This window comes from Kitasatospora sp. NPDC057500 (assembly GCF_042802195.1).
Taxonomy (GTDB): Bacteria; Actinomycetota; Actinomycetes; order Streptomycetales; family Streptomycetaceae; genus Kitasatospora.
The window spans coordinates 1-57,671 of sequence record NZ_JBHVER010000006.1 but is presented as its reverse complement, the minus strand read 5'-3'; the positions used below and the strand labels follow the sequence as shown (position 1 = coordinate 57,671).

Annotated in this window: 45 protein-coding genes (1 of these 45 running past the window's edge); 35 read left to right on the top strand and 10 right to left on the bottom strand. The window is 74.2% G+C overall.

The window, feature by feature from the left end; genetic code table 11:
- The 3 genes in view from ACFU74_RS02650 to ACFU74_RS02640 are tightly spaced (at most 12 nt apart) and all read left to right on the top strand, a layout consistent with a single transcriptional unit that may run on beyond the window.
- Positions 1-494: the 3' portion of a lysine N(6)-hydroxylase/L-ornithine N(5)-oxygenase family protein gene (locus tag ACFU74_RS02650; protein WP_380750614.1), read on the top strand. The gene continues 895 nt to the left of window position 1, outside the view; 494 of the gene's 1,389 nt are visible here — the last part of the coding sequence; its start codon lies beyond the left edge, outside the window; its stop codon occupies positions 492-494.
- Positions 472-2,298, top strand: coding sequence for an IucA/IucC family protein (locus tag ACFU74_RS02645; RefSeq protein ID WP_380750611.1), 1,827 nt, complete (start codon positions 472-474; stop codon positions 2,296-2,298). The genes ACFU74_RS02650 and ACFU74_RS02645 overlap by 23 nt, the downstream gene beginning before the upstream one ends.
- Before the next feature lie 12 nt (positions 2,299-2,310).
- Positions 2,311-4,443 carry an ATP-dependent DNA helicase gene (locus tag ACFU74_RS02640; protein ID WP_380750608.1) on the top strand — a complete coding sequence of 711 codons (2,133 nt, stop codon included), beginning with the start codon at positions 2,311-2,313 and terminating at the stop codon, positions 4,441-4,443.
- A 114-nt stretch (positions 4,444-4,557) separates the two neighbouring features.
- Here the strand turns inward: ACFU74_RS02640 and lexA are convergent, their stop codons facing one another.
- Entirely contained in the window at positions 4,558-5,439 is an 882-nt protein-coding gene (gene lexA / locus ACFU74_RS02635) for a transcriptional repressor LexA (RefSeq protein ID WP_380750605.1), read from the bottom strand.
- Positions 5,440-5,783: 344 nt separating this feature from the next.
- Here lexA and nrdR point away from each other — a divergent pair, with 344 nt between their 5' ends.
- The 15 genes from nrdR (at position 5,784) to ACFU74_RS02560 (ending at position 25,194) form a co-directional block, all read left to right on the top strand.
- A complete protein-coding gene (gene nrdR / locus ACFU74_RS02630; RefSeq protein ID WP_355365127.1) occupies positions 5,784-6,281 on the top strand; it encodes a transcriptional regulator NrdR in 498 nt (165 codons plus the stop codon).
- 215 nt (positions 6,282-6,496) lie between these two features.
- Positions 6,497-9,379, top strand: coding sequence for a vitamin B12-dependent ribonucleotide reductase (locus ACFU74_RS02625; RefSeq protein ID WP_380750601.1), 2,883 nt, complete (start codon positions 6,497-6,499; stop codon positions 9,377-9,379).
- Between the two features lie 131 nt (positions 9,380-9,510).
- Positions 9,511-9,750, top strand: a complete 240-nt coding sequence (locus ACFU74_RS02620; RefSeq protein ID WP_380750598.1) for an RNA polymerase subunit sigma-70 — start codon at positions 9,511-9,513, stop codon at positions 9,748-9,750.
- A 3-nt stretch (positions 9,751-9,753) separates the two neighbouring features.
- Positions 9,754-10,317, top strand: a complete 564-nt coding sequence (locus tag ACFU74_RS02615; RefSeq protein ID WP_380750596.1) for a Clp protease N-terminal domain-containing protein — start codon at positions 9,754-9,756, stop codon at positions 10,315-10,317.
- A 190-nt stretch (positions 10,318-10,507) separates the two neighbouring features.
- Entirely contained in the window at positions 10,508-12,172 is a 1,665-nt protein-coding gene (locus tag ACFU74_RS02610) for a sensor histidine kinase (protein ID WP_380750594.1), read from the top strand.
- Entirely contained in the window at positions 12,172-12,618 is a 447-nt protein-coding gene (locus ACFU74_RS02605; RefSeq protein WP_380750591.1) for a roadblock/LC7 domain-containing protein, read from the top strand. The genes ACFU74_RS02610 and ACFU74_RS02605 overlap by 1 nt, the downstream gene beginning before the upstream one ends.
- Positions 12,615-13,004, top strand: a complete 390-nt coding sequence (locus ACFU74_RS02600; RefSeq protein WP_380750589.1) for a DUF742 domain-containing protein — start codon at positions 12,615-12,617, stop codon at positions 13,002-13,004. The genes ACFU74_RS02605 and ACFU74_RS02600 overlap by 4 nt, the downstream gene beginning before the upstream one ends.
- Positions 12,985-13,665, top strand: a complete 681-nt coding sequence (locus ACFU74_RS02595) for an ATP/GTP-binding protein (RefSeq protein ID WP_380750588.1) — start codon at positions 12,985-12,987, stop codon at positions 13,663-13,665. Before ACFU74_RS02600 ends, ACFU74_RS02595 begins: the two co-directional genes overlap by 20 nt.
- Positions 13,662-14,906: a cytochrome P450 gene (locus ACFU74_RS02590; protein ID WP_380750585.1), complete on the top strand. Its 1,245-nt coding sequence runs from the start codon at positions 13,662-13,664 to the stop codon at positions 14,904-14,906. Before ACFU74_RS02595 ends, ACFU74_RS02590 begins: the two co-directional genes overlap by 4 nt.
- Before the next feature lie 125 nt (positions 14,907-15,031).
- Entirely contained in the window at positions 15,032-16,243 is a 1,212-nt protein-coding gene (locus ACFU74_RS02585; RefSeq protein WP_380750583.1) for a cytochrome P450, read from the top strand.
- Between the two features lie 257 nt (positions 16,244-16,500).
- Positions 16,501-17,916 carry an ABC transporter substrate-binding protein gene (locus tag ACFU74_RS02580; protein WP_380750580.1) on the top strand — a complete coding sequence of 472 codons (1,416 nt, stop codon included), beginning with the start codon at positions 16,501-16,503 and terminating at the stop codon, positions 17,914-17,916.
- Between the two features lie 174 nt (positions 17,917-18,090).
- On the top strand, positions 18,091-19,083 hold the full coding sequence (locus tag ACFU74_RS02575) for a carbohydrate ABC transporter permease (protein ID WP_380750577.1): 993 nt from the start codon (positions 18,091-18,093) through the stop codon (positions 19,081-19,083).
- The gene (locus tag ACFU74_RS02570; RefSeq protein ID WP_380750574.1) at positions 19,080-19,997 is read left to right on the top strand and encodes a carbohydrate ABC transporter permease; all 918 of its coding nucleotides are present in this window, start codon (positions 19,080-19,082) and stop codon (positions 19,995-19,997) included. The genes ACFU74_RS02575 and ACFU74_RS02570 overlap by 4 nt, the downstream gene beginning before the upstream one ends.
- 130 nt (positions 19,998-20,127) lie before the next feature.
- The gene (locus ACFU74_RS02565; protein WP_380750571.1) at positions 20,128-23,298 is read left to right on the top strand and encodes an Ig-like domain-containing protein; all 3,171 of its coding nucleotides are present in this window, start codon (positions 20,128-20,130) and stop codon (positions 23,296-23,298) included.
- 231 nt (positions 23,299-23,529) lie between these two features.
- Positions 23,530-25,194 (top strand): DUF4153 domain-containing protein, encoded by a 1,665-nt coding sequence (locus ACFU74_RS02560; protein ID WP_380750568.1) that lies wholly within the window; start codon positions 23,530-23,532, stop codon positions 25,192-25,194.
- Positions 25,195-25,305: 111 nt separating this feature from the next.
- On the opposite strand, the gene ACFU74_RS02555 is transcribed toward ACFU74_RS02560, so the two are convergent.
- Positions 25,306-26,853, bottom strand: coding sequence for an MFS transporter (locus tag ACFU74_RS02555; protein ID WP_380750565.1), 1,548 nt, complete (start codon positions 26,851-26,853; stop codon positions 25,306-25,308).
- A 161-nt stretch (positions 26,854-27,014) separates the two neighbouring features.
- Here ACFU74_RS02555 and ACFU74_RS02550 point away from each other — a divergent pair, with 161 nt between their 5' ends.
- From ACFU74_RS02550 to ACFU74_RS02540, 3 genes are all read left to right on the top strand, one after another.
- On the top strand, positions 27,015-27,731 hold the full coding sequence (locus ACFU74_RS02550; RefSeq protein WP_380750562.1) for a TetR/AcrR family transcriptional regulator: 717 nt from the start codon (positions 27,015-27,017) through the stop codon (positions 27,729-27,731).
- Between the two features lie 135 nt (positions 27,732-27,866).
- The gene (locus ACFU74_RS02545) at positions 27,867-28,577 is read left to right on the top strand and encodes a ribonuclease HII (protein WP_380750559.1); all 711 of its coding nucleotides are present in this window, start codon (positions 27,867-27,869) and stop codon (positions 28,575-28,577) included.
- 97 nt (positions 28,578-28,674) lie between these two features.
- The gene (locus ACFU74_RS02540) at positions 28,675-29,388 is read left to right on the top strand and encodes a hypothetical protein (protein ID WP_380750556.1); all 714 of its coding nucleotides are present in this window, start codon (positions 28,675-28,677) and stop codon (positions 29,386-29,388) included.
- A gap of 185 nt (positions 29,389-29,573) precedes the next feature.
- On the opposite strand, the gene ACFU74_RS02535 is transcribed toward ACFU74_RS02540, so the two are convergent.
- Together ACFU74_RS02535 and ACFU74_RS02530 are read right to left on the bottom strand one after the other, a co-directional pair.
- The gene (locus ACFU74_RS02535) at positions 29,574-30,188 is read right to left on the bottom strand and encodes a hypothetical protein (RefSeq protein WP_380750697.1); all 615 of its coding nucleotides are present in this window, start codon (positions 30,186-30,188) and stop codon (positions 29,574-29,576) included.
- A gap of 362 nt (positions 30,189-30,550) precedes the next feature.
- Positions 30,551-32,749, bottom strand: coding sequence for a RecQ family ATP-dependent DNA helicase (locus ACFU74_RS02530; protein WP_380750554.1), 2,199 nt, complete (start codon positions 32,747-32,749; stop codon positions 30,551-30,553).
- A 263-nt stretch (positions 32,750-33,012) separates the two neighbouring features.
- Between ACFU74_RS02530 and ACFU74_RS02525 the strand changes: the two genes are divergently transcribed.
- Positions 33,013-34,626 (top strand): DUF4192 domain-containing protein, encoded by a 1,614-nt coding sequence (locus ACFU74_RS02525; RefSeq protein ID WP_380750551.1) that lies wholly within the window; start codon positions 33,013-33,015, stop codon positions 34,624-34,626.
- A 67-nt stretch (positions 34,627-34,693) separates the two neighbouring features.
- Here the strand turns inward: ACFU74_RS02525 and ACFU74_RS02520 are convergent, their stop codons facing one another.
- Positions 34,694-36,010, bottom strand: a complete 1,317-nt coding sequence (locus ACFU74_RS02520; RefSeq protein WP_380750549.1) for an alpha/beta fold hydrolase — start codon at positions 36,008-36,010, stop codon at positions 34,694-34,696.
- 621 nt (positions 36,011-36,631) lie between these two features.
- Between ACFU74_RS02520 and ACFU74_RS02515 the strand changes: the two genes are divergently transcribed.
- The 7 genes from ACFU74_RS02515 to ACFU74_RS02485 all read left to right on the top strand — a co-directional run bounded on the left by ACFU74_RS02515 (position 36,632) and on the right by ACFU74_RS02485 (position 46,873).
- Positions 36,632-38,752, top strand: coding sequence for a glycogen debranching N-terminal domain-containing protein (locus tag ACFU74_RS02515; protein ID WP_380750695.1), 2,121 nt, complete (start codon positions 36,632-36,634; stop codon positions 38,750-38,752).
- Positions 38,753-38,890: 138 nt separating this feature from the next.
- Positions 38,891-39,649, top strand: a complete 759-nt coding sequence (locus ACFU74_RS02510) for an NUDIX domain-containing protein (protein ID WP_380750546.1) — start codon at positions 38,891-38,893, stop codon at positions 39,647-39,649.
- Between the two features lie 233 nt (positions 39,650-39,882).
- The gene (locus ACFU74_RS02505) at positions 39,883-41,565 is read left to right on the top strand and encodes an ATP-binding cassette domain-containing protein (protein ID WP_380750543.1); all 1,683 of its coding nucleotides are present in this window, start codon (positions 39,883-39,885) and stop codon (positions 41,563-41,565) included.
- A gap of 3 nt (positions 41,566-41,568) precedes the next feature.
- Positions 41,569-42,474, top strand: a complete 906-nt coding sequence (locus ACFU74_RS02500) for a hypothetical protein (protein WP_380750540.1) — start codon at positions 41,569-41,571, stop codon at positions 42,472-42,474.
- 163 nt (positions 42,475-42,637) lie between these two features.
- On the top strand, positions 42,638-43,516 hold the full coding sequence (locus ACFU74_RS02495) for a FadR/GntR family transcriptional regulator (protein WP_380750537.1): 879 nt from the start codon (positions 42,638-42,640) through the stop codon (positions 43,514-43,516).
- Positions 43,517-44,101: 585 nt separating this feature from the next.
- Positions 44,102-45,754, top strand: coding sequence for an RNA polymerase sigma factor (locus tag ACFU74_RS02490; protein ID WP_380750534.1), 1,653 nt, complete (start codon positions 44,102-44,104; stop codon positions 45,752-45,754).
- 282 nt (positions 45,755-46,036) lie between these two features.
- Positions 46,037-46,873 (top strand): S1 family peptidase, encoded by an 837-nt coding sequence (locus tag ACFU74_RS02485; RefSeq protein ID WP_380750692.1) that lies wholly within the window; start codon positions 46,037-46,039, stop codon positions 46,871-46,873.
- Positions 46,874-47,045: 172 nt separating this feature from the next.
- Here the strand turns inward: ACFU74_RS02485 and ACFU74_RS02480 are convergent, their stop codons facing one another.
- Positions 47,046-47,276: a hypothetical protein gene (locus tag ACFU74_RS02480; RefSeq protein WP_380623529.1), complete on the bottom strand. Its 231-nt coding sequence runs from the start codon at positions 47,274-47,276 to the stop codon at positions 47,046-47,048.
- A 539-nt stretch (positions 47,277-47,815) separates the two neighbouring features.
- Between ACFU74_RS02480 and ACFU74_RS02475 the strand changes: the two genes are divergently transcribed.
- The 6 genes from ACFU74_RS02475 to ACFU74_RS02450 all read left to right on the top strand — a co-directional run bounded on the left by ACFU74_RS02475 (position 47,816) and on the right by ACFU74_RS02450 (position 54,927).
- Positions 47,816-49,927, top strand: coding sequence for a type IIA DNA topoisomerase subunit B (locus ACFU74_RS02475; protein WP_380750531.1), 2,112 nt, complete (start codon positions 47,816-47,818; stop codon positions 49,925-49,927).
- A 157-nt stretch (positions 49,928-50,084) separates the two neighbouring features.
- Positions 50,085-50,570 (top strand): DUF1453 domain-containing protein, encoded by a 486-nt coding sequence (locus ACFU74_RS02470; protein ID WP_380750529.1) that lies wholly within the window; start codon positions 50,085-50,087, stop codon positions 50,568-50,570.
- 114 nt (positions 50,571-50,684) lie between these two features.
- Positions 50,685-51,845 carry a sensor histidine kinase gene (locus tag ACFU74_RS02465; RefSeq protein WP_380750527.1) on the top strand — a complete coding sequence of 387 codons (1,161 nt, stop codon included), beginning with the start codon at positions 50,685-50,687 and terminating at the stop codon, positions 51,843-51,845.
- Complete coding sequence (locus tag ACFU74_RS02460) at positions 51,842-52,555, top strand: response regulator (RefSeq protein WP_380750524.1); 714 nt, start codon at positions 51,842-51,844, stop codon at positions 52,553-52,555. Before ACFU74_RS02465 ends, ACFU74_RS02460 begins: the two co-directional genes overlap by 4 nt.
- Before the next feature lie 207 nt (positions 52,556-52,762).
- Positions 52,763-53,167: a DUF485 domain-containing protein gene (locus tag ACFU74_RS02455; protein WP_380750522.1), complete on the top strand. Its 405-nt coding sequence runs from the start codon at positions 52,763-52,765 to the stop codon at positions 53,165-53,167.
- Entirely contained in the window at positions 53,164-54,927 is a 1,764-nt protein-coding gene (locus tag ACFU74_RS02450; protein WP_380750519.1) for a cation acetate symporter, read from the top strand. Before ACFU74_RS02455 ends, ACFU74_RS02450 begins: the two co-directional genes overlap by 4 nt.
- 59 nt (positions 54,928-54,986) lie before the next feature.
- Here ACFU74_RS02450 and ACFU74_RS02445 read toward each other — a convergent pair whose 3' ends face one another.
- From ACFU74_RS02445 to ACFU74_RS02430, 4 genes are all read right to left on the bottom strand, one after another.
- The gene (locus ACFU74_RS02445) at positions 54,987-55,895 is read right to left on the bottom strand and encodes a sucrase ferredoxin (protein WP_380750516.1); all 909 of its coding nucleotides are present in this window, start codon (positions 55,893-55,895) and stop codon (positions 54,987-54,989) included.
- 23 nt (positions 55,896-55,918) lie between these two features.
- Positions 55,919-56,104 carry a hypothetical protein gene (locus ACFU74_RS02440; RefSeq protein WP_380750513.1) on the bottom strand — a complete coding sequence of 62 codons (186 nt, stop codon included), beginning with the start codon at positions 56,102-56,104 and terminating at the stop codon, positions 55,919-55,921.
- Positions 56,086-56,253, bottom strand: coding sequence for a hypothetical protein (locus tag ACFU74_RS02435; protein ID WP_380750510.1), 168 nt, complete (start codon positions 56,251-56,253; stop codon positions 56,086-56,088). Before ACFU74_RS02435 ends, ACFU74_RS02440 begins: the two co-directional genes overlap by 19 nt.
- A 75-nt stretch (positions 56,254-56,328) precedes the next feature.
- A complete protein-coding gene (locus ACFU74_RS02430; protein WP_380750507.1) occupies positions 56,329-57,369 on the bottom strand; it encodes a hypothetical protein in 1,041 nt (346 codons plus the stop codon).
- Positions 57,370-57,671: the final 302 nt, after the last annotated feature.

The following is a 57,671-nucleotide window of genomic DNA, read 5'->3' as shown; positions in this document are numbered from 1 at the left end:
AGGCGCCGGTCGAGATCACCCCCGGCACGGCCGTCACCGACGCCCGCTCCGGCCCCTGCGGCGGGCTCGAACTCGACTGCCTGCACACCGACTCCGGCACCGGGCACGTGCTGCGCACCGACGCCGTGGTGCTCGCCACCGGCTACCGGGCCGCCCGCCCGGCCGCCCTGGAACCGCTCGCCCACCTCGTCGACCGGGACGCCGCCGGCCGCTACCGGGTCGGCCTCGACCACCGGGTGGCCACCCGGCCGGAGGTCACCGGCGGGCTGTACGTGCAGAACGGCGAGCTGCACACCCACGGGGTGGGCACCCCCGACCTCGGCCTCGGCGCCCACCGCGCCGCGGTGATCCTCAACGCGGTCACCGGGCGGACCGTCCACCGGCTGCCCGAGCGCACCGCCTGGACCGGCTTCGCCCCGCCGGCCGCACCCGTTCCCGTACCCGCCCTTCCCCGACCCCAGGAGCCGACCCGTGCCGCAACCGCCGGCCGCTGAACCGCCGCTGTACCTGCCGCCGCAGCTCACCGCCGGGCACTGGCAGCGGGCCGGCCGCGCGCTGCTGGCCAAGATGCTCGGCGAGTTCGCCTACGAGGAACTCGTCGCCCCCGTGGGGACCGGTGCCCCCGGCGGCTACGCGCTCGGACTGCCCGGGGCCGAGTACCGCTTCACCGCCCGGCGCGGCGCCTACGACGGCTGGCTCGTCGACCCCGGCTCGGTCACCTGCGACGTGCCCGAGGACCTCGACCCGCTGCGCTTCCTCCTCCGCGCCCGGCACGCCCTCGGCCTGCGCGGTGACACCACCGGCCACCTGCTGCGCGAACTCACCGCCACGCTGACCGCCGACACCCGGCTGCTCGCCACCGAGCTCACCGCCGCCGAGCTCGCCGACCTCGGCCACACCGAACTGGAGGGCCGGCAGGGCGGCCACCCGTGGATCGTCCCCAACAAGGGCCGGATCGGCTTCTCCGCCGCCGACACCGCCCGCTGGGCCCCCGAGGCCCGCACCCCGCGCGCGCTGCCCTGGATCGCCGTCCACCGCCGGCTCGCCGAGTACCGGGGCGTGGCCGGCCTCGCCGACCCCGCGGCGCTGTACCGCCGCGAGCTGGACGACCCGGACGCCCTGCGCGCCCCGCTCGGCGCCGCCGCCGGCGACTACCTGCTGCTGCCGGTGCACCCCTGGCAGTGGGACGAGACGGTGCTGCCCCTGTTCGCCCCGTGGATCGCCTCCGGCGAGATCGTCCCGCTCGGCACCGACGGCGACCTGCGGCTGCCCCAGCAGTCGATCCGCTCGTTCTTCAACCAGAGCCGCCCCGAGCGCTGCACCGTCAAGCTGCCGCTGGCCGTCCTCAACACCCTGGTCTGGCGCGGCCTGCCCACCGAGCGCACGCTGGCCGCGCCCGCCGTCACCGCCTGGATCCACGGGCTGCGCGACGCCGACCCGTTCCTGCGCGACGAGTGCCGGGTGGTGCTGCTCGGCGAGATCGCCTCGGTCACCGTCGACCACCCGCTCTACCGGGAGCTGCCCGAGGCCCCGTACCAGTACAAGGAACTGCTGGGGGCGATCTGGCGCGAGCCGCTCGGCCCCGCCCTGGCGTCCGGCGAGCGTGCCCGCACCCTGGCCGCCCTGCTGCAGACCGGGCGCGACGGGCGGCCGCTCGCCGCCGAGCTGATCGCCCGCTCCGGGCTGGCCCCCGCCGAGTGGACCGCCCGGTTGTTCGCCGCGCTGCTGCCGCCGCTGCTGCACTTCCTCTACCGGTACGGGCTGGTCTTCTCCCCGCACGGCGAGAACGCCATCGTGGTGTTCGACGAGCGGGACGTGCCGGTCCGGCTGGCGGTCAAGGACTTCGTCGACGACGTCAACCTCAGCGACCAGGACCTGCCGGAGCTGCGCGGCCTGCCCGCCGAGGTGGACGCGGTGCTGCTGCGCGAGGACCCGCAGGGCCTGTGCCAGTTCCTGCACTCCGGGCTGTTCATCGGCGTGTTCCGCTACCTGGCGCCGCTGCTGGAGGCGCGGACCGGCCTGGCCGAGGCGCGGTTCTGGGACCTGCTGCGCGCCGAGGTGCTGCGCCACCAGGCGCGGTTCCCGGAACTCGCCGACCGGTTCACGCTGTTCGACCTGTTCCGGCCGCGGATCGACCGGCTCTGCCTGAACCGCAACCGGCTGCTGCTGGACGGCTACGGGGACCGCCCGCACCGCCCGCACGCCGCCCGGCACGGCACCGTGCCCAACCCGCTCGCCGCGGACGGGACGACACCGCTGCCGGGACAACGGGACCGGATTGTCACCCCCGCCCCGTAGGGTGGGAGGGTCATGACGAACGACTCCCACTCCCAGCTCCCCGCCGAGGACGCCGACCCGGCCGGGAGTTCCGCGGACGCCCCGGTCGAGGCCGTCCCCCGCGCCCAGGTCCCCGAGCTGCTGCACGCCGCGGTCGCGGCCGTCGGCGGCGTCGAGCGCCCCGGCCAGCTCCGGATGGCCGAGGCCGTCGCCGACGCCGTCGACCACAACGAGCACCTGCTGGTGCAGGCCGGCACGGGCACCGGAAAGTCCCTCGCCTACCTGGTGCCGGCGCTCGCCCACGGCGACCGGGTGGTGGTCGCCACCGCCACCCTGGCGCTCCAACGCCAGCTCGTCGAGCGGGACTTGCCGCGCACCGTGGAGGCGCTCCACCCGGTGCTGCGGCGGCGCCCGCTGTTCGCGATGCTCAAGGGCCGCTCCAACTACCTGTGCCTGCACCGGGCCAACGAGGGCACTCCGAGCGAGGAGGGCGAGGGCCTCTTCGACCCGGTCGAGGCGATGGGCGGCCCGGCCGGCAAGCTCGGCAAGGAGGTGCTCCGGCTGCGCGACTGGGCGGACGAGACGGAGACCGGCGACCGGGACGACATGACCCCCGGCGTCTCCGACAAGGCCTGGGCCCAGCTCTCGGTCACCTCCAAGGAGTGCCTGGGCGCCACCCGCTGCGCGTACGGGCAGGAGTGCTTCGCGGAGAAGGCGCGCGAGCGGGCCAAGCTCGCCGACGTGGTGGTCACCAACCACGCGATGCTCGCGATCGACGCGATCGAGGGCGCGCCGGTGCTGCCCGAGCACGGGCTGCTGATCATCGACGAGGCCCATGAGCTGGTCAACCGGGTCACCGGCGCGGCCACCGCCGAGCTGACCGTCGGCGCGGTGAACCGGGCGGTCAAGCGGTCCGCGCGGCTGGCCAACGAGAAGGCCGTGGACGCGCTCCAGGCCGCCGCCGAGAACTACCACGGCCTGATGGAGACCGCCCAGCCCGGCCGGGTCGAGGAGCTGCCCGAGTACCTCGGGTACGCCGTCACCGCGATCCGGGACGCCGCACGGCAGGTGATCACCTCGCTCGGGGAGACCAGGGACAAGGGGCTCAGCGACGAGGACGCCGTCCGCAAGCAGGCGATGGCCGCCGCCGAGGCGCTGCACGAGACCACCGACCGGCTGCTCCAGGACTCCGAGTACGACGTGGTCTGGATCGAGCGCAGCGACCGCTACGGTCTCGGCACCGCCTCGCTGCGGGTCGCCCCGCTGAGCGTCTCCGGGCTGCTGCGCGAGGGTCTGTACAAGGAGCGCTCGGTGGTGCTCACCTCGGCCACCCTCAAGCTCGGCGGGGACTTCAACGGCGTGGCCGCCTCGGTCGGCCTGCCGTCCGAGGCCAGGCTGCCGGACGTCCGCACCCCGGGTGACAATCCGGAGGCGGCGGGCGCGGGGTTCGGCGACGAGCCGGTGCCGCACTGGCGGGGGATCGACGTCGGCTCGCCGTTCAAGTACCCCAAGCAGGGCATCCTGTACGTCGCCAGGCACCTGGCCGATCCCGGGCGCGACCCGGAACGGCCGGACATGCTGGACGAGTTGGAGGAGCTGATCGGCGCGGCCGGCGGGCGGACGCTCGGCCTGTTCTCCTCGATGCGCGGCGCCCAGGCGGCTGCCGAGGCGATGCGGGAGCGGCTGGACCACCGGATCCTGCTCCAGGGGGAGGACACCCTGGGCGAGTTGATCCGGGAGTTCGCCTCGGACGCGACCACCTGCCTGTTCGGCACCCTGTCGCTCTGGCAGGGCGTGGACGTGCCCGGGTCGGCCTGCCAGCTGGTGGTGATGGACCGGATCCCGTTCCCGCGTCCGGACGACCCGTTGATGAGCGCCCGCCAGAAGGACGTCGAACAGCGCGGCGGGAACGGCTTCATGGCCGTCGCGGCGACCCATGCGGCGCTGCTGATGGCGCAGGGCGCGGGCCGGCTGGTGCGCGCGGCGGACGACCGGGGCGTGGTGGCCGTGCTCGACCCGCGGGTGGAGACCAAGCGGTACGGCGGCTTCTTCCGTTCCTCGATGCCGGAGTTCTGGTACACCACGGACCGCAACCAGGTCCGCCGCTCGCTGGCGGCGATCGACGCCTCGGCGGCGCCGGTGCGGCCGGTGGTGAAGCGGGGCTGAGGCGGGGCCCGGACGGGCCGGAGGGGCTCCGCGCGGTGTGCGGGGAGCCCCTTCCTGGGAGGGCCGGGGGCGAGGGTGTCGGGGCGAGCCTCGGCGCGGTCGCCGGGGCGGGCGTCAGAGCCGGCGCAGGACCGCCACGACCTTGCCCAGGATGGTGGCGTTGTCGCCGTTGATCGGCTCGTAGGCCGGGTTGTGCGGCATCAGCCAGATCCGGCCGTCCTCGCGCTTGAGGCGCTTGACGGTGGCCTCGCCGTCGATCATCGCGGCCACGATGTCGCCGTTCTCGGCGACCGGCTGGCGGCGGACGGTGACCCAGTCGCCGTCGCAGATGGCCGCCTCGATCATCGAGTCGCCGCGCACGGTGAGCGCGAACAGCTCGCCCTCGCCGACCAGCTGGCGCGGCAGCGGGAAGACGTCCTCGACCGTCTGCTCGGCCAGGATCGGCCCGCCGGCGGCGATCCGGCCGACCAGCGGCACGTACGAGGTGGAGGGTCGGCCGGCGGTCTCGGCGGTGTTCGGCCGGGCCACCTCGACCCCGCGGACCTCGTAGGCGCGCGGGCGGTGCGGGTCGCGGCGCAGGAAGCCCTTGCGCTCCAGGGCCATCAGCTGGTGGGCCACCGAGGAGGTGCTGGACAGGCCGACGGCCTGGCCGATCTCGCGCATGGACGGCGGGTAGCCGCGCCGCTGCACCGAATCCCGGATGACCTCGATCACCCGGCGCTGGCGCTCGGTGAGGCCGGCCTCGTCGGTGCGGATGCCGGGCGGCCGGCCGGGCGCCGACCGGGCCGGCGCGGGGAGGCCGTCGTCCAGGACGGCGGAATGCTCGACGGGCTGGTCCGGAACGCGGCCGACGCCGGAAAGGCCCGGGCCCGGTGGGCGGTGGTCTTCGCTACGGTCCATGCTGATGTCCACACTCTGCTGATTCGTGGTGCGCTGCCCCACCTTGAGCTGGGAGTGTTCCTGCACCGGGATGGTGTTGCTTTCGACGGTGTTCACGGCGGCCCCTCTCGACGGCTGTCCTCTCCTTTTTCCAGCCCAACGCACCTCGTATCGAAAGGTTGCGCCAAACACACGTTCGAGTGAATTATTCGGGAGTTGGCTGACTCGATCAAGGCTTTGTTGTACATCGATTAAATGTTCGATCCCAAGGCTTCCCCGGAATCCTAGTCCGCGCCGACACGCCAGTGGGTCTACTTCCGCCACAGACCTAGATGTAGTGGCTACAGTCCTCTCCGTGGCCCAGTACTTGTGGTCGAGGCCTCAAGATCGGGTTGCTACCAGCGCCCCGGGATCGCATAGACTCGACCAGTCCGCACGTCCTGCCAGGGAGGGATCCTCAGGTGCACTGCCCCTTCTGCCGGCACTCCGACAGCCGCGTCGTCGACAGCCGGACCACCGAGGACGGCAGCTGCATCCGCCGTCGCCGGCAGTGCCCGGACTGCGGCCGCCGCTTCACCACGGTGGAGACGGCCGCCCTGATGGTCATCAAGCGCAGCGGCGTCACCGAACCGTTCTCGCGGGAGAAGGTCATCTCCGGCGTCCGCAAGGCCTGCCAGGGCCGCCCGGTCACCGAGGACGCCCTCGCCCAGCTCGGGCAGCGGGTCGAGGAGTGCGTGCGGGCCACCGGCAACGCCGAGCTCACCACCCATGACGTCGGGCTGGCCATACTCGGCCCCCTGAAGGAACTCGACGTCGTCGCCTACCTGCGCTTCGCCAGCGTCTACCAGGCGTACGACGGACTGGAAGACTTCGAGGCCGCCATCGCGGAACTCCGCGCCGAGCGGCCCGCCCCCGAGGCGGACGGCACCCCCGTGCCCGTCGCCTCCGCCGCGCCCTAGCCGGCCCGGCCCCTTCACCGGCCCCTTCCGGGGTCGGCAGCACCCCCGGCCCCCGCAAGGGCCGACGTGTGCCCGAAAACGGCGCACAGACCATGACAAACCGTGCGCGGTCGGCGAGTGACTCCCGCCTGCCCGCACACCGGAAGAGCGAACCAGCCGTGCCCGGATTTTTCGGGGCACTCCGGGCGTTTGCCCAACCAGGAGGAGGAACAGAAGTGACAGACACCACGAGCGGTTCCGCACGCGGGTCGAAGTCCGACAAGACGGCGGCCAGGAGCGGCGCCGGCAAGGCCCCCAAGGGCGGTCTGCGGATCGGGCGCATCTACACCACTCCTGGCGTGCACCCCTACGACGAGGTCCGCTGGGAGCGGCGCGACGTCGTCATGACCAACTGGCGCGACGGCTCGATCAACTTCGAGCAGCGCGGCGTCGAGTTCCCCGACTTCTGGTCGGTGAACGCCGTCAACATCGTCACGTCCAAGTACTTCCGCGGCGCCGTCGGCACCCCCCAGCGCGAGTGGAGCCTCAAGCAGATCATCGACCGCGTGGTGCTCACCTACCGCGCCGCCGGTGAGAAGAACGGCTACTTCGCCACCCCGGACGACGCCGAGGTGTTCGAGCACGAGCTGACCCACGCCCTCCTCCACCAGGTGTTCAGCTTCAACTCGCCGGTCTGGTTCAACGTCGGCACCAAGCAGCCCCAGCAGGTCTCCGCCTGCTTCATCCTGTCCGTCGACGACTCCATGGAGTCGATCCTCGACTGGTACAAGGAAGAGGGCATGATCTTCAAGGGCGGCTCCGGCGCCGGCCTGAACCTCTCCCGGATCCGTTCCAGCAAGGAGCTGCTGTCCTCCGGCGGCAACGCCTCCGGCCCGGTCTCCTTCATGCGCGGCGCCGACGCCTCGGCCGGCACCATCAAGTCCGGCGGCGCCACCCGCCGCGCGGCCAAGATGGTCGTCCTGGACGTCGACCACCCGGACGTCGAGGCCTTCATCGAGACCAAGGTGAAGGAGGAGGAGAAGATCCGCGCGCTGCGCGACGCGGGCTTCGACATGGACCTCGGCGGGGACGACATCACCTCCGTCCAGTACCAGAACGCCAACAACTCGGTCCGGGTCAGCGACGAATTCATGACCGCCGTCGAGAACGGCACCGAATTCGGCCTGCGGGCCCGGATGACCGGCGAGGTCATCGAGACCGTCGACGCGAAGAAGCTCTTCCGCAAGATGGCCGAGGCCGCCTGGGCCTGCGCCGACCCGGGCATCCAGTACGACTCCGTCATCAACCACTGGCACACCTGCCCGGAGTCCGGCCGGATCAACGCGTCCAACCCCTGCTCCGAGTACATGCACCTGGACAACTCCAGCTGCAACCTCGCCTCGCTCAACCTGATGAAGTTCCTCCGCGACGACGACTCGTTCGACGCCGAAGCCTTCGCCAAGGTCGTCGAGCTGGTCATCACCGCGATGGACATCTCCATCTGCTTCGCGGACTTCCCGACCCAGAAGATCGGCGAGACCACCCGCGCCTACCGCCAGCTGGGCATCGGCTACGCCAACCTCGGCGCCCTGCTGATGGCCACCGGCCACGCCTACGACAGCGAGGGCGGCCGCGCCCTGGCCGGTGCCATCACCTCGCTGATGACCGGCACCGCCTACCGCCGCGGCGCCGAACTGGCCGGCGTCGTCGGCCCGTACGACGGCTACGCCCGCAACGCCGCCCCGCACCAGCGGGTCATGAAGCAGCACGCGGACGCCTCGAAGGCCGCCGTCTCCTTCGACGACCTGGACGCCCCGGTCTGGGCCGCGGCCACCGAGGCCTGGAACGACGTCCTCCGGGTCGGTGCGCAGAACGGCTTCCGCAACGCCCAGGCGTCGGTGCTGGCCCCGACCGGCACCATCGGCCTGATGATGGACTGCGACACCACCGGCGTGGAGCCCGACCTCGCGCTGGTCAAGTTCAAGAAGCTGGTCGGCGGCGGCTCGATGCAGATCGTCAACGGCACCGTGCCGCGCGCCCTGAAGCGCCTCGGCTACCAGGACGAGCAGATCGAGGCGGTCGTCGCCCACATCGCCGAGCACGGCAACGTGGTGGACGCGCCGGGCCTGAAGACCGAGCACTACGAGGTCTTCGACTGCGCGATGGGCGAGCGCTCCATCTCCCCGATGGGCCACGTCCGGATGATGGCCGCGATCCAGCCGTGGATCTCCGGCGCCATCTCCAAGACGGTGAACATGCCGGCCGCCGCGACCGTCGAGGACGTCGAGGAGATCTACTTCGAGGCGTGGAAGATGGGCGTCAAGGCGCTCGCCATCTACCGCGAGAACTCGAAGGTCGGCCAGCCGCTCTCGGCCAAGAAGAAGGAGGAGAAGACCGAGGAGGCCCCGGCCGCCGCGGTCGAGAAGGTCGTCGAGTACCGCCCGGTCCGCAAGCGCCTGCCCAAGGGCCGCCCGGGCATCACCACCTCCTTCACGGTCGGTGGCGCCGAGGGCTACATGACCGCCAACTCCTACCCGGACGACGGCCTCGGCGAGGTCTTCCTGAAGATGTCCAAGCAGGGTTCGACCCTCGCGGGCATGATGGACGCCTTCTCCATCGCCGTCTCGGTCGGCCTCCAGTACGGGGTGCCGCTGGAGACCTACGTCTCGAAGTTCACCAACATGCGCTTCGAGCCGGCCGGTCTGACCGACGACCCGGACGTGCGGATGGCGCAGTCGATCGTCGACTACATCTTCCGCCGCCTGGCGCTGGACTTCCTGCCGTTCGAGACCCGCTCGGCGCTCGGCATCCACTCCGTCGAGGAGCGCCAGCGCCACCTGGAGACCGGGTCCTACGAGCCGCTGGAGGCCGAGGAGGAGCTGGACACCGAGACGCTCGCCCAGTCCGCCCCGGTCGCCCCCGCGGCCAAGCCGGCCGCCGCCCCGGCCCCGGCCCCGAAGGCCACCCCGGCCCAGGCCCACAACTCGACCGAGCTGATCGAGATCCAGCTGGGCCTGAACGCCGACGCGCCGCTCTGCTTCTCCTGCGGCACCAAGATGCGCCGCGCCGGCAGCTGCTACCTCTGCGAGGGCTGCGGCTCCACCAGCGGCTGCAGCTGACCGGGCCCGTACCTCCACGTGAGGTGAGCCACCGCTGAAGGCGGGGCGAGGACTTGACGTCCTCGCCCCGCCTTCCGGCTTTTCTGTCAACGCGGGTTGACGGGGGGTGGCTGTCAACCTAAGTTGACGCCATGAGTGAGAGCGGAGAGCTGGCGGCCGCGGCCTCCAGCCGGGATCCGGCGGTGGGGCTCCGGGCCGTCCGGGCCCTGCGCGACCTGGCGGACCGGCTGGAGGGACTGCAGGTCGGAAGCGCGCGGGAACAGGGCTGGTCGTGGCAGGAGATCGCGACCTGCCTGGGGGTGACCCGGCAGGCGGTGCACAAGAAGTACGCGAAGCGCGGGCTCGGCGGAAGCGGGAAGGGCGGGGACTGAGCGATGTTCGAGCGATTCACCGAGGAGGCCCGGCGGGCGGTCGCCCGGGCCGGGCAGGAGTCGGCGGAGCTGCGGCACGGCCACATCGGCACCGAGCACCTGCTGCTGGCGGTCCTGGCCGAGACGGAGGACCCGGCGGCGCGGGTGCTGATCGAGGCGGGGCTCGACCGGGCCGCCGCCCGGCAGGCCGTCCGGAGGCTGCTGGGGGAGGGGAGCGACGCCCGGGCACTGGCCGCGATCGGGGTGGACCTGGACGCCGTGCGCGAGGCGGTGGAGTCCGTGTTCGGGGCGGGAGCGCTGGACGCGCCGCCGCAGGAGGAGCCGCGAAAGCGCGGCTGGTTCCGCCCGGAGGGCCGGGCGGGCCGCAGTCCGTTCACCGCGCGGGGGAGGAAGGTGCTGGAACTGTCGCTGCGTGAGTCGCTGCGGCTGAAGTCCGGTCACATCGCTGTCGGTCACCTGGTGCTCGGTCTGCTCCGGGAGGGCAGCGGGCTCGGTGCGCGGGTGGTCGCCGACCACGGCCTGGACTTCGCCGCCGTGCGACGGGCCGTGGAGGCGTCGATGGCGTGAGGAGGGAAGGGGCGAATCGGTATACGGAGAGTTGCGGCAGGAGACTGACCGTCAACTTGTCGGTTGAGTGCATCGTCTGAATGGATATGATCGGCCGACTGCGTGAACCGAAATACCGCCCGGAGACGTTCCACGACGTCGGCCGGGCGGTCGCGCATTCGCCCGACCTTCTGCCGAGGACACCGCACCGATGACAGAACCCACCAGCCCCGACGGCGGGCCGCGCCGTCGACCCGACGTGCGCACCAGGGCCCTGATGGCGGCGGCCGCCCTGCTGGCGGCGGTGGCCGGGCCGGTCGGGGTGATGCGGGCGGTCGACGCAGGGCAGCCGCTGACCGCGGCCGCCGTGGCGGCGGTAGCCGTCCTCTGGCTGATCGCCGTCTGGCAGGCCGGGAGCGCCACCGAGCGGGCCCGGCGGCTGGAGGCCGAGCTGGCCGCCAAGGACGACGAGGCCATGGCGGCGCTGGTCGTCGCCGGTACGGCCCGGCAGGGCGAGGCGGGCGCCAGGGCGCGGGCCGCCGCCGCGGAGGCCGAGCGGGACGAGGCGCGGACCGCGCTCGGGCGGGCCGAGGAGCAGGTCACCGCGGCCCGCGCGGACGCGGCCAGGGCCCGGGCCGAGGCCGAGGCGGAGCGCGCCGAGCGGGCCGTCCTGGACCGGATGGCCGACGAGGTGCTGCCCGAGGTGGTGAAGCGGCTGCGCACCGGCGCGACCGTGGACAGCGCGCTGGCCGCCCACCGCGAGCACCCCCAGCGCGCGCTGCTGCGCGCTGTCGCGGTGGAGATCGGCCGCGGCGAGAAGCTGCGGGCCGCCGCGCTGGCCGTCTGCGCGACCGCGGCCGGCCGGGTCCAGGCGCTCGCCACGAGCATGCACGCGGAGCTGCGCGAGATGCAGCACCGGCACGACGAGGAGGTCCTCGGCGACCTGCTGAGCCTGGACCACGCCACCGCGCAGGCGGGCCGGATGGCCGACAGCATCGCGGTGCTCACCGGCGCCCGCTCCGGTCGGCGCTGGGGCAAGCCGATCCCGGTGGAGTCGGTGCTGCGCGGCGCGCTCGGCCGGATCGGGGCCTACCAGCGGGTGCGGCTGCACAACGCGAGCACGGCCGCGGTGGCCGGGTTCGCCGCCGAGGGCGTGATGCACGCGCTGGCCGAACTGCTGGACAACGCGACCAACTTCTCCGCCCCGCCGGCCGAGGTCCACGTCTACGTCGAGGAGGTGCCGGCCGGTCTGGCGATCGCCGTCGAGGACAGCGGCCTGGGCCTGAGCGACAGCTGGCTGCGCCGTGCCGAGCAGGCCGTCTCGGCGGAGCCGCTGGACCTCACCGCGCTGTCGGCGGGCACCCGGATCGGCCTCGCGGTGGTCGGGGTGCTGGCCCGCAAGCACGGGCTGCAGATCTCCTTCCGGCCCTCGGCGCGCGGCGGCACCGGCGTGGTGATGCTGATCCCGCAGCAGCTGGTCACCCAGCCCGCGGCGCCGCCGGCCCCGGCGTCCACGCCGGTACCCGCGCCCGCCGAACGGGCCGCGCGCCCCGCGCTCACCCCGGCCCGTCCGGCGCCCGCCGCGCCGACCGCGCCCGCCGCTCCCGCGCAGGCCCCCGCCGCGCGGGTGACGGACAGCGGGCTGCCGCAGCGCCGTCGCGGCCAGACGCTCGGCTCGGCCGCCCCCGCGGCCGCCCCGGCCGACCGGTCCGCCCGGCCCGACGCGGCGGGTGCCGCCGCCCGGTTCGGCGCCTTCCGCCGGGCCGCCCTGCCGGCCGGGGACACGGCGCCGGCCACGGACGCCCCGGCCACCCCGTCCGCCGCCGACCCCGTCCCCGCGTCCGACGTTTCCCCCGTCACCGAGAAGGACTCCTGATGAGCAGTGCCACCGACCGCGACCTCGACTGGCTGTTGGAGAACCTGCTGACCAACACCCCCGGCACCAGGCACGCCCTGGTGCTCTCCGCCGACGGCCTCAAGCTCTGCCACACCTCCGGCCTCGGCAACGACCGGGCCGACCAGCTCGCCGCCATCGCCTCCGGCCTGCAGAGCCTGGCGCACGGCGCGTCCATCGAGTTCGGCGACGGCACCGGCGGGGTGCGGCAGTCGATGACCGAGTTCCACGGCGGCGTGCTGTGCATCGTGGCGGCCGGCGAGGGCGCCCACCTCGCCGTGGTCACCGACGAGGACGCCGACGTCGGCGTGGTCGGCCACAACATGCACGGCCTGATCGAGCAGATCGGCGTCCACCTCAGCGCCCCCGCCCGGGAGGACGCCGAGGGCCCGGACGGCCGGGCGGCCGACGGAAGCGCCCCGGCATGAGCGGGGGCGGGGGGAGCACCGACGGGCGGCCGGCCGTGCCGGGCCGGGACGACGACCCGGACCGCCTGTACACCATCACCAGGGGCCGCAGCCGGGCCCCGGAGAACGCGTTCGACCTGGTCACGCTGATCGTCGCCGAGCGGGAGCCGGCGTCGGGCATGCAGTCGGAGCACGCGCGCATCCTGCGGATGTGCGAGGCGCCGACCGCCGTGGTGGAGGTCGCCGCGGAGCTGGCGCTGCCGGTGTCGGTGGTGAAGATCCTCCTCGGCGACCTGCTGGAGGCCGGGTCGATCACCGCCCGCCACCCCCGGTTCGCGCCCACCAGGGCCAGGCTGCCCGATCTCGACACGCTGAAGCAGGTGCTGCATGGACTCCAACAGCTCTGAGGGCCGGGACGCGCGCCCGAGCGGGCGGACGCCGCTGCGCCGCACCGCCGACAACGCGCTGAAGATCGTCGTGGTCGGCGGCTTCGGCGTCGGCAAGACCACCCTGGTCGGCGCGGTCAGCGAGATCCGTCCGCTGAACACCGAGGAGGTGATGACCAAGGCCGGCGAGGGGATCGACGACCCCACCGGCGCCTGGGGCAAGCGGTCCACCACGGTCGCGTTCGACTTCGGCCGGATCACCCTCTCCGCCAGCCAGGTGCTGTACCTGTTCGGGGCGCCGGGGCAGGAGCGGTTCTGGTTCCTCTGGGACCGGCTGTTCAGCGGCGCCCTGGGCGCGGTCGTGCTGGTGGACACCCGGCGGCTGGAGGACTCCTGGTACGCCATCGACCGGCTGGAGCACCACGGCACCCCGTTCATCGTCGCCCGCAACAACTTCGGCGAGCCGGCCCACACCCTGGAGCAGGTCCGCGAGGCGCTCGACCTGCCGCCCGAGGTGCCGCTGGTGGACTGCGACGCCCGGGACCGGGAGTCCGGCAAGCAGGTGCTGATCGAGCTGGTCCGCCATCTGACCGCCCGGGTCGAGGCCGAGTCGGCGGGCCGTCCCGCCCCCGGCGCCGCCGCCGTCCCCGTCCTTGACGTCCTTGAGGAGAGCACCCCGTGACCGAGCCCGCCGCCACCCCGCCGCCGGGCTGCCCGGCGCACGCCGGTGCCGTCCCGCTGTACGGGCCGCGCTTCCAGACCGACCCCTCCCAGGTCTACCGCGAGATGCGGGCCGCGCACGGCCCGGTCGCGCCGGTGGAGCTGGCCGGCGGGGTGCCGGCCTGGCTGGTGATCGGCTACCGCGAACTCCAACTGGTCACGGGTCAGCCGCAGCTGTTCGGCCGGGACTCCTCCCGCTGGACGGGCTGGGCGGCGATCCCCGAGGACTGGCCGCTGAAGCCGATGATGGCCCCGGCGCCGTCGATCCTCTACGCCGAGGGCGAGGAGCACGTCCGGCGCTCGCGGGCGGTCACCGACGCGCTGGCCGCCGTCGACCCGTACGAGCTGCGCAAGCACTGCGAGGAGCTCGCCGACCGGCTGATCGACGGGTTCGCCGGGCGCGGCGAGGCCGACCTGGTCGCCGAGTACGCGCACCGGCTGCCGCTGCTGGTGCTCTGCCGGGTGCTCGGGCTCAGCGAGGAGCAGGCGCCGGTGCTCATCGGCGCCCTGCTGACCATGCTGGACGGCGGCGCGGACGCGCCGGCCGGTGCGCAGCGGCTGCTCGCGGTGATGCTGGAGCTGGTCGAGGAGAAGGCCGCGCACCCGGGCGACGACGTCGCCTCGCGGATGCTGGCGCACCCGGCCGGCCTGACCCACGAGGAGATCATGCGGGACCTGCGGGTGCTGCTGATCGCCGGCCACCAGCCCTGCTCGTACTGGGTCTCCAACGCGCTGCGGCTGATGCTCACCGACGAGCGGTTCGCCGCCTCGCTGTCCGGCGGGCGGCGCAGCATCAGCCAGGCGCTGAACGAGGCGCTCTGGGAGGACACCCCGACGCAGATCTTCGCCGGCCGCTGGGCGGTCCGGGACACCCGGCTGGGCGGGCAGCGGATCGCCGCCGGGGACATGCTGCTGCTGGGCTTCGCGGGTGCCAACGCGGATCCGTCGGTGCGCCAGGCGGACGGGCGGCCGGCCGACGGCAACCGCGCGTACCTGAGCTACTCGTACGGCGAGCACGGCTGCCCGTTCCCGGCGCAGGAGGCGGCCGAGGTGATCGCGACGACGGCGGTCGAGGTGCTGCTGGACCGGTTGCCGGACCTGCGGCTTGCGGTGGCCGAGCACGCGCTGGTGTGGCGGCCGTCGGCCTGGGTGCGGGGGCTGGTGGCGCTGCCGGTGTCGTTCACGCCGGGGTACGCGGGCTGACGCGCGAGCACGGCGCGGACCCGGGGCCGCAGGGCCCCGGGCGCCTCGGGGCCGCAGGACCCCGGTGACTCCGGGACCGCCGGACCTCGGAACCGCAGGACCGAACCGAAGGAGAGCTGTATCCGATGACCGTCCCCGCCCCGATCGCCCTCGACCCGCTGGCGCGCGACAACGCCGCCGAGGGCGCGCTGCTGCGCGCCGCAGGACCGGTGGTGCCGGTGGAACTGCCCGGCGGTGTCGCCGCCTGGGCGGTGACCCGGCACGCCGCCGCCCGTGAGCTGCTGACCGACGCCCGGCTGGTGAAGGACGCCCGGCACTGGGCGGCGTACCAGCGCGGGGACGTGCCGAAGACCTGGCCGCTGATCGGCCTGGCGGTGCCGGGCCCGAGCATGGTGACCACCGACGGCGCCGAGCACCGCCGGCTTCGCGCCCTGGTGGCGCACGCGTTCACCCCGCGCCAGGTGGAGCTGATGCGCCCGCGGGTCGAGGCGATCACCCGCGACCTGCTGGACATCCTGGCGGCGGGGGAGCCGGTGGTGGACCTGAAGTCGGCCTTCGCCTTCCCGCTGCCGATGACGGTGATCTGCTCGCTGCTGGGCGTGCCGGAGTCGGAGCACGGCCGTCTGCGGGACCTCTACGAGCGGTTCTTCGGCGCCCGGCCGAACCCGGAGGGCATCCAGGCGACCATCGCGGGGCTGAACGCCTTCGTCAACGGCGTGGTGGCGCAGCGCCGCGCGGCCCCGGGCGACGACCTGGCGAGCGTGCTGCTGCTGGCCGACGCGGAGGGCGGGGCGCTGACCGACGCGGAAGCGGCGGCGACCCTGCGGGTGATCATCGCGGCGGGTCACGAGACCACGGTGAACCTGATCGGCAACGCGGTGCGGGCGCTGCTCGCGCACCCGGACCAGCTGGCGCTGGTGCGGGAGGGGAAGGCCGGCTGGGACGCGGTGGTGGAGGAGTCGCTCCGCTGGACGCCGCCGACCAGCAACTTCCTATTCCGGTTCGCCGCCGAGGACGTGCCGGTGGGCGGCACGGTGATCCCGCGCGGCGAACCGGTGCTGATCTCGTACAACGCGATCGGCCGGGACCCGGCGCAGCACGGGGTGACCGCCGAGGTGTTCGACGTCACCCGTGACCCGGCCCGGCACCTGTCGTTCGGGCACGGCCCGCACGTCTGCCCGGGCTCGCCGCTGGCCCGGCTGGAGGCCGGGATCGCGCTGCCGGCGTTGTTCGAGCGGTTCCCGGACCTCTCGCTGGCGGTGCCGGACGAGGAGCTGCGGCCGAGCGGCTCGCTGGTGGTGAACGCGCTGAAGGAGCTTCCGGTCCGGCTCTTCTGACGAAGAATCGTTTCTCCTTGTGATGTTCGGCCCCGTCCGGTCCTTCCCGGCGGGGCCGAACCGGCTTGCGGGTCACAACTGGGGCACACGGGAGCGAAGGCCGCGATCGGACCTTGGCGGCACGTGGCGGCTGCGTTAACGTCTTTGGATCGGCCGGCCGCCGCGTCCATGTCGAACGTCGAATGTCGAACTCCGGTACAGCGCAATGTCGTTCTGTCGTACAGCCGAGCGTTCACGCCCTGGCGAGGAGGACCGCATTGACTCCCACCCCGACCGTGCCGTCCACGACTGCGGTGCCCGCGGCCGCATCCGCAGCACGGCGCCGCCGACCGGCCGCCGTGGCCCTGCTGGCCGTCGCGGCCCTGACCGCGGCCTGTACCAACAGCTCCGGCGGCTCCGGAAGTTCGGGAGGGTCGGGCGGTGGCCAGACCCTGTTCGGTGACTGCGCCAAGTACCAGCCGTACGCCGGCCACTCGGGCAGGACGGTGACGGTCTTCGCCTCGATCCTCAGCCCCGAGTCGGACAACCTGGAGAAGTCCTGGGCGGACTTCAGCAAGTGCACCGGCATCAGGATCAGCTACGAGGGCAGCAACGACTTCGAGTCCCAGTTGCCGGTGCGGGTGAGCGGCAACAACGCCCCGGACTTCGCGATCATCCCGCAGCCCGGCCTGCTGGCGCAGATGGTCAAGAGCGGCAAGGTGGCCAAGCCGCCCGAGCAGACGGTGGCCAACCAGGCGAAGTGGAGCCCGGTCTGGAAGACCTACGGCTCGGTCAACGGCACCTTCTACGCCGCGCCGATGAGCGCCAACATGAAGTCCCTGGTCTGGTACTCGCCCAAGGCCTTCAAGCAGGCCGGCTACACCGTGCCCAAGACCTGGGCCGACCTGATGGCGCTCAGCGACCGGATCGCCAAGGCCGGCGGCGGCAAGCCGTGGTGCGGCGGCATCGCCTCCGGCACGGCCACCGGCTGGCCGGCCACCGACTGGCTGGAGGAGGTGGTCCTCGGCTCGCACGGCGGCGAGGTGTACGACCAGTGGGTCAACCACCAGGTGAAGTTCTCCGACGAGAAGATCACCGCGGCGATGAAGACGGTCGCCGACTGGATGCAGAACCCGGCCTGGGTCAACGGCGGCTACGGCGACGTGAAGTCGATCGCCACCACGACCTTCCAGGACGCGGGCACGCCGATCCTCACCGGCAAGTGCTTCATGCTCCAGCAGGCGTCCTTCTACAAGGCGCAGTGGCCCAAGGACACCCGGATCGGTCCCGAGGGCGACATCTTCGCCTTCAACCTGCCGGCGGTGAACCCGTCGGTGCCCAACCCGGTCGAGGGCGGCGGGGAGTTCCTCACCGCGTTCGCGAGCCGGCCCGAGGTGCAGGCGGTGCAGAACTACCTGTCCAGCAGCGACTGGGCGAGCAGCCGGGTGCGGACCGCGACCGGCTGGGTTTCGGCCAACCAGGGCGTGGACAAGAGCCTGTACACCGATCCGATCGACCGGATCTCCGCCGACGCGCTCACCGACCCGACGGCGACGTTCCGGTTCGACGGCTCGGACCTGATGCCGGCCGCGGTCGGTTCCGGGCAGGAATGGAAGTCGCTCACCGCCTGGTTCGCCGAGGGCCAGTCGATCCAGAAGACCGCCGCGGACATCGACGCCGCCTGGCCGCAGTAGCGGCGCGCGTCACAGGACCACCTGCCGAAGGGCGGTGCGGGACCACCCACCCGCACCGCCCGCCCCTCCCTGCCCTCCCCTCCGTGCGCTCCCCGCCGCGCCCTGTACGGGAAGGCACCACTCCCGCTCTCCGCCCTCCGTACTCCGCCCTCCGTTGGGAAAGGACGTCCCGTCATGTCCCTCTCCGCCGGCGCCTGGGGCGACGCGATGGTCAAGTTCGGCAACGGCTTCGGAGCGATCGCCGGCTTCCTGGGCGTCCTGTTGCTGGTCTTCCTGGCCGCCGGGCGCGCCTCCGGTCGGATCGCCCGCCCGCTGGCCGTCCTGGTCCTGCTCGGCCCGGCGGTGGTGCTGCTGCTGGTCGGCCTGATCGCGCCACTGGTCCGCACGGTCTACCTGAGCCTGTACAACGACGACAGCAGCCGCTTCGTCGGCGGCGAGAACTTCGGCTGGGCGTTCACCAACGACCCGATGCGCGAGGTGCTGGTCAACACCCTGCTCTGGCTGGTGGTCGTTCCGCTGGCGGCCACCGTGCTCGGCCTCGTCCTGGCCCTGCTGGTGGACCGGATGCGCGGCCAGGCGGTCTACAAGTCGCTGATCTTCATGCCGATGGCGATCTCGCTGGTCGGCGCGTCGATCATCTTCAAGTTCGTCTACGAGGCGCGCGACCCCTCGCAGCAGCAGATCGGCCTGCTCAGCCAGACGGCGATCGCGCTGGGCTGGGACGATCCGCCGAACTGGATGCTCTCCCAGCCGCTCAACACCTTCCTGCTGATGGCCGTGATGGTGTGGGTGCAGACCGGCTTCGCGATGGTCGTCCTCTCGGCGGCGATCAAGGCGATCCCGGACGACGTCACCGAGGCGGCCCGGCTGGACGGCGCCCAGGGCGTGCGGCTGTTCTGGTACGTCACGGTGCCGATGATCCGCACCACGACGGTGGTGGTGCTCACCACGGTGATGATCACCACGCTGAAGGCCTTCGACATCGTCCGCACCATGACCGGCGGCAACTTCGGCACCCAGGTGCTGGCCAACGAGATGTACTCGCAGTCCTTCGTCCAGTTCAACACCGGGCGGGGCAGCGCGCTGGCGGTGATCCTCTTCCTCGCGGTGCTGCCGCTGGTGGCCTACAACATCCTCCAGCTGCGCAAGGAGCGTGCGGTCCGATGAGCGTACGGCGCGACGGCAACGCCGTCCGGAAGGCCTTCTCCTCCCCGCTCGCCTCGGTCTTCGTGATCGCGGTGACGGTGCTGTGGACCGTCCCCACCATCGGTCTGCTGGTCACCTCGCTGCGTCCCGAGCAGGACGTCACCACCGACGGCTGGTGGAACGCCCTGCTCCATCCCGACCTCGGCCTGGACAACTACCACACGGTGCTGTTCGAGGGCGGATCCGGTGTCTCCACCGGTCTGATGCCCTTCCTGGTGAACTCGCTGGCGATCAGCGTGCCGGCCACCGTCTTCCCGCTGGTGCTGGCGGCGATGGCCGCGTACGTGCTGGCCTGGGTGCGGTTCCGGGGCAGCGACACGCTGTTCTTCGTGGTCTTCGCGCTCCAGGTGGTGCCGATCCAGATGGCGCTGATCCCGCTGCTCAAGCTGTTCTCGGGCGGGGTGCACCTGGGCCCGCTGACGCTGCTGCCCGCGCTGGACCTCAAGGGCACCTACGCGCCGGTCTGGCTGGCGCACACCATGTTCGCGCTGCCGCTGGCGATCTTCCTGCTGCACAACTTCATCGCCCAGCTGCCGCGCGACCTGATGGAGGCGGCGGTCGTGGACGGCGCCTCGCACTTCAGGATCTTCCGCTCCGTCGTGCTGCCGCTCTGCACCCCCGCGCTGGCCTCGTTCGCGATCTTCCAGTTCCTCTGGGTCTGGAACGACCTGCTGGTGGCGCTCACCTTCGCGGGCGGCACGCCGGACGTGGCTCCGATGACGGTCCGGCTGGCGCAGCTGTCCGGCTCCTTCGGCGGGCGGTGGGAGCTGCTCACGGCGGGGGCGTTCCTGTCGATCGTGATCCCGCTGGTGGTGTTCTTCGCGCTCCAGCGGTACTTCGTGCGAGGGCTGCTGGCCGGCTCGGTCAAGGGCTGACGCCGCTCTCCCCGGGGAGCGTCGGGTTTCACGCCGTTCTACGGCGAATGTGGCGATTTCGTGGACACGGTCGGCGGGCAGCCGGTACACCGTTGTGGGGAGTCGGCCGAGGTGACACAGGGGGGCGGTCATGGCGAACACGGGCAGGGGCGGGCACAGGGGTGGCGGGTGGTGGGGGCGCCGGGCCGTGGGCCTGCTGGCGGCCCTCGCCACGGCGGCGGCGCTGGCCGTCGGACCGGGCGCGCCCCCGGCGGCGGCCGTCACGGCGACACTGGGCAGCACCGAGCCCGGTACCGCCGTCGACACCGCGGACTCCCACTACCTCAACGCCTCGCGCTACGTGACCGGTTCGTCCGGCGGCACGGTCAGCAGCATCTCGGTGTACGTGGAGAGCGTGGACGCCGCGCCCGGCAACAGGTTCCAGACGGCGGTCTACCAGGACAACGGCGGCAGCCCGGGCGCCCTGCTGGCGAGCAGCGCCACCGCCACCCTCGCCGGGCCGGGCTGGAACACCGTCGCGGTGGCGGCCACCCTGGCCGCCAACACCCCCTACTGGCTGGCCTACAACACCAACGGCTCCAACCCGTCCGTCAACAACCTCCGCTACCGTCCGGGCGGCACCAGCGCCTACGGCAACGGCGGGCAGCCGTTCGGCAGTTGGCCGGCCACCGTGGGCCCGGTGAGCACCAGTCCGACGAGCTTCTCGATCTACGCCACGTACACCGCCGAGGTGGCCCCGCCGCAGGTCCCGGGCGCCGGGCCGGGCGGGGAGGGCCCGGTCCTGCTGGTCACCAGCCAGGCCGACCCGTACACCCGCTACCTGGCGGAGATCCTCAAGGCGGAGGGGCTGAACGCCTACCGCCAGGTGGACATCTCCGCCGTCACCGGCGCCGTGCTGGCCTCCGCCGACGTGGTGCTGCTCGGCGAGATGCCGCTCACCGCCGCCCAGGCGAACCTGTTCGGCAGCTGGACCAACGGCGGCGGACGGCTGGTGGCGATGCGCCCGGACAAGCAGCTCGCGCCGCTGTTCGGGCTCACCCCGGCGGCCGGCACCCGCGCCGACGCCTACCTCAAGGTCGACACCGGCGCCGCGCCCGGCGCCGGGATCACCGGTGCCACCATGGGCTACCACGGCGCCGCCGACCTCTACACGCTGAACGGCGCCACCGCCGTCGCCACCCTGTACAGCGACGCCACGACCGCGACCGCCAACCCCGCGGTCACCCTGCGCGCCACCGGCGCCGGCCGGGCCGCCGCGTTCAGCTACGACCTCGCCAAGTCCGTGGTGCAGACCCGCCAGGGCAACCCCGCCTGGGCCGGCCAGCAGCGCGACGGCGTCGACGGCTACCAGGCCAGCGAGATGTTCTTCGGCACGGACGGCCAACCGGACTGGAACGACCTGGACAAGGCGCTGATCCCGATCGCCGACGAGCAGCAGCGGCTGCTCGCCAACCTGCTCACCCAGCTGGCCTCCGGCGACAAGCCGCTGCCCCGGTTCTGGTACTTCCCGCGCGACGTCAAGGCCGTGGTGGTGATGACCGGCGACGACCACGGCGTCGGCGGCACGGCCGGCCGCTGGGACGGCTACCTCGCGCAGAGCCCGCCCGGCTGCTCGGTCGCCGACTGGGAGTGCGTGCGCGGCTCCTCGTACATCTACCCGGAGGACCCGCTGACCCCGGCCCAGGCCAAGGCGTACAGCGACCAGGGCTTCGAGATCGGCGTGCACATCACCACCGACTGCCGGCCCTGGGGCACCGCCTCGGCCCTGCAGAGCCGCTACCGGGACCAGCTGGCCGCCTGGCGGGCCGCGTACCCGGGGCTGCCGAACCCGGCGAGCAGCCGGACGCACTGCGTGGAGTGGGACGACTGGGCCACCCAGGCGAAGACCAAGCTGGCCAACGGGATCCGGCTGGACACCGACTACTACTTCTACCCGTCGAGCTTCACCCGGGACCGGCCCGGCTACTTCAACGGCACGGCGCAGATCATGCGCTTCGCCGACACCGACGGCGGTGTGATCGACGCGTACCAGGCCACCACCCAGCTCACCGACGAGTCCGGCCAGTCGTACCCGGGCACCGTCACCACCCTGCTCGACGCCGCGTACGGCGCGCAGGGCTACTACGCGGCGCTGACCGCCAACCTCCACACCGACTTCGCCGCCTCCGCCGCCTCGGACGCGGTGATCGCCGCCGCCAAGGCGCGGGGCGTGCCGGTGGTGTCCGGGCGGCAGATGCTCACCTGGCTGGACGGGCGCAACGGCTCGGCGTTCGCGAAGCTCGCCTGGCACGCGGCCGCCGGGGGCGGGGGCTCGCTGACCTTCGACATCACCGGCGGGGCCAACGGGCTGCGCGCGATGCTGCCGTTCAACGCGGCCTCCGGCACGCTCACCGGCATCACCTCCGGCGGCCGCCCGGTGCCGTACCGGGTCGAGACGGTGAAGGGCGTGGCGTACGCGTTCTTCGACGGCGCGGTGGGCGCGTACGCGGCCGAGTACGGCCATGACTCCACCGCGCCGACGGTGACCGGCACCACGCCGGCCGCGGGCGCGAGCGGGGTGGCGCCGGGCACGGCGGTGCGGTTCTCCTTCGGCGAGCCGCTGGACCCGGCGAGCGTGACCGGCGGGTCGGTCACCCTGCGGCCCACGGCGGGCGGCGCGGCCGTCGCGGGGACGGTCGGCCTCGACCCGGCGGCGAACGGGGTGGTGTTCACCCCGGCCGCCCCGCTCGCGCCGACCACCGGGTACACCGCGAGCGTCCAGGGCGTGCGGGACCTCTCGGGGAACGCCTCGGCGACGCCGTACGCGTTCACGTTCACCACCGGGGGAGCGGAGCCGCGGACCATCGGCAACCCGGCGGTGGGCTCGCTGACCGACGACACCGACTCCAACCACCTCAACGGCAGCCGGGTGACGACCGGCGCCGACCCGGTGGCGCTCACCTCGCTGAGCGTGCACGTCGGCCCGGTCGGCGCGGCTCCCGGCAACCGGTACCAGTTGGCCGTCTACACCGATGAGGCCGGCTCGCCCGGGGCGCTGGTGGCCACCACGGCGACCGGGACGCTGACCGCCAACGCGTGGAACTCGCTGCCGCTGGACCTCACGCTGAGCGCCGGCACCTCGTACTGGTTCGTCTACAACAGCAACGGGACGAGTTCGACGGTCAACAACATGCACTACTCGACGGGTGCCGCCGGACAGGGCGCTTACAGCAACACGGTGGTGCCGTTCGGTACGTGGCCGGCGGACTTCGGGCCGGCCGTGAAGGACGCGTTCCGGTACTCGCTGTACGGGACGTACTGACGGGGGCGGCGCGGGGCCGCCTGCGTCCGGGAGCGCGCCGGGACCTCGGACCCGGCTCTGTCACAGGGGTGTGACGGGGCCGGGTCCAGTCTTTTTGAACTTGTTCAGAATGGTCTACAGTCGGCTTCGGCCGTGGTGCCCGGTGTCCTGCCGGTGTGGTTCCGCGTGCCCGTCGGCGGACCGCCCGGAGGGCGGCTTCCGCACGCCCACCCGACCTCTGAGGGGGAGACCATGTCCGGATTCAGCACGCCGGCGGCGGACGGAGTGCCGCCCGGCGGCGCCGGGGCCGGTTCCGCTGCCGGGACCGCACCCGGCTTCGGCCCGGCTCTCGGCTACGGGCCCGGACCCGGGTCCGGTGGGTCCCGCGCACCCCAGGTGCCCGCGCCGCGGCCGTTCGCCTGGCTGCGGCCCAGTGACCCGGACCGGAAGGCCCCGGCCACCGGCCGGACGGTGCTGGCGGCGGTGCTCACCGGCCTGCTGGCGTCCGTGCTGCTGATGGACGGACTCGGCGTCAACCTGCTGCTCTGCGCGGCGCTCGCCACCGTCGGTGCCGGGACGGCCGCCCGCGCGGCGGGCCGCCGGCTGCGCGTCTGGACCGCCGCGTGGAGCGCGCTCGCGCTCGCCCTGCTGGCCGTCCCGGCGCTGTACGAGGCCGGCTGGCCGGTGGTGCTGAGCACGGTCTGGGCCGTCGGGCTGGCCTCGCTGGCGTTGTACGGCGGGCGGCGCTGGAGCGGCGTCCTGCTCGCACTGCCCGGCCTGCTCTGGCAGCTCGTGCCGGCTCTCGGGTGGGCCCGGCGGAGCCTGCGCGGCAGCGGCGGGAACGCCCGCGGCCGGGTGGCTCCGGTGCTCAAGGGCGGCCTGGTGGCGGCCGTGCTGCTGGCGGTCTTCGGCACCCTGTTCGCCGGCGCCGACGCGGCCATGGCCGAAGTCCTCGGGAGTCTCGTGCCCAGCCTGGACCTCGGCGAACTCCCGTCCCGGGTGGCCCTGTTCGTGCTCGGCCTGGCCGCCGCCCTGGGCTTCGCCCACATCGCGGCCGGCCCCCGCCGCTGGGACCGCACCCCGGTCCGGCCGGGCCGGGCCAGGAGCCGGCTGGAGTGGGCGCTGCCGCTGGCCGCGCTGAACCTGATGTTCGGCGCCTTCGCGGTGGTGCAGGCGGTGGTGGTGCTCGGCGGCGGCGAGTCGGTGCTGGAGCGGACCGGGATGAGCCGCTCCGAGTACGCCCGGCAGGGCTTCTGGCAACTGCTCGTGATCACCGTGCTGACCCTGGTGGTGGTCGCGCTCGCCAAGCGCTGGGCGCCGCGGGCGACCGGGGCCGACCGTCGGCTCGCACGGCTGCTGCTCGGCGCGCTCTGCCTGCTCACCCTGGTCGTGGTGGCCTCGGCGCTCGGGCGGATGTGGTTCTACGTGGACGCCTCCGGGCTCACCGCGCTGCGGCTCTGGGTGCTGGCGGTCGAGCTCTGGCTGGGCGTGGTCTTCCTGCTGCTGATCGCGGCGGGCCTCACCCCGTCGGCCGGCTGGCTGCCGCGCGCGGTGGTGCTCAGCGCGGCGCTGGCCGCCGCCGGGTACGGGCTGGTCGGGCCGGACGCGCTGGTCGCGGAGCACAACGTGGCCCGCTTCGAGCGGACCGGGCAGATCGACCTGCGCAACGTCCGCGGCCTCTCGCCGGACGCCGTCCCGGCCCTGGACCGGCTGCCGGGGGACTACCGGACCTGCGCGCTCGGCGTCATCGCCTCCGACCTGGCGCAGGCCGGCCCCGCCCCCTGGTACGCCGCCAGCCTGGCCGGGGCGCGGGCCCGGGACATCCTCGCCGAGCGCCCGCCGGCCGACCGCCTCACGGGGCGGGAGTACGCCTGCGACCGGGTCGGGCTCCGCCACGAGTTCACCTTCGGCGGCTGAACCGGGCCCGGACCGGCCGGGTGGCTGCGGGAACGGCGAGGGGCCGGCCGGGAGCGTGCTGCTCCCGTCCGGCCCCTGCCCGTCCGGCCGCCTCCCCCTGGTGGGCGGCCGTCAGTGCATCGCGACGCCGGCGGTGTCCGACGGCAGGTCCGCGGCCTTGGCCTTGATCACGACGGCCGCGACCACGAAGGCCAGGACCGCCATCGCGGCGCCCACGATGAAGCCGTGCGAGATGCCCTGCGCGAGCACCTCGTTGGCGGCGGTGGTGCCCTGCGGGAACTCGTGCTTCTCCATCAGCCAGGCCTGCTGCTCCGGAGTGGCGGTGGCCATGAAGCCGGGCAGTTGCACCTCGGCCTCGCTGGTCGCGTAGCGCGCGAACACCGTGGTCAGGATCGACAGGCCGAGTGCGCCGCCGATCTGCTGCATGGAGTTCAGCAGGCCGGAGGCGGCGCCGGTCTCCTGCCCGGAGACGCCCGCGACGGAGAGCAGCATCACCGGGACGAAGACCAGGCCCATGCCGAAGCCGAAGACCACCGTGGGGCCGAGGACGCCGTCCACGTAGCCGCTGTCCGCGTCGATGAGGGTCAGCCAGCTGAGGCCGATCGCGACCAGCAGCGAGCCGCCCGCCATGAACGGCTTCGGGCCGTACTTGCCCTGCAGGTTGGAGGCGAGCTGGGCGGCCACGATGATCGCGGCGCTGATCGGCATGAACGCGAAGCCGGCCTTGAGCGGGCTGTAGTCCAGCGGCCCCTGCACGAAGAGGGTGATGTAGAAGAAGATGCCGAACATGGCGGCGGCCAGGCAGAGCATCATCACCAGACCGCCGGTGCGGTTGCGGTCGGCGAACAGCTTCAGCGGGGTGATCGGCTGCGCGGTGCGGGCCTCGACGAAGACGAACGCGACCATCAGGATCACGCCGACGGCGAAGGAGCCGAGCGTCAACGGGTCCTTCCAGCCGTCCGAAGCGGCGCGGATGAAGCCGTAGACCAGGCCGACCAGGCCGAGCGTCGAGGTGAGCGCGCCGGGCAGGTCGAAGCGGCCGGGGTGGCGCTCCGACTCGGCGATGTAGCGCGGTGCGGCGAAGGCGATGAGGATCGCGATCGGCACGTTGACGAAGAAGACCCAGCGCCAGTCGAGGTACTCGGTGAGCACACCGCCGGCCAGCAGGCCGATCGCGGCGCCCGACCCGGCCACCGCGGAGAACACGCCGAAGGCCCGGTTGCGCTCGGGCCCCTCGTCGAAGTTGGTGGCGATCAGGGCGAAGGCCGTGGGCGAGCAGATCGCGCCGCCGATGCCCTGGAGCGCGCGGGCGGCCAGCAGCATGCCGCCGTCCTGGGCGAAGCCGCCGAGCAGCGAGGCCAGACCGAACAGCAGCGTGCCGGCTATGAAGACCCGGCGCCGGCCGAGGATGTCGCCCGCGCGTCCGCCGAGCAGCAGCAGGCCGCCGAAGGTCAGGGTGTAGGCGTTGATCACCCACGCCAGGTTGGTGGTGGAGAAGTCCAGCGCGTCCCTGATCTGCGGCAGGGCGATGTTCACGATGGTGGCGTCGAGCACCACCATCAACTGCGAGGCCGCGATGACGGCCAGGGTGATGCCCTTGTTCGGACTGCCCCCGCTTCGTGATGGGGATTGCTTGCTGAGCGTGTCGGAGATAGCCAAGTTGATGCCCCCTGCTGGCTACTGCTTCGTATGCTGCGGACCTTGGGGTCCGGCGTGGCCCGGCGGCGTCCCGCGGGCTATGAAGGAACGGAATCGTTCACTAGGGTGGACGATAGCGTTGCCGAGATTGTGAACGCAAGCGTTCCTTAGGGTTGGTGACAATGGATCAGTTGGTGCGGCGCCTCGCGGCGGACCGCTCGGCCGGCCTCTCGACCGGCCTCTCGTCCGGCCCGGCGGCGCAGAAGCCGCCCGAGGCCGCGCGGGCCGCCTGCCCCGTCCAGGTCGTTGCCGAGGTCCTGGGCAGGCCGGTGCGGCGGCGGGGGAAGGAGCTGGAGGCGGCGATCTTCGAAGCGACGCTCGATCAGCTCACCTCCGGCGGATTCGCGCGGCTGACGATGGAGGGGGTCGCCGGCGCCGCGCGGACCGGGAAGGCCGCGCTGTACCGGCGGTGGGCGTCCAAGGTCGAACTCGTCATCGACGCCCTGGACTCCACTCTGCCACGCCCTGCCGACACGCCTTCCCTCGGGTCCGCCCGGGCGGAACTGCACCACCTGGTCGAGAGTTTCGTGTCCGTCGCGCGCTCGCGGGCGGGGGGTGCGTTGAGCGCGGTGATGGCCGAGCTGGACCACGACCAGGCGGAGCTGTTCAAGGACTTCATCACCCGGCGGATGCTGGCGCCGACCAAGGACGTGATCCTCGAAATCCTGCGGCGGGGTGCCGAACGCGGCGACGTCCGGCCCGGTGCGGCCACCCCGGTGGTCGCCGACGTCGTCCCGGCGATGCTGCTGTACCGGATCAAGGTCTGCGGCCGTCAGGTCGGCCCCGAGTTCGCGGGCCAGCTGGTCGACGAGGTGCTGGTCCCGCTGATCCGGCCCTGATCCCGCCCGGGGTGTGCTGCCCGGGGCGTGCTGTTCCGGCGCTGCCCCGGTGCTACCCCGGTGCTACCCCGGGCCGGACCTGGCGGGTGGACGGTTGGCATAGGCTGGAGGCCGACCAGCTGAACGGACCCCGCCATGCCCATCGTCCCGCCGACGCACTCCGTCGAGCGCTCGCTGCGCCGCGCCGGCGCCAAGGTCGTCGTCGGCCTCGACGAGGTCGGGCGCGGCGCCTGGGCCGGGCCGGTCACCGTGGGCGCGGCCGTCACCGGCCTGCGCCGGCCCCCGGAGGGGCTGACCGACTCCAAGCTGCTCACCGAGCTCCGCCGTGCGGCACTCGCGCCCGTGCTCGCCGACTGGGTCACCGCGTACGCGCTCGGCCACGCCTCGGCGCTGGAGTGCGACGAGCTCGGGATGACCGCCGCGCTGCGACTGGCCGCCGTCCGCGCCCTGGAGGCGCTGCCGGTGGAGCCGGACGCGGTGATCCTCGACGGCAAGCACGACTACCTCGGCGGCCCCTGGCGGGTGCGCACGGTGATCAAGGGCGACCAGTCGTGCATCTGCGTCTCCGCCGCCTCGGTGCTGGCCAAGGTCCACCGCGACGGTCTGATGGCCGATCTCGGCGAGGCGCACCCCGAGTTCGGCTTCGCCGACAACGCCGGCTACCCGTCCCCGGTGCACCGGGCCGCGCTGGAGGAACTCGGGCCGACCGAGCACCACCGCCTCTCCTGGTCCTACCTCGACGGACTGCCCAGGTGGCGCCACCTGAAGCGGATCCGCACGGTTCCCGGACCCGGTGGGGCGGGCACCGCGGAGTCCGTCGGCGAACAGCTCGCGCTCGGTTTCTGACGGTACGTCTGGAAACTCCCGCGGCGGCCCACGGGCCCGCGTCCCAATGGGTGGGGCGCCCGTGCGCGTTCGACCGGCATTTGATAGATATCCGGGTATGCCTGTCTTCCCCGAGGAGCCGGAGATTAACGAGAGCCTCCCGGGCCCCGGCGTTCCCAGCCCCCGCGAGTCGGACGCACAAGCCCTCCGCGCGCCTGCCACCGGCGGCGCGGCCACCGCCGTACCGTCGGCCGCCGGTGTCGTGCCGGCCCCGGTGCCGGGCCCCCGCCCTGCACCGCCGCGGCCGGCGCCGCCGCGTTCGGCGGCCGCACGGGCGGACCGTCCGGGGCCTTCGCCGCGCCCGAACCCGATCCCCAAGCCCAGCCTCCCGCGACCCGCGCCCCGGTCGGCGCCGGTCGAGGTCCGGCACGTCCCCGCCGCCGAGGCGGAGGCGCTGGACCGCGCGGACGAGACCGTCGACCTGCTGCTGGACGCCGGCCGCGATCCGGGTGCCGTCCTGGTGCTGACGGTCGGCGCGGCGCACCCCTGGCAGTCGCACGAGCTCTCCTTCGGCGAGGAGCGCTACTGGGCGCAGCTCGCCGAGGGCGGCGACGTGTTCTACGCGGACGCCGGGCTGACCCGCCCGGTCCGCCGGCCGGTGGTCGTGCTGGTCGTCAACGGCGGCCCGGCCGACCGCGCCGCGGCGGCCTACACCGAGGCGCTGCGGCGCGCGGAGGCGCTGCTGGTGGTCTGCGGCGGCCCCGCCCCGGCCGGTGCCGGTGCGCCGCTCACGGCCGCCGGGGCACCGGTCCCGCGCGGGCTGCCCGCCTGAGAGCCCTGACGACCGCCCCGGCCCGGTACCCCTCCTGGTGCCGGGCCGGGGCGCTTCCCCTTCGGTGCCCGCTCGCCGGTCGCTGGTCGCCGGTCGCTGGTCTCCTGGCGCGGGATCCGGTCCCCGGCGGGCGAATCGGCGTCGGCGGAACCGGAGTCCTGCGTAGCGGGGCGGTGGCCGGACGCTCAGCGGGTGCCGGTGCGACGGACCGGTTCGATCGCCGCGACCCGGGCGGGTCCCCATGGACGCTCGGCCTGGCCGGACCGTGGTGACCGCTGGCCGCGCGGGGTGTCCCGCGCCGTGCGGGGCGCCAGCTCCGTCACGGTGTGGACCGGCCCCTGCGCCCACGAACCCGCGTGCGGATTGCGTCCGCTCCGCCCGTCGCCGAGGATCTGCCAGCCGGTCGGGGTCAGTGCGACGTACGCCCCGCAGCGCAGCCCGTGCAGGCCGGCCGCGTCCCGCAGGGCCCACATCCAGGCGCCGTCCGGCTCCGTCCAGCCGGTCGCGCCCTCGCGGCAGCGCAGCAGGACGGCCGTCCGCCTCGGGCTGGGCAGCCGCAGGTCGTGCGCGGTGACCTGGCGCAGGTGGGCGAGGATCGCGTTGCGGTGCAGCCAGCCGTCCGCGTCGTGCGGCCAGGGTGCGAACGAGGCCGAGGCGGTCACCCGGTGCAGCGCGTCCAGGACGGCGACCACCACCGTGCCGGGCTGGGGCAGGTGGAGCCGGTGCAGTTCCAGGACGAACTCGCGGGGATCGCGGAGCAGCGGGACCCCCAGGGCCGTCCAGGTCTCCAGATCGAGCACCCGTCTGGGGGCCGAACTCCGGGCGAGGGGATACTGACCTCGGTCGATGCCGCTGATCACGACCCTCCTTCCCGACCCACGGACGCGCGGGTGCCTGCGTACGCCGGAGGCATGGTCGAAGGGACCGGGCTCGGGGTACGGTCCAATTCTCAGGGCAGACGGGGTGGAGCGGCAACGATGAAATGATGAACGCCGCCCGAAAGCCAACGTTCTGCCGGATATATTCCACGTCCGCCCGGAACCGGCCCGGCCGCTGCCGGGGCCGTGGTCCGACCGGGTGCGGGCACGTCCCGGAGGCCGTGACTACTCCGTTCGGGTGCGGTCCGGCGATCCGGCGGTCCGGTGGCCGGTCGGGGCGGCGGTCAGCCCTGGAGCCCCAGCACCAGCGGCAGCACCGCGCCCGCCCCGGCGCGGCGCAGCAGCCGGGCGGCGACCGTGACCGTCCACCCGGAGTCCACCAGGTCGTCCACCAGCAGCACCGGACCGCCCGCCGCCGCCACCGCCGCGGCCGTCTCCGGCGGCAGGACCAGCGCGCCCGCCACCGAGTTCAGCCGCTGGGCGCTGTTGCTGCGCGACCCGTGCGGCGGCTGCCCGGTCGCGTACGCGAACTGCCCGAGCAGCGGCAGCCGCCCGATCTCGGCGATCCTGGCGCCGAGGCTGCCGACCAGCTGCGGCCTGGTGGCGGAGGCCATCGTCACCACGCCGACCGGCCGCTCCAGCCGGGTGCCGTCGGCCGTCGCCGGGCCGGCCCAGCCGCCGGGGCCGCGCGCCCAGTCGGCCAGCACGGTCACCAGGGCGTCGACCACCTCGCCGGGTACGGGCCGGTCCGGGGCCTGGTCGGCGAGCAGCGAGCGCAGCCGGGTGCCCCAGCCGATGTCCGAGAGCCGGCCGAGCGCACGGCCCGTCTCCGCCTGCTCGCCCGCCGGGATGCGGCCCTTGAGGGGAATGCCCAGCGCGTCCATGCCGGTCGGCCAGAGCCGGCGCGGCTCGACGCCGACGCCCGGCCGACCGAGGGCGGCGCGGGCGGCCTCCAGCGCCTCCGCCGAGACCTCCGGCCCGTGCAGCGGCCCGGCGCAGTTGTCGCACCGCCCGCACGGCGCCGCCTGCTCGTCGTCCAGCTGCCGGCGCAGGAACTCCATCCGGCAGCCGGTGGACGACGCGTACTCGCGCATCGCCCGCTGTTCCGCCTCCCGGGAGGCGGCCACCTTGGCGTAGCGGGCGGTGTCGTACTCCCAGCTCCGGCCGGTGGCCGTCCAGCCGCCCTTGACCCGCCGGACGGCGCCGTCCACGTCGAGGACCTTGAGCATGGTCTCCAGCCTGGTGCGGCGAAGGTCTACCCGGGGCTCCAGCGCGGCGGTGGAGAGCGGCCGGCCGGCCTCGGCGAGGGCGTCGATGGTCCGGCGCACCTGCTCCTCGGGCGGGAAGGCGAGCGAGGCGAAGTAGCGCCAGATCGCCTCGTCCTCGCGGCCGGGCAGCAGCAGCACCTCGGCCCGGTCGACCCCGCGCCCGGCCCGGCCCACCTGCTGGTAGTAGGCGATCGGGGAGCTGGGGGAGCCGAGGTGGACGACGAAGCCGAGGTCCGGCTTGTCGAAGCCCATGCCGAGGGCCGAGGTGGCGACCAGCGCCTTGACCCGGTTGGCCAGCAGGTCGGCCTCGGCGGTGCGGCGCTCGGCGTCCTCGGTGCGGCCGGAGTAGGAGGCCACCGTGAAGCCGCGCTCGCGCAGGAAGGCCGTCACCTCGTCGGCGGCGGCGACCGTGAGGGTGTACACGATGCCGGAGCCGGGCAGCCGGTCGAGGTGGTCGGCGAGCCACGCCAGCCGGTGCGCCGGGTCGGACAGGGTCAGCACGCCGAGGGTGAGGCTCTCGCGGTCGAGCGGGCCGCGCAGCACCAGCGCGTGCTCGTCGCCCGCGCCGGTGCCGAGCTGCTCGGCGACGTCGGCGGTCACCCGGGAGTTGGCGGTGGCGGTGGTGGCCAGCACCGGGACGCCCGGCTGGAGCTCGGCGAGCATGGTGCGCAGCCGGCGGTAGTCGGGGCGGAAGTCGTGGCCCCAGTCGGAGATGCAGTGGGCCTCGTCGACCACCAGCAGGCCGGTGGAAGCGGCGAGCTTGGGGAGCACGTGGTCGCGGAAGTCGGGGTTGTTCAGCCGCTCGGGGCTGACCAGCAGGACGTCCACCTGCCCGGCGGCGACCTCGGCCTGGACGGCGTCCCACTCGTCGGTGTTGGCGGAGTTGATGGTGCGGGCGTGGATGCCGGCCCGGGCGGCCGAGTCCACCTGGTTGCGCATCAGGGCGAGCAGCGGCGAGACGATCACCGTCGGACCGGCGCCGCGGGCCCGCAGCAGGGCGGTGGCGATGAAGTAGACGGCGGACTTGCCCCAGCCGGTGCGCTGCACCACCAGGGCCCGGCGGTGGTCGACGACCAGGGCCTCGATGGCGGTCCACTGGTCCTCGCGGAGGGTGGCGCCGGGGCCGGCCAGCTCGCGCAGGACGGCCTCGGCCCGCGCCCGGACCTCGGCGCGGTCGGCGGCGGTGGCGGTGGAGTGGGTCTTCGGCTGCTGCATGGCCCCATGTAACCCCGAGGAGCCGACAACGGGCGAACGGCGGTGGGCGAGGAAGGGGAGCGGAGGGGGTGAGGACGGGGTGAGGACGGTGCGAGGCCGGGAGTCGTTCCATCCGTTCGTCTGCTGAACGGCGGCTGTTCTTCCCTCGGGAGAGTGGCTCGGTGATACGCCGATCGGGGGAGGAGTTATTCACAGGCCGGGTTTGTCCACAGGCCCGGAGGAATTTTCCGGGGGCTTCGGAGAATTGCGGCAGCCTTCCCGCCATGACCGACGAACGCATCTCCCTTCCCTTCGGCGACGGCCCCGACGGCCGTCCGATCACCATGCGGGGCCCGGCCGACATGGCCGAGGTCCTGCCGTACCTGCTCGGCTTCTACCCCGACGACAGCATCGTCGCGGTCGGCCTCCAGCCGCCCGGACTGCACCAGGGCGGGGTGATCAGGCTGGACATCCCCGAGTCGGCCGAGGAGTGGCAGGCCGCCGCGGAGGAGACGGCCGCCCTCCTCGTCCGGCTCTCCGAGCGGGAGGACCAGCGGCCGGTCCAGGTCCTCCTCTACCTCTGCCAGGATCCCGCCGGGCCGCGGCCCGGCGGGGAGCACGGACCGCTGGTGGCCGAGCGGCTGCGTCCGCTCGCGGAGTGCTTGCACCGGGCCTTCGAGGGCCGTGGGGTGCGGGTGAAGGAGTCGCTGTGCGTCTCGGCGGGCCGTTGGTGGTCCTACCTCTGCACGCGGGAGGGCTGCTGCGACCCGGTGGGCCACCCGATCCGCCGGACGCCCGGTCCCGGGCCGGTCGCGGTGGCGGCGACCGTCGCCGGCCTGGCGCCGCGCGGCAGCCGCAGGGAGATCCTGGCCGGGCTGGCCCCGGTCGGAGCGCCCGGGGCGGACGCCCTGCGGGGCGCCTTCGCCCGGGCCGGGGCCGGGCCGTCGCCGGGGCGGCGGCTGTCGCTCGACCGGAGGGAGCACGCCGCGCTGCTCGACGCGGCCGTCGCCGAGTTCATGGCCGGGGCCACGACGCTCGACGAGGACCGGACGGCGCGGCTGCTGCTGGCGCTCCAGGACCGGATCGTCCGGGACCGCGCGGCCGAGTACGCCAGGCCGGCCGAGCTCGCGCCCGCCCAGCGGCTCTGGCGGTTCCTGGCCACCCGCTGCGTGGCGCCGTACGAGAGCTGCGCCGCGCCGCCGCTCACCCTGCTGGCCTGGGCGTCGTGGGTCGCGGGCGACACCGCGACCGCGCGGGTGGTGCTCGGCCACACGCTCCGCCGCCACCCCTCCTACCTGCTGGCACAGCTGCTGTACGAGACGCTGAACGCCGGCTTCGCGCCGGACGCGCTGCTGGCGAGCGTGGCGGAGGAGCGCCGCCGCCGCACGGAGCGGGAGGAACGGGAGGCAGCGGCGGAGGGGACGGTCGAGGGGTCGGCCGGGGACCGGGAGCCGGATCCCGGGCCGGTGTCGGGTCCGTCCCCGGCGCCGGCCCCCGCCGCCGACCGGCCCGCTCCCGGGAAGGCACGTCGCCGGGCCCGTCGGCGGCGCGGCCGTCCGGTGGCGGCGGCGGGCGAGGAGGGTACGGCGACCGGCGGGGCCGAGCGGCCCGACCGCCCGGCCGGGGAGCCGTTCGGGCGGGACGGCACCGGCGGCGTTCCGGACGATGGCGGTGGCCCCGGGGCCCGCGCCGTACGGACGCGGTGCACGGGAGTCGTCGGGGCCCGTGCCGGCACCGCTCCGGCGGCCGGGTGCCTGGCGCGGGAGCGGCGGCGGGTCCTGCGCACGGCCCGGATCGTCCGCCCGGTGTCCTGGCCGCCGCCCTTCCCGGCGGGCGGCTGCGGGCGGGGCCGGCTGCGGGGCGTGGGCGGCGCGGCGGTGGGGCGTCATGCGCGGTGACGTCCGCACGGCCGCGGCGGGCGGGCGGTCGGGCCCGTCCCGCCCGGCCCCCGCCGCCGGTGGCGGGCTACGCCTCGCCGCGCGCCATCGCGATCAGACGGTCCAGCACCTTGCCCCCGCTGACCCGCAGGCCGTCGTGCTCCCACTCGTTGGTGACCCAGGTCCGCAGCCCCCGCACGGCCCGCGCGGTCTCCAGCGAGTCGGCGGTGTCGACGTACATGTCGTCGTGGTACACCGCCGCCACCACCGGCACCTCGTTGGCGGCCAGCCGGGCCGGGTCGTAGAGGTCGGCCCAGTCGGTGCGGGCGGCCAGCAGCTCCGCGGTCTCCTTCAGCGGGCGCAGCGCCGGGTCGGTGTCGAACATCCAGGGGTAGATCATCTCCCCGGTGAACAGCACCGGCGCACCGGACGCCAGCGCGGCCCGGGCGTCGAACTCGGGGAACTCCGCGCGGACGCGCTCTGCGGACCAGCCGGTGCAGGCCGGGTCGACCGAGCGCTGGCCGTAGATCGACTCGTGCAGGACGGCGTAGAGCGGGCCCTGCGCGAAGGAGAGCTGCGCCTGGGCGCCGGCCAGGAAGGTGTCGGAGAGCTCGGGGCCGTCCGCGCCCTCCACCCAAGCCTCCTCCAGCAGGTAGTGGAGGGTCCCGGAGCCGCTGCCGCCGCCGAGCAGCAGCCCGAGCGCCTGGAACGCCTCGACGGTGAGCCGCCCGCCGTCGGGCAGGACGGCGGGGGCGTCGGCGAGGTGCGCGGCGATCCGCCGCACCGCCTCGACGTCCTGCGGGAAGCGCGCGTAGTGGCCCTCGTTCTTGCGGACGACGCGCGGGTAGGCGGCCCGGTAGACGTCGTCGGCGGAGCTGCGCAGGCCGGCCAGGCCACCGGTGACGAAGGCCTGGTCGAGTCCCTCGGGAGCGATCGAGAGGTAGGTGAGGGTGCAGAAGCCGCCGAAGCTCTGACCGAGCACGCTCCAGCGCCGGTCCTCGCCGAGCAGTCGGCGGCGGATCAGCTCGGCGTCCCGCACGATGGAGTCGGCCCGGAAGTGCGCCAGGTACTCCGCCTGCTCCTTGGCGCCGCCCCGCCGCGCCAGCGTCTGCCGGGTGGCGGGCGTGGACCGCCCGGTGCCGCGCTGGTCGAGCAGGAGCACCCGGTAGTCGTCGAGCGCGCGCTCCAGCCAGCCGTCCCGGCCGAGCGGGCGGCCGGCCTTGCCGCCCGGGCCGCCCTGGAGGAAGAGCAGCCACGGCAGGCCGGTGTCCTCGGAACGGCCCGGGGCGACCACCTCGCGGGCGTACACCTCGATCTGCTCGCCCTCCGGGGCGGCGTGGTCGAGCGGCACCCGGAAGACGTGGTCGGTGAAGGCAATCCCGGGCAGCCGGCTGGCGGTGGACATACAACTCCTCGGTCTCTGCTGGTCACAGCGGTCGTGTCGGCCCCGGCCGGGGTTGCCGGTGGCGGGGCCGCGACCCCCGCACCGTATCCTGACCGCGGCCCGGGGCCGCCCCGACGGCCACCGCCCGCGACCGCCCACCCGGCAGGTCCGTGCGGCCGGGCACGACGGACCGGCAGCGGCAGCCGTGCCGACGGAGGTCGCGGCACTCGGACGGGAACCGGGCCCGGGCGCCCGGCGGGCGTGACCTGTCGCCGGTCTCCGGCGTTCACCCCGGGGGCCCCGCGCCCGGGCGCCGACCGCCCTCGGGGGACGGGACGCCGCGCCGCACCCGGGCACCGAGCCGTCACCGGCGCGGGCGGGCCGCGGGACCGGCGGTGTGCCGGAGGGCACGGCGGGACCCGGGCGCGACGACGTCCGGGGACGAACGACGCGGGGCCGGTGCCGACTCGGTACGGGGCACCGCTTGGTACGGCCCGGCACCGGGTACGGCCAGACACGGCACAGCGGTCGGCGGGGTGTCCGCCGGCCCGGAACCAGCACGCACGCGATCGAACATGCTCGCGGCCCATCGGCCCTGACCGGCCACCGGACCGCCGAGGGGAGGAGAGTCCGGTGACCGCGATGAGGCCACCACAGGCCGCGCACGCAGAGAGCGTGGTGGGCGCGCCGAGACCGGCCGGCCGGCCGGACCAGGCCCAGCCGGCCGGTCCCGGCGGCCCGGCCCGGCCCGCGCCGCCGCGCCCGCAGCCGGCCGCCACCCACCACGAGGTGCTCTGCGTGAACGCGCCGGCGATGGCCGCCTCGGGTCCCGACGGCCAGCTGCGCGGCCACGGCCTGCACGGCTTCTACCGCTCCGGCTTCCGGGTGGTGGCCCGGATGGAGCTGCGCCTCGGCGGGGTCGAGCCGCTCCCGCTCCAGGGCACCCTGACCTCGGCGGCCCAGGCCCGCTTCCTGGGCGCCGTCCGCCTGCCCGGCGACCTCGACCCGGACCCGGCGCTCACCGTGGAGCGGCTGCGCCACGCCGACGGCGTGGAGACGGTCACGGTGCGCAACGCCGGCAGCCGCCCGGCCCGGCTGCCGCTGGAGATCGCGCTCGCCACCGACCTCGGCCCGGTCGGCGAGATCGCCGCCGGCCACCGGCCCCCGGACCTGCCCGGCCAGGTCCAGTCCGCGGGGCTGCGCTGGGCGGGGCCCACGCACAGCGCCACGGTCAGCGCCCAGCCCTCTCCGCACGCGGTGCTGGCCGGAGCCGGCGTGCTGCGCTGGGACCTGGAGGTCCAGCCGGGCGCGCGCTGGTCGGTCGAGCTGCGGGCCGCGCTGGAGACCACGGCGCCCGGCCCGCGCCCGCCGGGCGGCCGCGGCACCGGCGTCCCGCTCCCGTGGGCGGAGCCCGAGGTGCGCTGCGACGACCCGCGCGCGGCGCTGGTGGTGTCGCGCTCCCTGGACGCCCTCGGCGGGCTGCTGTTCGCCGACCCCGACCGGCCCACCGACCTCTACCTGGCCTCCGGCGCGCCCTGGCGGTTCGGGCTCGCCCCGGCTGACGCGCTCTGGGCGGCCCGGCTGACCCTGCCGCTCGGCACCCGGCTCGCCGCCGGCACCCTGCGCGCCCTGGCCCGCCGTCAGCAGCCGGCCGCCGCGCCCGGCCAGGGCCCGCGCCGCCCGGAGGGACTGCTGCCCGGCGCGTTGCGGCACGGCGGCCCCGAGCTGCCGCCCACCTGCACCGCCACCGAGGCCACCCTGCTCTTCGTCACCGTGCTGGCCGAGGCCTGGCGCTGGGGCCTGTCCCGGGCCGAGGTGACCGAACTGCTCCCGGCCGCCGAACGCGCGCTCGGCGCGCTGCGCGAAGGCCTGGTGGACGGCTTCGTCACCGACCTGAGCCGACCCGTCGAGGAGCGGTCGGCCCAGCCGGTGCCGGCCAGGGCCGAGGTGCAGGCCCAGGCGCACCGGGCCGCCCTGCACGGTGCCGACCTCCTGGAGGCCTTCGGACGGCCCGGCGCCGAGGAGTGGCGCGGCTGGGCGGCCGCCCTGCGCCGGCGGTTCCGCGAACGGTTCTGGGTGGACGACTTCTCCGGCGGCCGCCCCGCCGCCGCGCTCGCCCCGGGCGGCCAGCCGCTGCCCGCCGTCGCCGCCGCCCTGGTCCACCTCCTCGACCCCGGCCTGTCCGCCGACGGCGGCCGGCACGAGAGCCTGCTGGACCGCGAGCAGAGCAGGCTGCTCGCCCAGCGGCTGGCCGCGCCCGAGCTCGACAGCGGCTGGGGGCTGCGCACGCTCAGCGCCAAGTCGCCCCGGTTCAACCCGCTGGGCCACCGCAGCGGGGCGGTGCGCGTCCACGAGACCGCCCTCGCCATCGCCGGGCTCGCGGAGACCGGCCACGAGAACGAGGCCGGGGCCCTGCTGGAGGGCCTGCTCGCCGCCGCCGCCCACTTCGAGGGCCGGCTGCCCGAGATGTACGCGGGGGAGCAGTGGACGCCCGGCTGCCCGCCGGTGCCGCACCCGGGGGCCTGCCGCCCGGCGGCGGTCTCGGCCGCCGGAGCCGCGCACGCGGTGTTCGCGCTCGCCGGGGTCCGGCCGGACGTCCCCGGCGGGCGGGTGCTGGTGCGCCCGGCCAGCACCGCGCCGCTCGGGGAGCTGGAACTGACGGGCCTGCGGGTGGCCGGCGAGCCGTTCTCGGTGCGGGTCAGCCGGATCGGCGTGGCGATGGTCGAGGAGGCGTCCGCCGAACTCCAACTGGTGGCCCGCTGACGCCCCCTCAGCCCCTGCCGCCCGGGCGCGGGCCGGACTCCACCGGCCCGCGCGGGGCGGCCGGCGGGAAGGGCCGCCGCAGCACGGTCCGTACGCGGGCCTGTGCTTATCGTCAGAGAGACGACTATGATCGTCGCCATGTCGCGTTATGACCCGTCGGCCTTCCCCCCGTTCGCAGTCACGGTCGACCTGGTCGTGCTGACGGTGCGCGAGCACGCGCTCTGTGCCCTGCTGGTCCGCCGGGGCGAGCCGCCCTACCAGGGGTACTGGGCACTCCCCGGGGGTTTCGTGCGCCCCGGCGAGGGACTGGCCGAGGCCGCCTCGCGGGAGCTGGCCGAGGAGACTGGCCTGCGCGCCCACACCACCCCCGGCCACGACGCGGTCGGACCCGGCACCGCCGGCGCCCACCTGGAGCAGCTCGCCACCTACGGCCACCCCCAGCGCGACCCCCGGATGCGGGTGGTCAGCGTGGCCTACCTGGTGCTCGCACCCGACCTGCCGACCCCGCGCGCCGGCGGCGACGCCAGCAGTGCCCGCTGGGCCCCGGTGACCGAACTCCTCGGCCCCGACCAGGTCGACGGCGTCCCGCTCGCCTTCGACCACGGACTGATCCTGGCGGACGGGGTGGAGCGCGCCCGCTCCAAGATCGAGTACTCCTCGCTCGCGACGGCCTTCTGCTCGGCCGAGTTCACCGTCGGCGAGCTGCGCCGGGTCTACGAGGCGGTCTGGGGAGTGGTCCTGGACCCGCGGAACTTCCACCGCAAGGTGACCGGCACCCCGGGCTTCCTGCTGCCCTCCGGCGGAACGACGACCCGTCAGGGCGGGCGCCCGGCCCAGCTGTTCACCGCCGGCGGCGCCAATGTGCTCAACCCGCCGATGCTGCGTCCGGAGTCCTGAGCCGTCGCGGCCGGCGGCCCGGCCCCGGCCGCTGCTCCCGCACCGCTCCCGCGTCTCGGTCGCAGGATCGGATTGTCCCCTGATCGGGTGAGGTGTGCGGGCGGTGTGCCCGTGCCGCTCCCGTAATGCCCGGAATCGTCGCCGCGGACCCCTAATGTGCTGGCGCGGAACCGTGCGGGCGCGACCCTGCGCCGCACGGACCAGGCCGGCCGAGGGCATGGGAGCAGCCAGCGATGATCCAGATCACCGGACTGACCAAGGTCTACCGACGGGGCGTTCCACCGGCGGTGCTGGATCTGACCTTCGAGGCCCGCCCGGGCACCGTGACGGCGCTGCTCGGCCCCGAGGGGGCGGGCAAGACGACCGCGCTGCGGCTGATGCTGGAACTCGAACGCGGCCGGGGCGTCACGCTGTTCGCCGGCCGCACCTACCGCCGGCTGCGGCGCCCCGAGCGCGAGGTCGGCGTGGTCCTCGCCGGGCCGGGCGGCCCGAACAGCGCGGCGGACAGCGCCGGGCACCCCGGCCGCAAGGCCAGGGGCCACCTCAGGATGCTGGCCGCGGCGGTCGGGGTGCCGGCCCAGCGGGCCGACGAACTCCTGGAACAGATCCGGCTCGCGGCCGTCGCCGACCAGCGGCTGCGCACCTTCTCGCCCGGGATGCACCGCCGGCTCGCGCTCGCCGCCGCGCTGCTCGGCGAGCCGCCCACGCTGCTCCTGGACGCGCCCACCGAGGGGCTCTCCCCGCGCAACGTGGCGTGGTTCCACTCCTTCCTGCGCTCGTTCGGCGCCGCCGGCGGCACGGTGCTGGTCACCACCCGCTCCCCGCAGGAGGCCGCGCGGTTCGCCGACCGGGTGATCACCCTGGACGAGGGCCGGATGGCGGCCGACCAGCCGGTGGCGGAGTTCCGGCGCACCCGGCTGACCCCCGAAGTCGCCGTCCGGGGGCCGCAGATGGCCCGGCTCGCCGATCTGCTGACCGGCCAGGGCGCCCAGGTCCGCCGGGGCGGCGGGACGGAGCTCGCGGTGACCGGGCTCGGGCGGACCGAGATCGGCGAACTCGCCTACCGGCACGGCATCCTGCTGCACGAACTCGCCGACCGGGTGGTCGAGCATCCCGCCCCCCGGGCAGCCCTGCCGACGGGGTCCGGGCGGTCGGGCCGGGTCCAGGTGCGGACCGGTCCCGGGCCGGTCCGCCTGTCGAAGGCCCGCCCGGCGGGGGACGGGGCGAAGGAGCGGCCGGAGGAGCACCCGGGGGAACGGGTGCCGTCAACGGTGACGGCCGGGCAGGTACCGGAACCGGCACCGGCGGCGGAGAACGCGGCGCCGGAGAACGCGGCGCCGGTGCGGACGGTGGTCCGGCCGGCCGGCGCCGACCGGGAGCGGGACGCCGCGCCGACCCTCGCGCTTCCGGTCGCCGCCGCGGCCGGTCTCTCCGCCGCGACCGCGCTGTCCGCGCTCACCGCCCGCAGCGGGATCCGGACCGTCCCCCGGCGGACCGGGGCCGGGGCCGGAGCGACCGGGGCCGGAGCGACCGGGGCCGGAGCGACCGGGGCCGGAGCGACCGGGGTGGGCGGGCCCCGGGACGGCGGGCGGCCGGAGGAGGAGCCCTCGCCGACCGTCGCCGTGGACCGGCTCTTCCGGGACGGGCTGACCGGCCTGGTCCGCCCGGTGGACGGCCGCCCCGGCGAGGCCGCCGACCTGAGGGCCGACGACACCGTCCGCCTGGGCCGGATCACCCACCGGCCCGCCGGGCCTCCGCCCGTCGCTCAGCTGCCCGTCGCCCACCTGCCCGCCGGGCCTCCGCCCGCCGAGCTCCCGCCCGCCGCCCGGAACGGCGCGGGTGACGCCGCCGGGGCCGCCGGGGCCGACCGGGGCGGCGTTGTCGTTCCCGTGACCTCTGACCTTCGGAGCGAGTGAACCGTGCGAGTCCTGGCCTATGAGCTGCGCCGGATGCGCGGCCTGCGTTCGACCTGGCTGCTGCTCGGCCTGGTGGTGCTCGGCGATGCCGTGGCCGCCGGTGTGCTGGCGGCGCAATCGGCCGGCGGTGCCCTGGGCGGACCGGCGGCGGTGCGGCTGCTGACGGCGGCGGTGCCGCTGGTGCCGCTGCCGTTCGCGGCCCTGGGCGCCGGGGTGCTGGGCGCGCTGTCGTACGCGCACGAGGTGCGGCACCCGGGGCTGGCTGCCTCGCAGGTGGGCTATCCGCGCCGGGTGCGGCTGCTGGCGGGCAAGCTGCTGGTGACCGGTGCGGCCGGGGCGCTGCTGGCTCTGGTGACCCTGCTGGTCGACGCGGTGACCGTGCACCTCGCGCTGCCCGCCGGGGTGACGGTCGCGGCCTGGGCGGACCCGTCCGAGCTGTCCGGGCGGGTCGCGCGGGTGCTGGCCGCCACCGGCCTGGGCGGGCCCGGGGAGCTGCCGGACGCGCTGGCGCCGCTGGCCCTGGGGGCCGGGCACGGCGCGCCGGCCGCACTGCTGGCGTTCGTCCTGCTGGTGGTCGCGGCGGGCTGTACCGGGGTGCTGACCGCCGCGCTGACCCGCAGTGCGGTCGCCGGGGTGCTGCTGCTCTGCGCGCTGCCGCCGCTGCTGGAGTCCGGGGTGGTGCTGCTGCTGCGGGGGACCGGCACGGCCTGGCCGGCCCGGGCGGCGGAGCTGCTGCCGTTCCGGTCCGGGGTGGAGTGGGCGTACGGATGGGTGTACGGCGGGGACCGCCGGGTTGCGGAGAGCGGCTCGATGCTGACCGATCCGGCGCTGCTGGCCGCGCTGGCGGCTCCGGCCCTGGTGTTGCTGCTGGTCACCCTGGCGGTGCAGGTCAGACGCCGGGCGCTGTGAGCCCCGGCCCGGCGGGGGCGGTTCGTCAAGATCGACCAAGGGTGACCGTAATGCGAGCTTCGCCCTGATAAGAAGTCAATTATCCAGTCACGGGCGATCACCCTTTCGTGTGCTTTTCACGAGAATTCTCAAGCTGCGCCCGCCGATCGCCGACAAAGGAGCTGTGAACACCCTTGCGCACCCCACCATGACCCCCGCCCGTTCCGCCGACGGGGCCATCCCCGGCCCCGCCGACCTGGACCGCTTCGCCTACGCCGACCGGCCCACCCCGCCGGCGCCCCGCTGGGAGGGCGCCGAGTCGGACCTCGCCCGGGTCGGCCGCAAGACCACCAGCAGCCGCGGCCGCGGCCTGCACGGCCAGCTCGTCCAGCAGCTCGGCCAGATGATCGTCTCCGGCGACCTCGGCGCCGACCGGCCGCTGGTCCCCGAGGAGATCGGCCAGCGCTTCGAGGTCTCCCGCACGGTCGTCCGCGAGTCGCTGCGGGTGCTGGAGGCCAAGGGCCTGGTCAGCGCCCGCCCCAACGTCGGCACCCGGGTCCGTCCGGTCAGCGACTGGAACCTGCTGGACCCGGACATCATCGAGTGGCGCGCCTTCGGTCCGCAGCGCGACGAGCAGCGCCGGGAGCTGTTCGAGCTGCGGTGGGCGATCGAGCCGCTGGCCTCCCGGCTGGCCGCCGGCCACGGCCGGGAGGACGTCCAGCAGCGGCTGGCCGAGCTGGTCGAGATCCTGGGGCACGCCTGCGCCCAGGCGGACCTCGCCACCTACGCCCGGGCCGACGCCGAGCTGCACGGCCTGGTCCTCCAGCTCGCGGGCAACCGGATGCTGGAGCACCTCTCCGGGATCGTCGCCTGCGCGCTCCAGGTGTCCGGCGGTCCGGCCACCTCCTGCGAGCGGCCCTCGGAGCCCTCGGTCGGACTGCACGCCCGGCTGGTGGACGCGCTCGGCACCGGCGACGGCACCGCCGCCGAGACCGCGATGCGGGCGCTGCTCACCGTCCACCCCGAGATCGAGCCCTCCGTCCCGGCTCCCCGGGAGCACTGAGCGGGCCGTTCGGCGACCGGGCGCCGCAGCCCCCGCCCCGCGACCCGTCCACGGACCGCCCCGTCATGATCCGTCCGACCGAGACCGTCCCGCGGCCTTCCGCCGCCTCCTCCGCGACCCGGGCCCTCCGGCTGCCGCCACGGTGCAGCCGGGGGGCCTCCGCGTGTCCGGGGCCGGGCGCCCTTCCCCGCGGATGCGCACCGGAGCGGACCCGAGCGCACCGGACGGGCCCGAGCGCCCAGCGGACCGCGGCTCGGAATGTCGTGTTCATGGTGAACGACTTCGGCGCGGGTGGGGGATGATGGAAGCCGGCCCCGGGCCGCGGCCGCCGTCCGGTGTGACCCGCGACACGAAGGCCATGCGTAACACTTGACGAGTAGCAGCGATGTGTCCTGAGCGGAAGCAGCTCCGGAATACCCCAACATGTCAGAATGCTGTGTTGGTCCGCGGCGCTGCTGCCGTCCTGCAAACCCAGTCCTCAAGCCCGAGTCGGTCGGAATCGACACCGCGTGCCCGACGCGCGATCTCCTTCCCCGCCCGCTCGGGCGGCCGGTACGGGTTCGAGTCCACTCATCGTCCGAGAGGTTGTTCGTGTCGGCCAGCACATCCCGTTCGCTTCCCCCCGAGATCGCCGAGTCCGCGGCTCTGCTGGCGCTCATCGAGCGGGGCAAGGCCCAGGGGCAGATCGCCGGTGACGACGTGCGCCAGGCGTTCGAGGCGGACCAGATCCCGGTCACCAAGTGGAAGAACGTCATGCGCAGCCTCAACCAGGTGCTGATTGAGGAGGGGGTGGATCTCATGGTCAGCGCGGCCGAACCGGCCGGCGCCAAGCGCAAGAGCGTTGCCGCCAAGAGCCCCGCCAAGCGCACGGCGACCAAGGCGGTCACCACCCGGACCCCGGCCGCGCCGTCGGCCCCGACCAAGCCGCCCGTGCGCATCGCGCCCGGTGCGACCATCTCCACCCCGGCCGTCGCGGCCGCCGCCGCGCCGGTCAGCACGGTGTCCGCCGAGATCACCGCCGAGGCGACGGCTCCGGCCGCCGCCGAGGTGAAGGCGGCTCCGGCGAAGAAGGCCGCCCCGGCCAAGAAGGCCGCCGCCAAGAAGACCGCCGCGCCGGCGAAGAAGGCCGCCGCCAAGAAGACCGCGGCCGGCAAGACGGCCAAGGGCGACGAGGAGCTGCTCGGCGAGGAGGAGCTGCTCGAAGAGGTGGCCCTGCCGGGCGACAAGCCCGGTACCGAGGGCGACGCCCCCGAGGAGGAGTCGGAGGGCTTCGTCCTCTCCGACGACGACGAGGACGACGCGCCGGCCCAGCAGGTGGCCGTCGCCGGTGCCACCGCCGACCCGGTCAAGGACTACCTGAAGCAGATCGGCAAGGTCCCGCTGCTCAACGCCGAGCAGGAGGTCGAGCTCGCCAAGCGGATCGAGGCCGGCCTGTTCGCCGAGGACAAGCTCTCGGCCGCCGACAAGCTCGCCCCCAAGCTCAAGCGCGAGCTGGAGATCATCGCCGAGGACGGCCGCCGCGCCAAGAACCACCTGCTGGAGGCCAACCTCCGCCTGGTCGTCTCGCTGGCCAAGCGCTACACCGGCCGCGGCATGCTCTTCCTGGACCTGATCCAGGAGGGCAACCTCGGTCTGATCCGTGCGGTCGAGAAGTTCGACTACACCAAGGGCTACAAGTTCTCGACCTACGCGACCTGGTGGATCCGCCAGGCGATCACCCGCGCGATGGCCGACCAGGCCCGCACCATCCGCATCCCGGTGCACATGGTCGAGGTCATCAACAAGCTGGCCCGCGTGCAGCGCCAGATGCTTCAGGACCTGGGCCGCGAGCCCACCCCGGAGGAGCTGGCCAAGGAACTCGACATGACCCCGGAGAAGGTCATCGAGGTCCAGAAGTACGGCCGCGAGCCCATCTCGCTGCACACCCCGCTGGGCGAGGACGGCGACAGCGAGTTCGGTGACCTCATCGAGGACTCCGAGGCGGTCGTCCCGGCCGACGCGGTCTCCTTCACCCTGCTCCAGGAGCAGCTGCACTCGGTGCTGGACACCCTGTCCGAGCGCGAGGCGGGCGTGGTGTCGATGCGCTTCGGCCTGACGGACGGTCAGCCGAAGACGCTGGACGAGATCGGCAAGGTGTACGGGGTCACCCGTGAGCGCATCCGCCAGATCGAGTCGAAGACCATGTCCAAGCTGCGCCACCCGTCGCGCTCCCAGGTGCTGCGCGACTACCTGGACTGATCCCCGGTGCCGGCCCGCCGGTACCGATCGGAAGGCCCGGAGCCCCGTGCTCCGGGCCTTCCGGCCGTTCGGAGCCGGTGGACGTCACCGTCCGGGTGGCCGGTGTCGCTCTTCCGGGTGGCGGCGCGGCGGTGAGCGGTCGCGGATCGTAGCCGTTCACCTACGCTGTGCCGGTTGCCTGCTGCCGAGCCATCTGGAGACACGGTGTCGCCCACCCGCGCCGACCTGCCGACCCCCGCGCCCGCCGCCGCACCCGTCGCCGCCCCCGGGGCCGTCCGCCCGGTGTCCCGGCGGCGCCGGGCCGCCGCCGTGGCGCTGCTGGCCGCGCTGCCCGCGCCGCTGCTGGCCCTCGGTCCGGCGGTCCCGGCCGCCCAGGCCCGGCCGCAGGGCCGGATCGTCGGCGGCGGGACGGTGAGCACGGGCGACCACCCGTGGGTGGTCGCCCTGGCCAGCCGCCAGCAGTTCGGCTCGGGCCGCTCGGGGCAGTTCTGCGGGGGAGCGCTGGTCACCCCGACCAAGGTGGTGACCGCGGCGCACTGCTTCTACGACGAGGCCGGCGGACGCCCGGTGGACCGGCCCGGTCTGCGGGTGGTGGTCGGCCGGGACGACCTGCGCGGCTCGGCCGGGCGCGAGGTGGCGGTGCGCGGCGTCTGGGTCCACCCCGCCTACTCCTTCAGCACCAACATGAACGACGTCGCGGTGGTCACCCTCGGCGAGTCGCAGGGGAGCCGGCCGGTGATCGACCTGGTCGGCCAGGGCGAGACCGAGCCGTACCGGCCGGGCAACCGGGCGCAGGTGTACGGCTGGGGTGACACCACGGGGCGCGGCGACTACTCGCCCGCACTGCGCGGCGTGGACGTGCCGGTCATCCCCGACCAGACCTGTGCCCAGGCGTACCCGGGCGGCCCGGACGGGCGCTTCGACGCCCGGGGCATGGTGTGCGCGGGTGAGCAGCAGGGCGGCAAGGACGCCTGCCAGGGGGACAGCGGAGGGCCGCTGGTGGTCGCCGGGCGGCTCGCCGGGCTGGTCTCCTGGGGAACGGGTTGCGCCGAGGCGGGCCACCCGGGCGTCTACACCCGGATCGCCTCGGTCTCCGACGCGGTGCGCGCCGTCCTGTAGCCGGACGGGCACCCGGTGTCGGCCGCCGGCCGCTCGGCCCGGCCGGGTTCGGTCCGGGAACGACGAAGCCGGGCGACCTGCCCCCGCAGGGGCGGTCACCCGGCTCACCCGGTCACGCGCGGTGCGCGGCCGGACACACAGCTCGACGCTGGGCCTGTTGGGGCGCCCGGAATCAGCGCTCGTCGTCGTTGGCCGTGGCGGACGTGCTGCCCAGGCGGCCGCTCTCGTCCTGTATCTCCACGGCGATCTTCTTGAGCTCCGGCTCGAACTTCCGGCCGTGGTGGGCGCAGAAGAGCAGCTCTCCGCCGCTGGCGAGTACGACGCGCAGGTAAGCCTGGGCGCCGCAGCGGTCGCAGCGGTCAGCCGCGGTGAGCGGGCTCGCAGGTGTCAGAACAGTAGTCACGTCGCCTCTTCTCTAGCTCGACGAGCTGTCGTACCAGGGTGAACATCCAACCAGGCCGAAAACGTTCCCGCTCGTGGCTTTTCTTCTCTGAGGATTCTGCTGTGTTGATGAGGACGTGCCCCGGGGGCCGGTGGTTCATGCGTACCGAATCCCAGGATCCGCCTGTCGCTCGAACGCCCGATCGGAACCGGATGTGAGAGTCCGCGTAGCATAATCCTCTGCTGGGTTGGAGCATAAGCCCCGTCCCGGGCCCCGGTAGCCTGCATAACGGCAGTTCCGGAGCCTGCGAGCGGTCCCACGGTCCGCCAGGAACGGTGGTACCGGGAGGAGATGGGGCCCCGGCGCCCCGAATCCGGCACGACCCTTGTTCGCGCAGCGCGTACAAGCTGCGCGGGACCGGCCCGCCGTGCTGTGCACCCAGCGGAAGGGTGCGCACACACAGGGGAAACGGCTGTCGGTGCGGCGTGCTGCACTGGCGGGCGTTCCGGACACGTCCGGATGTGACCGATGAGACAGAACTTGACCGAGGAGAGTGCCGCGTGAGTGCCGAAACGACCGTGCCGTCCGCTCTGCTGGCCGGCGACGACGGTTCCAACTACACCGCTCGGCACCTGCTCGTCCTGGAGGGGCTGGAGGCGGTCCGCAAGCGCCCCGGCATGTACATCGGCTCGACCGACAGCCGCGGCCTCATGCACTGCCTCTGGGAGATCATCGACAACTCCGTCGACGAGGCGCTGGGCGGCTACTGCGACCGGATCGAGGTGGTGCTGCACGACGACGCCTCGGTCGAGGTCCGCGACAACGGGCGCGGCATCCCGGTGGACGTCGAGCCGAAGACCGGGCTGTCCGGCGTCGAGGTCGTGATGACCAAGCTGCACGCCGGCGGCAAGTTCGGCGGCGGCTCGTACGCGGCCTCCGGCGGTCTGCACGGCGTCGGCGCCTCCGTCGTCAACGCGCTCTCCGCCCGCCTGGACGTCGAGGTCGACCGCGGCGGCCACACCCACGCGATCAGCTTCCGCCGCGGCACCCCCGGCATCTTCACCGAGACCAGCCCGGACGCGCCGTTCGAGCCGGCCAACGGCCTGGCCAAGGTCCGCAAGGTGCCCAGGACCCGCACCGGCACCCGGATCAGGTACTGGGCCGACCGGCAGATCTTCCTCAAGGACGCCCGGCTCTCCCTGGAGAACCTGCACGCCCGGGCCCGGCAGACCGCCTTCCTGGTGCCCGGCCTGACCATCGTCGTGCGCGACGAGCGGCTCACCGAGAGCGACCGGGTCGAGGAGAGCACCTTCCGCTACGACGGCGGCATCGCCGAGTTCTGCGAGTTCCTGGCGCCCGACAAGCCGATCTGCGACGTGCTGCGGCTGCACGGCGAGGGCACCTTCAAGGAGACCGTGCCGGTCCTGGACGACCTCGGGCACATGACGCCCACCGAGGTCACCCGGCACCTCGGGGTGGACATCGCGCTGCGCTGGGGCGCCGGTTACGACACCACGCTGCGCTCCTTCGTCAACATCATCGCCACCCCCAAGGGCGGCACCCACGTCACCGGCTTCGAGCGCTCGCTGGCCAAGACCGTCAACGAGGCGCTGCGCGCGGGCAAGCTGCTGCGCGTCGCCGAGGACGACATCACCAAGGACGACGCCACCGAGGGCCTCACCGCCGTGGTCACCGTCCGGCTCGCCGAGCCGCAGTTCGAGGGGCAGACCAAGGAGGTGCTCGGCACCTCGGCGGCCAACCGGATCGTCGCGGCCGTCGTCGCCAAGGAGCTCAAGGCCTTCCTCACCTCCGGCAAGAAGGACGAGAAGGTCCAGGCCCGGGCGGTGCTGGAGAAGGTGGTGGCCGCCGCCCGCACCCGGGTCGCCGCCCGCCAGCACAAGGAGGCCCAGCGCCGGAAGACCGCGCTGGAGACCAGCTCGCTGCCGGCCAAGCTGGCCGACTGCCGCAGCGACGACGTCGAGCGCAGCGAACTCTTCATCGTCGAGGGCGACTCCGCGCTCGGCACCGCCAAGCTGGCCCGCAACTCCGAGTTCCAGGCCCTGCTCCCGATCCGCGGCAAGATCCTCAACGTCCAGAAGGCGTCCGTGAGCGACATGCTCAAGAACGCCGAGTGCGCGGCGATCATCCAGGTGATAGGGGCCGGCTCGGGCCGCACCTTCGACATCGACCAGGCCCGCTACGGCCGGGTCATCTTCATGGCCGACGCCGACGTCGACGGCTCGCACATCCGGTGCCTGCTGCTGACGCTGTTCCAGCGCTACATGCGGCCGATGGTCGAGCAGGGCCGGGTGTTCGCGGCCGTGCCGCCGCTGCACCGGATCGAGCTCACCAACCCCAAGCGCGGGCAGGAGAAGTACCACTACACCTACTCGGACGCCGAGCTGCGCTCCACGCTGCTGGAGTTCCAGCGCAAGGGCCTGCGCTGGAAGGACCCGGTCCAGCGGTACAAGGGTCTGGGCGAGATGGACGCCGACCAGCTGGCCGAGACCACCATGGACCCGCGCCACCGCACGCTGCGCCGGATCAACCTGGGCGACCTGGAGCAGGCCGAGAAGGTCTTCGACCTGCTGATGGGCAATGACGTGGCGCCGCGCAAGGAGTTCATCGTGGACTCGGCGGCCACCCTGGACCGCTCGCGCATCGACGCCTGAGCCGTTCGCCGCGCGACGAGGGCCCTCCACCCGCGGGTGGAGGGCCCTCGCGCCGTCGGTTCCACCCGGCGTCCACCCCGGCGCCGATCAGCCCGGGGCGCCGGATCCGTAGCGTCGGAGAGGTCGATCAGAGCCTCCCGTCGGACGGAGAAACCCGATGCCTGTCCTGGCAAACGCCGCCCTGGTGGTCGCGGTGACGGTGCTGGTGCTCCGGCGTCAGATGTGCGCCCGGCGCCTGGACTCCGAAGGCCGCTCCTGGCTGCTGCCGCTGCTCCTCGGCGTGGTCGCGCTGCGCGACCCGCAGTTGCTCGACCGCCGGGACACCGCCTGGTCCGCCGCCCTGGTCGGCGCGGGGCTGCTCGCGGTGCTGGCGGCGGGCTCGGTCTGGGGCTGGACCGTCCGGATCTGGCGGGAGTCGGACGGAACGCTCTGGACCCGGGGCACCAGGGCGACGGCGGCTGCCTGGGGCGGGCTGGTCGCGATCCGGTTCGGTCTGTTCGGGATCGGCGAGGCCCTGAACCTGCGCCAGTCGGGCAGTTCGCTGCTGCTCGGCCTGGCGGTCCTGCTGCTGGTCCGCACGGGCGTGGTGAACTGGCGGGCGCGGGCCCTGGAGCCGCCGGGTCGGGCCGCCGTGCCGTGCTGACCGCCGTGGCCGTTTCCGTGGCCGTCGGTGCGGCACCGCCGTCGTTCCCGCCCTCGTTCTCGCCGTCGTTTCCGTCTTCGCTTCCGTCGTCGTGAGCTCGCCAGGAGGAACGTTTTGGCCGAGGGGTACTGGACCCGCTGGCCGTCCCGCGAGGGGCTGCAATACGAGGCCGAGAGCCGGCCGCGGCGGATCCTCACCGGGCTCAGCCGGATCGTCGTGCTGGTCAGCGTCTGCTGGGGGACGTTCTCCGGCGGCAGGTACACCGGCTGGGCCGCGGTGGTCGCGGCGGCGGGGCTGGGTGCGGCGGTCGCCCTCGCCGCCGGCTATCTGCGGGCCAGCTGGCGGCAGCGGGCGGTCCGGGCGTACGCGCTGGCCGGCGGGGTGTTCGCGGCAGCGTGGCTGGCCGACTGGGGGCACGCCTACCTGCTCGCCGACGTGCTCTGGTACGGGCTGGCGGTCACCTCGCTGATCCGCCTGCCGGCCGGGCCGGCGCTGCTCGTCGCCGGGGGCGCGCTCGGCTCCTATGCCGCGGTGAGCTGGGCGAGCGCGCTCAGCATCACGGCGACCGTCGGAGGCCTGCTGCTGCTCGGCTACCTGCTGCGGATGGACGTCGAGGCCCGAGGTACCGCGCGGCGGCTGCTCGCCCAGGAACGGGCCGCCCGGGCCGCCGAGGCGGAGAGCGCCGCGCTCGCCGAACGGGCCAGGATCGCCCGGGAGATCCACGACGTGCTGGCGCACAGCCTCTCCGCGCAGCTGGTCCACCTGGAGGCGGCCCGGCTGATGCTGGACTCCGGCACCGACCGGGAGCGGATCCGCGAGCGGGTGGTGGCCGCCCGGCGGATGGCGCAGGACGGGCTGGCCGAGACCCGGCAGGCGCTGTCCGCGCTGCGCGGCGAGTTCACCCCGGTCGGCGAGTACCTGGTGGAGCTGACCGGGCGGGAGCGCGCGGCGTTCGGGGTGGTCGGGACGCCGCGTCCGCTGGCCGCCGAGGCGGGGCTCGCCGTCCGGCGCACGGCGCAGGAGGCACTGACCAATGTGCGCAAGCACGCCCCCGGCGCACGCTGTGCGGTCGAACTGCGGTACCTGGCGGACGAAGTGGAGCTGGTGGTTCGGGACCAGCGCGCGGCACGGGCCGAAGCGCCCGGCGCGCTGGCGGCCAGCGGCGGCGGGTACGGTCTGCTGGGGATGCGCGAACGCGCGGAACTGCTCGGCGGCACCCTGCTGGCGGGCCCCCACGAGGGAGGGTGGCGCGTGCTGCTGCGGGTGCCGGCATGACGGAACCGGTGGTCACCAGGGTGCTGGTCGCGGACGACCAGACGGTGGTGCGCGAGGGCATCGTGATGCTGCTCGGGCTGCTGCCCGGGATCGAGGTGGTCGGCTCGGCGGCGGACGGCGAGGAGGCCGTGGCCCTGGTCGCCCGGCACCGGCCGGACGTGGTGCTGATGGACCTGCGGATGCCGCGCTGCGACGGGGCCGAGGCGACCCGGCGGATCCGCGCCGGGCACCCGGGCACCGAGGTGGTGGTGCTCACCACCTACGCCGACGACGAGTCGTTGTTCCCGGCGCTGCGGGCCGGGGCGCGCGGCTACCTCACCAAGGACGCGGGCGCCGAGGAGATCGCCCGGGCGATCGCGGACGTCAGGTCGGGGGCGGCGGGGCTGTCGCCGCAGGTGCAGCTGAGGCTGCTGGAGCGGCTGGCGGGGGAGGCCCCGGCCGCGGTGACCGGGCCGGGACCGGTGGCGGCACCGGCGCCGTCGGCGCGTCCGGGCGGGGAGCCGCCGGACGGGCTGACCGTGCGGGAGACGGAGGTGCTGGGGCTGATCGCGCAGGGGCTCTCCAACACCGAGATCGCCCGCAGGCTCTACGTCGGCCCGGCCACCGTGAAGACCCACATCAACAACCTGTTCGCCAAGACCGGCGTGCGGGACCGGGCGCAAGCGGTCGCGTACGCCTTCCGAAACGGAATCACCGGGTCTCCGCAGTAGTCGGATGAGCGTCTGTCGGATGATCGATCACCTCATCGAGTGAACGTATCTGCGTTGGGAGTTTGGGGGGTTCGGGCGACCCCATCATGGTTCGGGTCACAACCCCCCGGCCCAGGAGCAGCCGTGCCACAACAGCAGACGAGAAACCCGGAGCCGGGAGGGCAACTGGACTGGTGGGCACCGGTTCCGGTGCCCACAGCGGCATCCGTGCCGGCGTCCGCGCCGCTGCCGGAACCGCTGCCGGTACCGGCCCCCGCACCGGTGTCCCGGACCGTGCCGGAGGAGGTGCCCGAGGTCGACAGCACCGAGGTGTACCGGGCCGTCCAGCGGAGCGCGGCCTTCCAGCGGATCCGCCACAGCTACCGGACGTTCGTCTTCCCGGTCAGCGGCGTCTTCCTCGCCTGGTACCTGCTCTACGTGGCCGCCCAGGCGGCCGCCCCCGGGCTGATGCGCCGACCGGTCGCCGGCCCGGTCAACGTCGCCTGGCTGCTCGGCCTGCTGCAGTTCGCCACCACCTTCCTGCTGGCCTGGCTGTACGCCCGCAACGCCCGCACCAAGCGCGACCGGGCCGCCCTGTCGTTGCGCTGGGACACCCAGGACCAGCTGCGATGAGGACCGCCACCCCGCCCCCCGTCGCCCCCACCGGGGACCACCACGGCCTGGCCGTGGTGCTCTTCGCCGTCGTCGTCCTGGTCACCCTGGCGATCACCTTCTGGGCCGGCCGCCGCGGTGGCGGCGCCGCCGAGGACTTCTACGCCGGCGGCCGGGACTTCACACCGCTGCAGAACGGTTTCGCGCTCTCCGGCGACTACCTCTCCGCCGCCTCCTTCCTCGGCGTCGCCGGGCTGATCGCGCTGTACGGGTACGACGGCGTGCTCTACAGCATCGGCTTCCTGGTCGCCTGGCTGGTGGTGCTGATGCTGGTGGCCGAACTGGTCCGCAACGCCGGCCGGTACACCCTGGCCGACGTGCTGGCGCTGCGGTTGCGCCGGCGCAAGGTCCGGGCGGCGGCCGGCGGCGCCAGCGTGGTCGTCACGCTGTTCTACCTGGTCGCCCAGATGGTCGGCGCGGGCAGCCTGGTCGCCCTGCTGCTCGGCACCAACAGCGCCCAGGCCCGGACCTGGACGATCGTGGCGGTGGGCGGTCTGATGATCGTCTACGTCACCATCGGCGGGATGCGGGCCACCACCTGGATCCAGATCGTCAAGGCGTTCCTGCTGGTGGCGGGCTCGGTGGTGCTGACCGTGCTGCTGGTGGTCCGCTTCCACGGGGACGTCGCCGAGCTGATGCGGCAGGCGGCCCAGCACAGCGGCGCCGGGCAGCGCTACCTGGAGCCCGGGCTGAAGTACGGCAAGAGCTTCACCAGCCGGCTGGACTTCTTCAGCCTGGGCCTGGCCCTGGTGCTGGGCACCGCCGGGCTGCCGCACATCCTGTCCCGCTTCTACACGGTGCCCACCGCGCGGGCCGCCCGCCGTTCGACGATGTGGGCGATCGGACTGGTCGGCGGCTTCTACCTGATGGCGATCGCGCTGGGCCTCGGCGCCACCGCGCTGATCGGCTCGGCCGAGGTCCGGCAGGCCAACTCGGCCGGCAACACCGCCGTTCCGCTGCTCGCCCTGGTGCTCGGCGGCGGCAACGGCTCGACCGGCGGGGTGGTGCTGTTCGCACTGATCTCGGCGATCGCCTTCGCGACCATCCTCGCCGTGGTCGCCGGGCTCACCCTGGCCTCCTCGGCGGCGTTCGCCCATGACATCTGGGCGGGCGCCTGGCGGGGACGGCCGCGCGGTTCACGCGGGTCGCGCGGTGCGCGTGACCCGCACGACGGCCGGGGTGCGCGCGGGCGCAGGGCCGCGGTGCCGGCCTCCCGGCGGGCGCGCGCCGAGGCGGACGCCTGGACGGGGAACGACGGCGCGCCGACGGTCGCCGAGCACGACGAGGTGCTGGTCGCGCGGATCGCGGCGGTCGGGATCGGTGCGGTGGCGATCGTGCTCAGCCTCTTCGCCCAGCAGTTGAACGTCGCCTTCCTGGTCGGCCTGGCCTTCGCCGTCGCGGCCTCCGCCAACCTGCCGGTGCTGCTCTACAGCCTGTTCTGGCGGCGGTTCACCGCCCGTGGCGCGGTCTGGTCGGTGTACGGCGGACTGATCCCGGCGGTGGTGCTGGTGGCCTTCTCGCCGGTGGTCTCCGGCACCAAGGTCGCGCTGTTCCCCGGGATGGACTTCCACTGGTTCCCGCTGGAGAACCCGGGTGTCGTCTCCATCCCGCTCGGCTTCCTGGCCGGCTGGATCGGCACCCTCACCTCGCCCGAGCCGGCCGACCCGGACCGGTACGCCGAGCTGGAGGTCCGCTCGCTGACCGGGGCCGGGGCGGTCTGAGCGACCCCGGTGACGAACGACCCCCGGCGGGCATCCGCCGGGGGTCGTCGCACTTCACGTCACAGCTCCCGGAGGGAGGCGACCTCCATCCGGGACGGGGAACCCGCCGCCTTGCCGCAACTCTCCGGGCGGGGCGGCTCGCTGACCCCCTCGACCACCCGGACCTCCCAGCACCGGCCGTCCTCGTGCCGGACCTCGACCCGCCAGCGGCCCGCGCCGTCCGGGTGCTGCGCCACGGTGAACGCGTCGGCCCCGGTCTCGCCGGTGGCCAGCCGCACCGCGTGGTCGGCCGCCTGGCCGGGGCGCTCCCAGCCGGAACAGCCGCGCGACCACTCCGGCACCATGTGGCCGGACGCCGTCGCCGCCAGCACCTCCTTGGCGGACTCGGCGGTCAGCCGGCCGTACGCGTAGCCGTACGGCAGCACCAGCATGGTGGGGGAGAAGCGGTGGCCGCCCAGATGGGTCACCTCCCAGACCTCGCTGTGCCCGGCGGCGGCCAGGTCGGCCGCGAGGGGGCGGCCCAGCAGGGCGCAGCAGCGGTCCCGCCGGCCGTTGGTGCACACCAGGGCGATCGGGCCGCCGACGTGCGGCGCGCCGAGGCCGCCGTGGTCGCCGGCGCCCAGCGCCGCGAAGTCGAGGGCCAGCAGCTCCGCCGGGGCCGACACCTCGTGGCGGCGCACCCAGCTGCGCCCGGGGGCCGGCACCGTGTGCGCCACGACCACCTCGTGCCGCGCCGTCGGCAGGCAGTCCGCGTGCCGCCCGGGCCGGCGGATCAGCGCCACCCGCACCCCGGTCCCGGCCGTCGCCCCGTCCAGCGCCCGCCCGACCGCCGGATCCAGATGACTCTCCCCGAGCGCCTTGGCCCCCCACGGCCCGTTCTGCTCCACCAGCAACCAGGTGGTCGCCGTCGCGGCCGTGGCGGCCAGCGGCTCCGACAGTTCACGCGACAACGTCGCACAGGTGCTCACCCCGGTAAGGCTACCCTTGCCGCTCAACCGAAGGCGGCCCGCACCTTCGCCTCGACATCGGGGGACGGGGTGGGTGCGGGGGCCGGCACGCGGGCCGGCAGAGGGAGGTCGGCGAACTCCAGGTGGACGCTGCGGACGATCCCCGCGAAGACCTCCGAGTACAGCTCCCAGTCCTCGGCACAAGGCGTGCTCAGTTCGAGTGAGAGCAACTGGAGCTCGTCCGGAAGCGGCACCCGTCGATCTGGGCGCGTACGTCGTCGCCCTCGGAGGCCAGCACCTCGCAGACGAGCTCCCAGAGTTGCTCGGCGATCTCCTCCTCGGTGCCGAGCACGGGTATGTCGTGGAAGGACGGAGGCACGACGAAGCGGATCTGGAAGGTTGCCTGTCACAGTGGTCGGGTCTTGGGGAGTCGGGTGCCTCGGGATCGCACCGGTCAGTACGGCTTGCGGAGCCGGTTGCGGGTGTCCAGCCAGCTGGGGGGCGGGGGAATGGGAACGCCGTGCCGACGGGCCTCGACCAGGAGGTCCAGGTAGGCCGCGGCCTGGGCTCGGACTCCGCTCCGCCGCCAGGAGCGGAGCAGGAACAGGAGCGGTCCGGTGGCGAGGACGGCGACGGCTGCCAGGGCTCCGGCCGCGGCGAACACCGAGGATCGGTCCGGGGAGCCGGGGGCGAGTGCCGCGCCGATGCCGGCCGTGGTTCCCGCCGCCACCACGGCCAGGATGGCGAGCCCCGCCCAGCCGCTCCAGCGCCGGACAGCACGGCGTTGCGCGGTCAGCATCATCTGCACGGCCCGCCCGTCCAGGAGGTCGATGTGGTGCTCCGCGCCGAGGACGAGTGCCGCGTGGACCAGGGCCGGGTTCCTGGTGAATTCACCTGTGGGCACGACCAGCAGGCCTTCGGCACCGGGCGGCCGCGATGTGGTGTCCGGTACCACCGTGGCCGGCGTCGTCTCCGGTGCCGTCTCCGGCGCCCGGGAGGCCGACGAGTGCGGGGAGGGTGTCGGCGTCGGGTCGGCCGCGTCGAACCACTCGTCGGGGATCCGGATGTCCAGACCGGCCCCCCGGGCCCGTGCCAGCAGCGCGGTGTAGGTGGTGAAGTGGACGGAGTCCCGTTGCTTCCTCGCCCCCTTTGCGGCGCCGACGATCCAGACCGCGATGCCCGCGGGAACCGCGAGGACCGCCGCCACCAAGGCGGCCACCTGCTTGGGCTGGACCGGCGAGGTGAGTGAGCTGCCGATCACGGCCGCCACCACGATCCCGCCCAGCACGAGCAGCGCGCCGACCTCCGTGTGCCACTCCAGGTCGACGCGTCGGCGGTTCGTCAGGTGGTCGGTGACCACCTGACGGGCCACCTCGTCGTCCAGCAGATTGACCCCGTAGAGCGCCTTGGCCCGTTCCGCCGCTTCGACCGCCTCGGGCACTCGGGCCAGTTGGCCGCCCGAGACCGGGAGGGTGACGTAGCGGTAGTCGGTCATGGGATCCCTGTCAGGCCACTGCGGAGAGGGGGCGTGGGCTTCGTCGTCGTGCGGCCGGTGGTCCGTTTGGCGACGGAACTCGTGCGGTTGCCGCATTCGCCGAGCCGGCTGGAGACCGTGCGCATGCGGGCCAGGTCGATCCTGAAGTCGTCGGGCAACAGTCCGTCCCCGTTCGGACTCGGTGGTGGATGGGCCCTGTTGATGCGAACTTAGCCCAGTAGGGTCGAACGGTCGTGCGGTACGGGGAAGCTGACGGCGGGGTTTCGGTTCAGGGAGCGGCGCAGGGGCGCCGGACGTGGGTC

Excerpts from the sequence above, each read along its gene's own strand:
- ACFU74_RS02640 (WP_380750608.1), top strand. The coding sequence starts at position 2,311 with ATGACGAACGACTCCCACTCCCAGCTCCCCGCCGAGGACGCCGACCCG.
- ACFU74_RS02620 (WP_380750598.1), top strand. The coding sequence starts at position 9,511 with ATGAGTGAGAGCGGAGAGCTGGCGGCCGCGGCCTCCAGCCGGGATCCG.
- ACFU74_RS02615 (WP_380750596.1), top strand. The coding sequence starts at position 9,754 with ATGTTCGAGCGATTCACCGAGGAGGCCCGGCGGGCGGTCGCCCGGGCC.
- ACFU74_RS02610 (WP_380750594.1), top strand. The coding sequence starts at position 10,508 with ATGACAGAACCCACCAGCCCCGACGGCGGGCCGCGCCGTCGACCCGAC.
- ACFU74_RS02605 (WP_380750591.1), top strand. The coding sequence starts at position 12,172 with ATGAGCAGTGCCACCGACCGCGACCTCGACTGGCTGTTGGAGAACCTG.
- ACFU74_RS02600 (WP_380750589.1), top strand. The coding sequence starts at position 12,615 with ATGAGCGGGGGCGGGGGGAGCACCGACGGGCGGCCGGCCGTGCCGGGC.
- ACFU74_RS02595 (WP_380750588.1), top strand. The coding sequence starts at position 12,985 with ATGGACTCCAACAGCTCTGAGGGCCGGGACGCGCGCCCGAGCGGGCGG.
- ACFU74_RS02585 (WP_380750583.1), top strand. The coding sequence starts at position 15,032 with ATGACCGTCCCCGCCCCGATCGCCCTCGACCCGCTGGCGCGCGACAAC.
- ACFU74_RS02575 (WP_380750577.1), top strand. The coding sequence starts at position 18,091 with ATGTCCCTCTCCGCCGGCGCCTGGGGCGACGCGATGGTCAAGTTCGGC.
- ACFU74_RS02570 (WP_380750574.1), top strand. The coding sequence starts at position 19,080 with ATGAGCGTACGGCGCGACGGCAACGCCGTCCGGAAGGCCTTCTCCTCC.
- ACFU74_RS02565 (WP_380750571.1), top strand. The coding sequence starts at position 20,128 with ATGGCGAACACGGGCAGGGGCGGGCACAGGGGTGGCGGGTGGTGGGGG.
- ACFU74_RS02560 (WP_380750568.1), top strand. The coding sequence starts at position 23,530 with ATGTCCGGATTCAGCACGCCGGCGGCGGACGGAGTGCCGCCCGGCGGC.
- ACFU74_RS02550 (WP_380750562.1), top strand. The coding sequence starts at position 27,015 with ATGGATCAGTTGGTGCGGCGCCTCGCGGCGGACCGCTCGGCCGGCCTC.
- ACFU74_RS02545 (WP_380750559.1), top strand. The coding sequence starts at position 27,867 with ATGCCCATCGTCCCGCCGACGCACTCCGTCGAGCGCTCGCTGCGCCGC.
- ACFU74_RS02540 (WP_380750556.1), top strand. The coding sequence starts at position 28,675 with ATGCCTGTCTTCCCCGAGGAGCCGGAGATTAACGAGAGCCTCCCGGGC.
- ACFU74_RS02530 (WP_380750554.1), bottom strand. The coding sequence starts at position 32,749 with ATGCAGCAGCCGAAGACCCACTCCACCGCCACCGCCGCCGACCGCGCC.
- ACFU74_RS02525 (WP_380750551.1), top strand. The coding sequence starts at position 33,013 with ATGACCGACGAACGCATCTCCCTTCCCTTCGGCGACGGCCCCGACGGC.
- ACFU74_RS02520 (WP_380750549.1), bottom strand. The coding sequence starts at position 36,010 with ATGTCCACCGCCAGCCGGCTGCCCGGGATTGCCTTCACCGACCACGTC.
- ACFU74_RS02515 (WP_380750695.1), top strand. The coding sequence starts at position 36,632 with ATGAGGCCACCACAGGCCGCGCACGCAGAGAGCGTGGTGGGCGCGCCG.
- ACFU74_RS02510 (WP_380750546.1), top strand. The coding sequence starts at position 38,891 with ATGTCGCGTTATGACCCGTCGGCCTTCCCCCCGTTCGCAGTCACGGTC.
- ACFU74_RS02505 (WP_380750543.1), top strand. The coding sequence starts at position 39,883 with ATGATCCAGATCACCGGACTGACCAAGGTCTACCGACGGGGCGTTCCA.
- ACFU74_RS02470 (WP_380750529.1), top strand. The coding sequence starts at position 50,085 with ATGCCTGTCCTGGCAAACGCCGCCCTGGTGGTCGCGGTGACGGTGCTG.
- ACFU74_RS02460 (WP_380750524.1), top strand. The coding sequence starts at position 51,842 with ATGACGGAACCGGTGGTCACCAGGGTGCTGGTCGCGGACGACCAGACG.
- ACFU74_RS02450 (WP_380750519.1), top strand. The coding sequence starts at position 53,164 with ATGAGGACCGCCACCCCGCCCCCCGTCGCCCCCACCGGGGACCACCAC.
- ACFU74_RS02430 (WP_380750507.1), bottom strand. The coding sequence starts at position 57,369 with ATGACCGACTACCGCTACGTCACCCTCCCGGTCTCGGGCGGCCAACTG.